Origin of the sequence: Ruegeria pomeroyi DSS-3, assembly GCF_000011965.2 — a bacterium.
Classification (GTDB): Bacteria; Pseudomonadota; Alphaproteobacteria; order Rhodobacterales; family Rhodobacteraceae; genus Ruegeria_B; species Ruegeria_B pomeroyi.
Map to the genome: position 1 here is coordinate 169,130 of NC_003911.12, position 56,446 is coordinate 225,575.

Sequence of the window (56,446 nt, forward strand, 5' to 3'; positions counted from 1 at the left end):
CCCGGTAGAACCGGAATAGCGCAGAAGCAGATCAAAGATCACCCGATCACTGGCGATGAAGTCCAGCAGCGGCGCCAAACGATGCATCAGCTGCGGCAGGTCATCGGGGGGTCCTGCGGTCTCCATACCGTCGATCAGTCGCATCACCTCGGCACCGATCAGGACAGCCAGCAAGCCATCCTTGTCGGTGAAATGGGAAAACAGTGTGCCCTTGGCGACGCCAGCGGCCTCGACCACATCCTCGACCCGCAGCCCGGCATATCCCTGCGCCTCGACCAGCCGAGCGGCCTCGGCCAACAGGCGGGCGCGGGTTTCCAGGCGGCGTTTCTGCGGCGGCCGGGTCATGGCTGTCCTTTCAATAAAATGACCGTGGTCAAAAATATATATTGACCACGGTCAATTATGCCATATGTAAATTGACCAAGGTCACTTTTGCAGAGGGTATGCGCAAATGTCCACACGGAAAATCATCGTTCTCAACGGCCACCCGGGCCAGATGTCGCTGTCGAAATCGCTGAGCGAAGCCTATGCAGGCGCGGCCCGCGAAAGCGGCCATCAGGTGCGCTATCACGATCTGTCCCAGATGCGGTTCGACATGGATTACGGAGAGGGCGGCTATAAGAACACCAAACCGCTGGAGCCCGAGTTGGAGGCGTTTCTGGCCGATCTTGAATGGGCAGAACACGTGGTTCTGGCCACACCGCTCTGGTGGGGTGCGATCCCGGCCAAGCTGAAGGGGCTGTTCGATCGTGCGCTGCTGCCGGGACGGGCCTTTGACAGCCGCAACACCAATTTCCTGGGCCTTCCGGCGCCGTTGCTCAAGGGGCGCACGGCGCGGGTGCTGATGACGTCGGACACCCCGGCGATGCTGTTGGGGCTGTTTTACTCGAACGCCATCAAGAAGGTTCTGGCCCGTCAGATCCTGGGTTTCGTCGGGATCAAGCCGGCCCGCTTCTCGACATTTGCCCCCGCCACCGGCGCCGAGGGCGACCGGGTCCGGAAATGGCTGCGCAAGGCGGCGCAGATGGGCGCGAAAGCGGCCTGAAACAATTGCTGAAAATCAGGCCCGGGCCGTGACATTCCCCTGCGGGTTTCGTATAAAATCACAAAAATACGAAGGAAGGCGCGAATGTCCGAAATCGAGCAACCCGGAAATGAGTACGGTGCCGATTCTATCAAAGTTCTCAAGGGCTTGGAGGCCGTGCGCAAGCGGCCCGGGATGTATATCGGCGATACCGACGATGGTTCGGGCCTGCATCACATGGTGTATGAGGTCGTCGATAACGGGATCGACGAGGCGCTTGCGGGCCATGCCGACCATGTAACGGTGAAAATTCACGCCGACAGCAGCGTTTCCGTCGCCGATAACGGCCGTGGGATTCCGGTGGATATCCACGCCGAAGAGGGGGTCTCGGCCGCCGAGGTGATCATGACCCAGCTGCACGCGGGCGGCAAGTTCGACAGCAATTCCTACAAGGTGTCGGGCGGTCTGCATGGGGTCGGGGTGTCGGTGGTGAACGCGCTCAGCGACTGGCTGGAGCTGCGCATCTGGCGCCACGGCAAGGAGCATGTCGCCCGGTTCGAGCGTGGCGATACGGTCGAGCATCTGCGCGTCGTAGGAGAGTGCGGCGACCGCACCGGGACCGAGGTGCGATTCCTGGCCTCGACAACCACATTCTCGAACCTGGACTATGTGTTCGAGACGCTGGAAAAGCGCCTGCGTGAACTGGCCTTCCTGAATTCGGGCGTGCGCATCATCCTGATCGACGAGCGCCCGGCCGAGCGGATCGAGACCGAGCTGTTCTATGAGGGCGGCGTGCGCGAATTCGTCAAATACCTGGACCGGTCCAAATCTCCGGTCATGCCCGCCCCGATCTATTTCAAGGGCGAGCGCGACGATATCGGCGTCGAGATCGCGATGTGGTGGAACGACAGCTATCACGAGACGGTGCTGCCCTTTACCAACAACATCCCGCAGCGCGACGGCGGCACCCATGTGGCGGGCTTTCGCGGCGCGCTGACCCGGACCATCAACAACTATGCCCAATCGAGCGGCATCGCGAAGCGGGAAAAGATCAACTTCACAGGCGATGACGCACGCGAGGGGCTGACTTGTGTCCTGTCGGTGAAGGTACCCGATCCGAAATTCTCATCCCAGACCAAGGACAAGCTGGTCTCCTCCGAGGTGCGCCCGGCGGTCGAGAACCTGGTGAACGAGAAACTGGCCGAGTGGTTCGAAGAGAACCCCAACGTGGCCAAGCAGATCGTCGGCAAGATCATCGAAGCCGCACTGGCCCGCGAGGCCGCCCGCAAGGCGCGTGAACTGACCCGGCGCAAGACGGCGATGGATGTCAATTACCTGGCCGGCAAGCTCAAGGATTGTTCTGAAAAGGACCCGTCCAAGACCGAGGTGTTCCTGGTCGAGGGTGACAGCGCCGGTGGTTCGGCGCAGACCGGGCGCGACCGGCGCACCCAGGCGGTGCTGCCCCTGCGCGGCAAGATCCTGAACGTGGAGCGGGCGCGGTTCGACCGGATGCTGGGCAGTCAGGAGATCGGCAACCTAGTGATGGCGTTGGGCACCGGCATCGGGCGCGACGAGTTCAACATCTCGAAGCTGCGCTACCACAAGATCGTCATCATGACCGATGCTGACGTCGACGGCGCGCATATCCGCACTCTGCTGCTGACCTTCTTCTACCGCCAGATGCCCGAGCTGATCGAGGGCGGGTATCTCTATATCGCGCAACCGCCGCTCTATAAGGTCGCGCGCGGCAAGTCCGAGGTCTATCTCAAAGACCAGGCGGCGCTGGATGACTATCTGATCCACCAGGGCGTCGAGGGCGCGGTGCTGAAGCTTGGCAATGGCGAAGAGATCGTCGGTCAGGATCTGACCCGTGTGGTGGAGGAGGCGCGGCAGCTGAAACGCGTGCTCGACGCCTTCCCGACCCATTATCCCCGCCACATTATGGAACAGGCCGCGGTGGCCGGGGCCTTTGTCGCCGGTGCGGTCGATGCCGACCTGCAAGGCGTGGCCGACAAGGTTGCCGCGCGGCTCGACCTGATCGCGCTGGAATACGAGCGCGGCTGGCTGGGCCGGATCACCCAGGATCACGGTATCCGGCTGGCCCGCATCCTGCGCGGCGTGGAAGAGGTGCGGACGCTGGACGGCCCGATGCTGCGCTCGGGCGAGGCGCGCAAGACCGGCAGCTTTACCCGCAGCCTGCAAGAGATCTACACCCAGCCCGCGATGCTGGTGCGCCGCGACCGGACCCAGGCGATCCACGGCCCGCTGACCCTGCTCAAGGCGATCCTGGACGAGGGCGAAAAGGGCCTGACGCTGCAGCGCTACAAGGGTCTGGGCGAGATGAACCCCGAACAGCTGTGGGAAACCACGCTGGACCCCGATGCGCGCACGCTGTTGCAGGTACGGGTCAATGACATGGTCGAGGCCGACGACATCTTTACCAAACTGATGGGCGATTCCGTCGAACCCCGCCGCGAGTTCATCCAGCAGAACGCGCTGAGTGTCGAGAATCTCGATTTCTGATCACGGGCTGACAGTATCGGGTGTCCGGGATCCCTCGGGCACCTCCGTCATTCCGCAATCATCGCCCATTCCAGACCAAAGCGCTGGAGGTACTTTCTGAGGCGGTCGGCATCGTTTGTGGTTCGGCGCTGCGTGCGCGAGACGGCAAACAACCGTCGCCCTGCTTCGCTGAGGCTGGCGGACGTTCGGCAGACACGGATCACCTCGGCAAGCTGCACCCGGTCGAACGGGTCGATCTCTGCCGCCTGATTTCCAAGGATGCCGATCAGCAGGCGGTGATCGCCGTCACCCGCTGCACGCTGCCAGCCCGTCCGAAGCCCCTTGATCTCTTCCTCGACCATGGCGCGGGTGATCCGCCCCCTCGGGGCGAGCGTGCACAGACGGCGGATCGCACTGCCAAAGTCGCGAAAATTTCCGGGCCAGAGTGTCGCCGGATCGCGCGCAAACCGCAGGAATAGGTCGCGCGCATCGGTGTTGAATCCGACCTGTGTGCCAAGCTCGCGCTCGGCGCGCGCCAGTTCGAAAATGAGGTTCGCCTCGATATCCTCGCGCCGATCCCTGAGCGCGGGCAGGCGAAAGCTCCACATGTTGAGCCGCGCCAGCAGATCGGGGCGGAACCGGCCCTCGGCGGTCAGGTGCACCGGGTCGCGGCTGGTTCCGGCGATGACCTGAAAGCGGCTTGTGACCTCGTGGTCCGAGCCAAGCGGATAATAGCGCCCGGTCTCGATCGCGTGCAGCAGGGCCGCCTGTTCGTCCAGCCCAAGTTCGTCGACCTCATCAAGGAACAGCACACCGCCGCTGGCCTCGTGCAACAGGCCGCTGCGTTCGCTGCCCGCCTGCCCGGTATGGCTGCGGCGCTGTCCGAAGAGCGTGGCCAATGCGGAACTTCCCCGCAAAGTGGCGCAGTTGATCTGCACAAGCCGCCCCTTCACCCGCCGCCTTTGCAGCTTCAGTTCGTAAATCCGCTGGGCCAGTTCGGTCTTGCCGGTGCCGCTGTCCCCCAGCAGCAGGATGGGCGCGTCCGAACTGCTGGCCACCAGTTCGATTCGGTCGATGACCGCATTATAGGCCGCGCTTTTCGTCTCGATCCCGCCCTTCAAGAGGTCGCTGTATTCGCGGGCCAATAGGTCGAAACGCTGTTGCAGCGCATTGTAGCGGCTGAGGTCAAGGTCGATGATGTCTAGCTTGCCGGGGCCGTCCTTTTCGTCGCGCGGCGGGCCGGTCTGGGCCAGCTTGGCGGGCACATGACGGCTTTCGGTCAGCAGAAACCAGCAGATCTGCGCAACATGGGTGCCGGTGGTCAGGTGGACGAAATAGCGCTCGCGATCCTCGTCAAAGCCATAGTCGCGGGCGAGGTCGAAAAGCTTGCCATAGACCTCCTGAAAATCCCAGGGATCGGATAGGTTCAGCTGGCGGAGCAGGACCTCGGTCTTGGGTGAGGTGACTTCGATCTCGCGCCGAACGTTCTCGGCCAGGCGCAGGAATTTCTGATCGTAAAGCAGCTCCAGCCGGTCAACCGGGAAATCAGGCTGATTGCAAAGGCTGACACTCGGCTTCCAGCGCTTGCGCTTGCCGCTGTCAAGCTGGGTGCCGAGGAATCCGATGACCACATTGCGCATGTCGTATCTCAGTGGATAAGTTCATATACAATTGTATCGTAGTTGTGGTTGCCAAATTCGGCAATATCAGTAATTTATGCACAAAAACAACATACTAGACTGATTTCATGTTTTTCTCGGCGCTTCCCGAATCCCATGTCACAAAGTCCTCGTACAAAAGAGGACGAGAGAGAAATGGCGAACAAATCCGTGTTTGCATCGATCAAGGGCCGGTTGCTGCCCAAGGCGACCACCAGGAACGCCGAAGGCGCACCGGCCTACGCCTATTCCGATGCCCATGCGTTGGCGCAGGTTGCCGTGACGGGGACGTTCGGCGGTATGTTCTACACCGACCCTCGGGACGAGCTGGAATATGTCGTCGATCTGGCCGAAGCGGTCGAGCCGTGCTTTCTGGCCCAGGCCGCGATTTATGCCCGCCAGTCGGGTTACATGAAGGACATGCCCGCAGTTCTGTTGGCGGTTCTGGCCCGGCGTGATCCGGCCCTGTTCCGTAGGGTCTTTGGCCGTGTGGTCGATAACGGCAAGATGCTGCGCACCTTTGTACAGGTCATGCGGTCAGGTCAGACCGGGCGCAAGTCGCTCGGCTCGGCACCCAAGGCGATGGTGCAGAACTGGCTGAACACCGCGTCCGACCGGGCGCTGCTGGCGGCCAATATCGGCAACGACCCATCTTTGGCCGACGTGATCCGCATGGTTCACCCGAAGCCGGAGACCAAGGAGCGGGAGGCGCTTTTCGCCTGGATCGTCGGGCGGCCCTGCAATCTGGCCCTGCTGCCGCAGGCGCTGCAGGACTGGCTGGCCTTCAAGGCGGGGGCCAAGGGTCCGGTTCCGGACGTGCCGTTCCAGATGCTGACGCAGCTGGACCTGACGCCGCAGCATTGGGCGCGGATCGCGCGCAAGGGCTCGTGGCAGATGGTGCGCCAGAACCTGAACACGTTTCAGCGTCACGGGGTTTTCAACGTGGCAAAGAACGTGGCCCATGTCGCGGCCCTGCTGCGCGATCCGGAAGCGATCGGCAAGGCGCGTGCCTTTCCCTACCAGCTGATGGTCGCGGCGCAGAACCTGTCCGCCGATATGCCGCGCGAGATTGTCGAGGCGCTGCACGACGCGATGGAAATCGCGGTTCGCAACGTGCCGAAGATCGACGGTCAGGTCGTGGTGTGCCCGGACGTGTCCGGCTCCATGACCTGCGCCGTGACCGGGTACCGCCCGGGTGCGACCTCGGTCGTACGGCATGTGGATGTCGCGGCGCTTGTCGCGGCGGCGTTTAGCCGGGTCAACCGCGGATGTCAGGTTCTGCCGTTCGACTTCGAGGTGCGCGATGTGCGCCTTGAGCCGCGCGACACAATCCTGACGAATGCCGAACGTCTGGCGGCCCTTGGCGGCGGCGGGACGACCTGCTCGGCGCCGCTGAAATGGCTGAACGATCGCGGCCGGTCTCCGGACCTTGTGGTCTTCGTGTCCGACAACCAGTCTTGGGTTGATGCAAGGGCTGGCGGGCAGGGAACCGCGATGCTGGCGGAGTGGGAGAAGGTCAAGCGCCGGAACCCGAAGGCCAGACTGGTCTGCATCGACATCGCGCCCTACGGCACGTCGCAGGTGCAAACGCGCGAGGACGTGCTGAATATCGGCGGGTTCTCGGATGCGGTCTTTGACCAGATCGCCGGTTTCGCCGCCGGTCGCACCGGCCCGGACCACTGGGTTGGCGAGATCGAAAAGATCGAACTGTGACACGGGGTCAGGCGGAACTGCCCGCCTGACCCGCCCCGAAACGGATTAAAGGAGATTATCTCGGCGAATGTCGGTGGAACTACAGACTGTCACTCTCCAGGTTGCGGGTTCGAGTCCCGTCGCGTCGTTGCCCTTTGGGGACCGGCGCGTAGCTCAAACGGATAGAGCGGGAGTTTCACCAAACCCTTGTCGCCGGGACCCCATTGGAAGGTAGCTCAACTGGTCGGGCAACAGCTTTTGGTGCCGCAGGTTGCAGGTTCGAACCCTGCCCTTGCAGCCAACAAACAGGGATTAGCTCAGCCCGGTCAGAGTGCCGCGCTTGGGACGCGGAGGCCGAAGGTTCAAATCCTTCATCCCTGACCACGAAATTCGCGGGAGGAATGCCTGCGGGACTACATGGGTTTTGCCTGTTCGACTCAGGCCCGCCCTTCGGGGCGAGACGTCTCGCAATCCGTTGTCCTCCCGACCCACGATGAAAGGACTGCCCCGGCGAATGCCGAAGGAACTACATGCTGCACCATTACCATTCCGGACCAGCCGAGCGGGTTGAACTCCCCTCCTCGCAGGCGCCCAGACGGCAAACGCATCCCTTGCGGATGCGGGGCGGCCCCGGGTTGTTTCTTCCCCCCTTGTCGCCGGGGCGCCCCCAATTTTGCGTTCGCTTAGCAGCAGAGCAGCGGCGTGTTAGCCCGCGCGTCGCAGCTGCGAAGCCTGCCGGCCGAGCCGGAAATGAAAGGAAAGACCCGGGGGAATGCCCGTGGGAGTACATCGCTTGAAACGACCGCTGAAAGGCCTCTCACGAACCTCTTGTCCCCCGGCCCCAAAACACACGGCGAATGCCGGCGGAACTACAGTTAATCATATTGTCGCGGGTTCAAATCCCGTCATCGCGCCCGCGCGATGTAGCTCAGTCTGGTAGAGCCTATGACACGTTTCGCCACCTCCTTGTCGCCGTGACCGTTATCGAGTGAGTTTGAAGAATGACCGAAGAGAGCAAGACATATGACCCGGTGACGGGTGAGCACCTGAAGGACTGGGGGCATCGGCCCGGCAAGCAGTTTCCCGCGCTTCTGGCGCGGGCGAACGAGATGCGCGCGGCGGGCCTTGGCCTTGTCCGGATACGGATGGAACTGGAGGTCGAGATCCCGCCCGCGCCGGTGACACATGATCTGCGCGCGCCCGGCGAGGTTCCGTTTCACGAGAATATCGACATCGCCGGCCCGGATGAGGAGGACAATGTCCAAAAGGTCCGCGAGACGATGACCGCACTTATGCGCACGCCGACGATCGAGGCGGGGGCGATCATGCCCGATGCCTGCCCGGCGGGCCCGGTTGGCACGATCCCGGTGGGCGGCGTGGCGGCGGCGCGCAATGCGATCCATCCCGGCATGCATTCGGCCGATATCTGCTGTTCGGTGATGATCACCGATCTGGGTCATGCGGACCCGAAAACGGTGCTGGACGCAGCGCAATCGGTGACGCATTTCGGCCCCGGCGGGCGTCCGCAGGGCAACCGGTTCACCGTATCGCTCGATTTGTTGGACGCGTTTCGTGCGAATGCGTTCCTGTCGAACCCCAAGGCCCTTCGCATGGCGCAGGAGCATTTGGGGACGCAAGGCGACGGCAACCATTTCCTGTTTGTCGGCCGGTCGCGCAAGACCGGGCGCACGGCCATCGTGACCCATCACGGATCGCGCGGGCCGGGGGCTGTGCTGTACAAGTTGGGCATGGAGGTGGCCGAGCGGTTCCGGCGCGAATTATCGCCCGGAACGGCGAAGCAGAACGCCTGGATTCCGGCCGATACCGACGAGGGGCGTGACTACTGGGCGGCGCTGCAACTGATCCGCAAATGGACCAAGGCCAACCACAACGCCATCCATCAGGCGACGGTGGAGGCCGCGAGGGCCGAAGCGGGCGACCGGTTCTGGAACGAACACAATTTCGTCTTTCGGCGCGGCGACATCTACCTGCACGGCAAGGGCGCGACACCGGCCTGGGGCGACTATGCCGCCGACGCGACGGGGCTGACGCTGATCCCGCTCAACATGTCCGAGCCGGTACTGGTCGTGCGCGGCAAGGATGCGGCGAGGGGCCTCGGTTTCAGCCCGCATGGCGCTGGGCGCAACTTCTCGCGGTCCGAGCACAAGCGGCGCATGGGCAAGATGACGCCCGAGGCAATGCTGAAGGCCGAGACGGAAGGGCTCGACATCCGCTTCCATGCGGGTGGGGTCGACGCGTCCGAACTGCCGTCGAGCTACAAGAAGGCGGGGTCGGTGGTCGATCAGATCAGGTCTTATGATCTGGCTGAGATCGAGGATTACATCGATCCCTATGGGTGCATCATGGCCGGTGAGGTGCCGCCGTTCTGGGCCAAGAAGAAAACGCGCCGCTAGAGTCGGGACCCATTCAGCCTATGCTCCCGGGACGATGGGTCCTGACGATCTTTCTCGCATGGGCGAGGGGGCACTCGCACCGCATGCCCTCGGGCCGGGTCGGCTCAGCGGCGCTATTCGAAACCCGCGTCCCTTGCGATCATCGCGGCCTGGGTGCGGTTCTTGGCGTTCAGCTTCTTGCACAAGGTACGGACATGCAGCTTGATCGTCACTTCCTGCAAGTCCAGCTCGCGGGCGATCTCCTTGTTGGGCAAGCCGCGACACAATCCGCCGAGCACCTGTTTCTCGCGCCGGCTGAGAGTCGCGGTCAATCCGCCGTCCGAGGGGGCTTCGGGCGCTTGCAGGACGGTACTTGGCACAAAGACCTCTCCGGCTATCATGAAGCGCACGGCGTGTAACAGGCTCTTGGCCGCTAGCGTCTTGGGGACAAAACCGGCAGCGCCCGCATCGACCGCCTCTTGTGCGACCCGATTGGGGGCGCTTCCGCTGAGCAGCGCGACCGGAGTATCGGGCGCATGGCGGATGGCCGCACGCAAACCATCCAGGCCGTTCATTCCGGGCATGTTGAAATCAAGCAGGATCAGATCGAAAGGACCCTCGGTATCGGCGGCCCGCATTGCGGCGCCGAGATCGGGCACTGCGACCACCTCGGCATCACCCTCGCTCTGCAAGTAGACCGAGATCGTATCCCGTACCAAGGCGTGATCGTCGGCCAGAAGTATTCGCATGCATTGTCCAAATTTCATGTTCTGCAATTGAGAACATCTTAGCTTCGGCTGGGCGGGGCTACCAGTGCGGCGCCTGGAAAATTGTCCTCATTCGGGGTCTCCGCAGGACGCGAATGACCCCACGTCACTTTGGCGCCTTTCGGTGAGTTTGGCATCCCCAAAAATGTTTCGGGAAGCGCGTGCTCCGGGGCTGGGTTGTTGCATTCAAGGCCGTGTTTCTCACGCTATTGTGCATTAGAGCTATACAAAAGGATACCAGACTAACCCGAAGCGTTGTGTTTCCCAAAGGGGGGGCTGACATAATGGCGCAAAGGGTAACGATGTTCTGGAGGTGAGGATGAGGGCGATCGGACGCGTTCCAATTCTGGTGGCCGGATTGCTTCTCGCGAGTGTTGGGCAGGTGGCAAAGGCGGGAGAAGAGGTACTTGCCGTTACCGGTTCCGATGGCTCTGCCATCAGTTTCGATCTGGACGCGCTAAGGGCGCTGCCGGTCAGCGAGATCCGCACAAGCACCATCTGGACCGACGGGATTCAGGTATTTCAGGGCGTCTCCTTGCGCGATCTGCTGGATCATGTGGATGCCGTTGAGGGCACGATCACTGCCGTGGCGCTGAACGATTACCTGATCGACATCCCGACCTCGGATGCAACGCGGCCCGGCCCGGTGGTGGCGTATCTGCGCAACGGCGAACAGATGTCGGTACGCGACAAGGGGCCCTTGTGGATCATCTATCCCTATGACGATAATCCGGATTATAACACCGAAGAATATTATGCCCGCAGCATCTGGCAGCTGATCCGGCTGGAGGTGCCAAAGTAACCAGCGCCGGGGTGCCGAGATCGCCACAGGTTCGACCAGATCGTTTCGCCGCCGGTTGAAGACCGGTTTCTGGATTGCACTCGTGCTGGTGCTGATCGGGTATTCGGCGCTGCTCGGTCGCGAGGCGATGGTGCGGCTCGACACCCTGTCGACAGCGGCGTCGGACGATATCCGCTGGAACATGTCGCAGCTCGAAGTCGAACTGCTGCGACTTCAGAGCGCGGCGCTCAAGGCGCGCGACGGAGGGCAGGGCGATATCCAGCAGTTGCGAACCCGGTTCGACATTTTCTACAGCCGCACCCAGATCGTGCTGCGCGGGGCGCTTTATGATCAGGCGCGCGAGATTCCCGAAGTGCAGGAGCGGCTGCAGTCGCTGCGGGCGTTCCTGGCCGAAAGCGTGCCGATCATCGATGCGCCTGAACCGATACTTGCCGACCGTCTGCCCGAGTTGGCGCACCTGGTCGAACAGGTGTCGCCCGAGGTGCGGGACCTGGCGCTGACGATCGTCAATACCTCGGCCCGTGCCGCTGATACCCAGCGGCTGAAAGTGTCCGAGACCCTCCGGCGGCTGGCGTTGTCGGTGCTGGGATTGCTGGTGGCGCTGACAATCGTTGCGCTGCTCTTGCTGCGGCTCTACCGCAGCAGTCAGGTGGTCTCGGCGGAAAAGGAGGCGGTGAAATCGCGGTTCGAGGCTGCAGTGAAATCTGCGCTGGATGCGGTGCTGGTGGTGGATACCGAGGGCCATATCATCGAATTCAACGGCGGTGCCGAGGCCATGTTCGGCTATTCCCGCAGCGAGGCGCTGGGCCAGCCGATGTCCGACCTGATCATCCCGCCCCATTACCGCGCCCGCCACGAAGAGGGGATGCGACGGTTTCGCGAACATGGCACCAGCCGGGTGGTCGGCAGGGGCCACCTGCGTCTGGAGGGGATGCGGAAATCGGGCGAGGTGTTTCCGATCGAACTGTCAATCTCGCTGGCCGAGACCAGCGACCAGCTGGTGTTCATCTCGTTCCTGCGGGACATCACCAACCGGCTGAAGACCGAAGACGATCTGCGCGAGGCGCGCGATACCGCACAGGCGGGCGCCCAGGCCAAGGCGCAGTTGTTGACAGTGATGAGCCACGAAATGCGAACGCCGCTGAACGGCATTCTCGGCTCGCTGGACCTGATGGAACGTGACGAGCTGTCGCCAAAGCAGGTGCGCCTGGTGCGGGCGATCCGGGTCTCGGGCGAGCTGTTGCTGACCCAGGTCAACCGGGTTCTCGACCTGTCGCGGCTGGAATCCGGAATGATCGAGTTCCCGAAAGAACCCTTTGCGCTGTTGCCGATGGTCCGGCGCCTGACCGAGAGCCTGACCGCTGCCGCCGAAGAGCGGGGCAACCGGCTGCAAACCACTCTGGTCGGTGACGATCCGGGAGTTGTGTTGGGCAACCGGATCGCCTTGCAACAGGCCCTGGTGAATCTGCTGGGAAACGCGATCAAGTTCACCCGCAACGGCGAGATTTCACTGGAAGTGGAGAGGTTGAACGATGACCGGATGATCGAGTTCCGCATATCGGATACCGGTCTGGGCATTCCCGCCAAGGATATCGAGCGGATTTTCGACGAATTCGTCACCATCGACACCGCCTATGCCCGCGAAAACCCGGGCACCGGGTTGGGGCTCAGCATCACCCGGCGGCTGGTCTGGGCCATGGGCGGCGAGATCGAGGTCGAAAGTATCGAGCATGAGGGCAGCCTGTTCCTGATCCGCTTGCCGCTGGAGCCGGGAGAAGCGGTTGAACTCGCCAGCGAGAAAGAACGGGGCCAGCCGGAACCCGGACCACTGAAGGGCAAGCGGGTGCTGGTGATCGAGGATAACGACATCAACCGGATGCTGCTTCTGGACATGCTGGAGGAGTTCGGCTGTCAGGTCGTGTTGGCCCGCGACGGGTTCGAGGGCGTTGCCGCCGCCAAAAGTGCCCGGTACGATCTGTTGCTGGTCGATATCAGTATGCCGGGCAAGGACGGGCTGGAGACCTTGCGAGAAATCCGGGCACAAGAGGGCCCCAATGGCCCCGTGCGCGCCATCGCGATCACCGCCAATGTGCGCGACGAGGACAAGGAGAGGTTCGCCGCCGCCGGGTTCGACGGATTTCTGGCCAAGCCGATCTCGATGCTCCAGCTGCAAGAGATGTTGAGCGGCCTGCTCCTGCGGCCCGAGGCCGAGGCAGAGCGCTCGACCGCGCGGGAGTTCATCCGCCGGTTCGGAATGGCAGAGTATCAGCGTCACCTTTTGGGCATGGTCGATGCGCTGCATGCGGTTTGCGATGATCTCGCCAACACGGAGCTGAGTGAGACGCTCAAGGCGCGGGTGCATGAACAGGCCGGGTCGGCGGCGATTCTGGGTCGTGCTGATCTGCATTCATTGCTGCAAGAGATCGAGGCGACGGATGCCGCTGACTGGCCCGCCCGCCGGGGTGGAATGCTGGATCGGCTCAAAACCGAATTGGCGCGGACACGGGCTGTGTCCTTGGGCGGTTAGAGCGCCAAACCGGTCTTGCGGCCCTCATGGATCGCGGCGGCGGCCAGGCGCGGGGCGGCGGCGTCGCCGATGCTGGTGGCCTCGATCCCCATGGCCCGCAACTCTTGCGCCAGCCCGGTTTCAGGCGTGTTGGCGGTGGCCAGCACAAGGCTGTCGGCGGTGAGCACCTCGGTCTCTCCGGTCAACAGCGACACCACCTCGGCGCCCGCATCGCTCCACCCTGTCAGGGCGCTTTCAGTGACAAAACGCACCCCTAGCCCCGCCAGCGTGGCGCGGGCGGGGAAATCGGTGGCCGAGCGCGCCAGTTCCCGCCCGATCATCGGGTCGGGGGTGACGATGGTGACCTTGTGGCCCTTTTCCGCCAGATGCCAGGCGGTGCCGATGCCGCGCCAGTTGCCTGCCTCGTCCAGCAGCACGACATGGTCCCCCAGCCGGGCGGCACGGGTCATCACGTCGTGGATGGACCAGACCTGCCCGCGTTCGATCCCCGGCAAGCGGGTGACCTGCGGCAGCGCCTTCTGGAACCCCGTTTCCGGCGGGGCGGAGCCGGTGGCCAATATCACGGCATCGGCGCCGATGGTGGCGACGTCCTGGGCATCAAGATAGGTGTTATGGCGGATCTCGACTTGAAGTTGCCGCAGCTGCCGTTCGTACCAGCCGATCAGGTCGGTGATCTGGGCCCGACGCGGTTGCAGCCCGGCGAGCCGGAACTGGCCACCCAGTTCCGGCCCCGCCTCGGCCAGGATCACCCGGTGCCCGCGTTCGGCAGCCACCCGGGCGCATTCCAGCCCGGCAGGGCCACCACCCACCACCAGCACGGTTTTGGGGGTCTGCGCGGGCGTGAACCGGTCACCGCCCCAGAGGTATTCATGCCCGGCGGAGGGGTTCACCAGGCAGGAGATATAGTAGTCGCGTCCGCGCCGACCCCAGCATTGCTGGTTGCAGCTGAGGCAACCGCGAATGTCTTCGGGTGCGCCGCGTTCGGCCTTGGCCACCAGATGCGGGTCGGCGATCTGGGCACGCACGATCGACACCAGATCGGCCCGCCCGGCGCCCAGCACCGTGTTGGCGTTGTCAGGCGTGCGGATATTGGCCTCGGCGGTGACCAGCGCGGTCAGGTTGGCCTGTTTCAGCCGCTCGGCCAGATCGGCGCCGAGGTTCTCGGCATACTGAAAGCTGGGCAGGAGCTTGTAGAAATTGAAATAGCTGCCCGCGCCGACGGTGACATAATCCATCAGCCCTTGGGCGTCGTGCAGCGCCACGATCTCGACCATTTCGTCATGGCTGAGGCACACGGGCTTGTCGGAATCGTCGTTCACCGACAGGCCGATGATGAAATCAGGGCCGCAGGCGGCGCGGATGCGCGCCATGATTTCGCGCGAGAGCCGGGTGCGGTTTTCAAGCGAGCCGCCCCATTGGTCGCTGCGCTGGTTGGAAAACGGGGTCCAGAACTGGTCAAGCAGGCAGTGATAGGCGGCCCAGACCTCGACCCCGTCGAAGCCGGATTTCTGGCACCGGACCGCGGCATCGACAAAGCCCTGAATGGTCTCCTCGATCTCATCCTCGGTCATGGCGTGGCTGCCATCGTTGTCATGATAGCTGGGCCCGCCCGAGGGCGACCAGTTGGCATGCCAGGAATTGTCCCAGTCGCCATGCGCGCCCACGTGATAGAGCTGCTGGATCATCACCGTGCCATGCGCCTTGCAGGCCTGGGTGATGCGGGCGAAATGCGGGATGACGTCATCGCTGGAGTGGCGGAAATTGCCGCGCGTCAGCACGGCGGCGGCATGGACCGGCATCGGCTCGACCACGATCATCGCCGCGCCACCCAAAGCGCGCTCCAGGTAATAGGCCAGGTGCTGATCCCCCGGCAGACCGTCATGGGCCATGTTGGTGGTGTGGGCACCGAACACGATGCGGTTCTTCAGCTGTTTGTGGCGCAGCTGGACCGGGGCGAAGACATGTTTGAAGCTCATGCTCCGGTCTCCAGCGCATCAAGCCCCGCGCGCAGGCTGTCGCCCATGCCCGCGCCCTCCATATGCAAGCGCAGGCGCTGGTTATAGCCGCCCGGCGTATTGAGCGCCTCGATCAGGCTGGCGCTGTCAGTGTCCGCAAGGCTGGAGGCGACCAACGCACGCAGAAACGCCTCTCCTTGCACGGGGTCGGAGACGCGGGTGGCGAGCCAGCCCGCCGCATCATCCACCATTCGGGCGACCGGAGAGAGCACCGCCTGCGCGCAGAGATAGGCCGCCATCTCGGCGGCGTCCCTGACTGCGAAGATCCGGTTACGGGCACCAAAGAGCGCAGCCACCAGATCGGCGTCGCCTTGCATCATGATGGGCGAGCCGCCCTGTGCGATACTCGGAAAGGGCATCATGATCGCGGCGGCACGCGCCGGGGCGACCATCTGCGCCACCTGCTCCAGCGTGGCGCCCGCCATCAGGGTGATCACCTGCTGATCGGCGCGAAAGGGCAGCGGCCCCAGGATTTCGGGAGCCTGCTCAGCCATCAGGCCGAGGGTGAGGATATCGCATTCCTCAACAACCACCTGATTGGAGGCGACCCGAACGTTGGGGTAAGCGGCGGCCAAGGCCTGTGCATTGGCCGCGCTGCGTTCTGATACGGTGATCGCATGTCCGTCGCCCGCGATACCGTGCACGACGGCAGTTGCGATGGTTCCGGTTCCGATCACCCCGATCCGCATGTCAGATATCCTTCATCAGCCTCAGCGCGTCATAGATTGCCGCGTGAGTGTTGCGGGCGCTGACCGCGTCGCCGATGCGGAACAGCTGGAACGCGCCATCCAGGTTGGTTTCAACCGTCTGCGGGTTGCCTGCAATCAGCGCGTCATAGTCGACCTCGCCCCCGTTGCGCGACAGCGGCCTGAGTTCGAAGTAGAGATCGGCCATCGGCATGGTGCCATAGTTCACCACCACCTGATCATAGGTCTGATCCTTGGTGAAGCTGCTGTAATCGGTGCCGATCCTGGCGCGCAGCTGGTTGCCGTCGCGGGTCACGTCCAGCAGGCGCCGGGTGACGGTAAAGGTGGTGTCCTTGTCCTGCAGCGCGCGCATGTAGGGCACCAGGTTCATGCCCATGATGTCGGGTGCGAACATACGGTCTGGGGTCATCACTTCGACCTTTGCACCCGCATTGGCGGCGACCTCGGCCGCCATCAACGCGGGATGATCGCCGCTTTCGTCATAGATCAGGACATTCTGCGCCGGTTTCACATCGCCCGAAATCAGGTCCCAGGCGCTGACCACCAGGTTATTCTCACGCCCGGTTTCGAACAGTTCGGTATTGGGCAGGCCGCCGGTGGCGACGATCACCACATCTGGGTTCAGAGCGGTGACATCAGCCGCCTCGGCCCAGGTGTTGAAGCGGAACTCGACATCGCGGGCGGCGCATTGGGCCATGCGCCAGTCGATGATGCCGATCATCTCGCGCCGGCGCGGGTTCTGCGCGGTCAGGCGGACCTGGCCGCCGGGATCGGGCTGGGCCTCAAACACAGTGACATGGTGGCCGCGTTCAGCGGCGACGCGCGCCGCCTCGAGCCCCGCCGGACCGGCCCCCACCACCACGACACGTTTGCGCGTCTGGGCAGAGGGGATCGTGTGCGGCATGGTCAGCTCGCGCCCCGTGGCCGGGTTGTGGATGCACAGTGCCTCGCCCGCCTGATAGATCCGGTCAAGGCAATAGGTGGCCCCGACACAGGGGCGGATATCGTCCTCGCGCCCCTCGACGATCTTCTGCACGATATGGGGGTCGGCCATGTGGGCGCGGGTCATGCCCACCATGTCCAGCAGACCCGAGGCGACCGCGTGGCGCGCGGTGGCCACATCGGGGATGCGCGCGGCGTGAAAGGTCGGCATGCCGGTGGCCTTTTTCACCTCGCCCGCGAAATCCAGATGCGGGGCGCTTTTCATGCCCTGCACCGGGATCACGTCGGTCATCGCCGGGTCGGTGTGGATGCGGCCCCGGATCACGTTCAGGAAATCGACCATGCCGGTATCTGCCAGCCGTTTTGATATCTCGATCCCCTCTTCGGGGCCGATGCCGCCCTCTGCCGCCTCGTCGGCGGTATAGCGCAGGCCGACGATGAAATCATCGCCAACCCGTGCCCGCACCGCGCGCAGCACATCCAGCGGCATCTTCATCCGGCTTTCCAGGGTCTGGCCGCCATAGGGCCCGTCCAGGTCGTTGGTCAACGGTGACCAGAACTGATCCAGCAGGTGGCCATAGACCTGCAATTCGATCCCGTCCATGCCGCCCTCTTTCATCCGTTCCGCGGCATCGGCGAAATCCGAGATGATGCGGGCGATATCCCAGTCCTCGGCCAGTTTCGGAAAGGCGCGATGGGCCGGTTCGCGGTGCCGGGACGAGCTGACCGAGGGCAGCCACTCGCCCTTGTTCCACCCGGTGCGACGGCCAAGATGGGTCAGCTGGATCATCACTGCGCAGCCATGATCATGGCAGGCATCGGTCAGTTGCCGGATCCACGGCACCACCTCGTCCTTGTAGGCCAGGATATTGTTGAAGACCGGCGGGCTGTCGCGCGACACCGCCGCCGACCCTGCGGTCATCGCCAGCGCCACGCCCGCGCGGGCGCGTTCGGCGTGATAGGCCGCATAACGCTGTTTCGGCATGCCGTCTTCGGGATAGGCCGGTTCATGCGCTGTGGTCATGATCCGGTTCTTCAGGGTCAGGTGTTTCAGCTGAAAGGGCTGCAGCAGCGGATCACGGGACATGGGCTTTCCTCAGTACCAGGCGTCGGGCATGGAGGCTTTCTTGCGGTCGATGAACTCGCGCAGCGCCTCGTCGGTGGCGTCGTCCATCACCGGCGCCTCGTAGGTGTTCAGGATGTCCTTCCAGCGCTTGTTGGCGCGGATCGCATAATCGGCGCTGCCCTGTTCGGACCAGGTTTCGTGGGTCTGATCGTCGTTCAGCCCGCTGTCCCAATAGGCGGTTTCATAGTGGCGCAGGGTGTGGTCGGTGCCGAACAGATGTTCGCCCGGGCCGTTCTGCGCCAGCGCGTCAAAGCCCAGCGTATCCTCGTTCACCTCGATCCCGGCCAGATAGGAATGCAGCGCTCCGCACATGTCGGTGTCCATCACGAATTTCTCATAGGACATGCTGAGCAGCCCGTCGACGAAACCGGCCGAATGCAGGATGTAGTTGGCACCGCCCTGAACCGCCGACATCATCGACATCATCGCCTGCTGCATGGCCTGCCCGTCGGGCGCCTTGGAGGTCGAGAAGTTGCCGGCGCAGCGCAACGGCATGTTCAGGCGGCGCGCCAGTTGGCCCATCACCAGAGAACCCAGCGCCGGTTCCGGCGTGCCAAAGGTGGGGCTGCCCGAGCGCAAGCTCATCGACGACAGGAAGCCCGCCAGAATCGCGGGTGCACCGGGGCGCACCAGCTGTGTGAGCGCGCTTGAGGCCATCGATTCGGCGAGGCACTGCGCGACGGCTCCGGCCATGGTCAGCGGTGACACCGCGCCGCCCAGCAGGAAGGGCAGGTGTATCGAGCCTTGTCCGGCGGCCGCATAGGTGCGGATGCCCGCCGCCGTCACCCCGTCGATCACCAAGGGCGAAGTGGTGTTGAAGTTGCCCATGATCACGCAGTTCTGGTCGACGAAGTCCGCCCCGAACAGGATGCGGCACATCTCGACACTGTCGGCGGCCCGTTCCGGCGCGGTGATCGAGCCCAGAAAGGCGCGGTCGGAATAGCGCATGTGCGAATAGACCATGTCCAGGTGCCGCTTGTTCACCGGAATATCGGTGGGTTCGCAGATGGTGCCGCCGGAATGGTGCAACCAGGGCGAGGACTGGCCCAGCTTGATCAGGTTCTGGAAGTCCTGGATGGTGCCATAGCGGCGGCCATTGTCCATATCCATCACGAAAGGCGAGCCATAGGCGGGTGCGAACACCATCGCGTCGCCGCCGATATCGACATTGTTGGCCGGGTTGCGCGCATGCTGGGTAAAGCGTGCAGGCGCGGTTTTCAGGATCTCGCGCAGCATCCCCGGCTCGAACCGGATGTTCCAGGCATCGGCCCGCAACTCGGTGACCTGGGCCCCGGCCCGTTTGTAGAGCCGCATGCTTTCTTCGTCGTCGCGCAGTTCGATCCCGATCTCGGCCAGGATACGGTCGGCGGTGGCCTCGATCTTGTCCAGCGACTCCTCGCCCAGCAGATCGTAGGTCGGGATCTTGCGGGTGATATAGGGCACGCGCAGGTGCAGGTTCTGGCCGGGCTCGGCGGAACGGCCTGCCTTGCCAGAGGCGCGGCGGGACCGGCGGGACCGAAGGGGTGTCTGTTCGCTCATGTGAAACTACCTGCCGAAATCGGGTTGGATGAATATTCTTGGCCGAGACTCGACACATGTGTCAAGATACTTGTGCATAGGTGTCAATCCTGCTACCTCCATCGACATGTCACTGGCACCCAAACCCACCGGATCTGAGAGCGCCTGGCTGGACGCGGCCTATGAGCTGTTGACCGAAAGCGGGGTCGAGGCGGTCAAGATCATGCCCCTGGCGCAAAAACTGGGCGTCTCGCGCACCGGGTTCTATTGGTATTTCAAGGATCGCGAGACCTTGCTTGAGGCGATGATCCAGCGCTGGGAAGAGAAGAACACCGGCAATCTGGTAGCCCGCGCCGAGGCCTATGCCGAAAGCATCGTCGAGGCGATGTTCAACCTGTTCGATTGCTGGCTGGATGACGGGCTGTTCGATGCGCGGCTGGATCTGGCGATTCGCAACTGGGCGCGCAACGATCCTGGCCTGCATCAGCGTCTGGACCAGGCCGATCAGGCCCGACAGGACGCGGTGGCGGGTATGTTCCTGCGCTTTGGTTACCCCGAGAACCAGGCCCGGGTGCGCTCTCTGACCGTGATGTATACGCAGGTTGGCTATATCTCGATGCAGATCGAGGAACATCCCGATATCCGCATCGCCAATATGCCCGACTATGTCGAGGTCTTTACCGGCGTCACCCCGGATCAGGCGGATGTGGACCGGTTCCTGTCGCGCCATGCGGCCAAGTGGCGGGCCGCTGCTAACCAGATGTAAACCGGGCGGGCGATAGCCTCCGGGGGAACTGGAAGAATCCCCGGACAGGCAGAATGCCCTTGAACCTGATTACCCGCTTTGCCGCGTTTGTGTGGCTCTCTGTTCTGTTTGCGGCGGCACCGGCCCTGGCAAAGCTCGATCCCGGGGTGTCGTCGCTGTGCGATCAGGCCGCGCGTAGCGCCGCTAACCGGCACGGCGTGCCGCTCGACGTGCTGCGCGCGATCACCCGGGTCGAAACCGGGCGCCGCAGTGACGGGCAACTTGCACCCTGGCCTTGGACCGTGAACATGGAGGGAACCGGCCATTGGTTTCCGACCGAATTCGCGGCGCGCAAATTCGTGTTCGAACGGTTCAAATCCGGTGCCCGCAGTTTTGACGTGGGGTGTTTCCAAATCAATTACCGCTGGCACAGCCAGGGGTTCTCCTCGATCGAAGAGATGTTCGACCCCGAGCGGAACGCCGATTATGCCGCCCGGTTCCTGAACGACCTGTTTGGTGAATTGGGGTCCTGGTCGGCGGCGGCGGGGGCGTATCACTCGCGCACGCAATCCCTGGCCGATGCCTATGCCTCGCGGTTCGACAGAACCCGCGCGGCGCTGGGCGAGGGGCCAATGCCGAACCCGCACCGCACGCCCGATACCGGAGGCGCGCAGCCGCTGTTTGCACGGCAAGAGGCGCCGCCCGGCCCGGCCCGGCTGGGATCGCTGTTTGCAACCGGATCGGGCGCCCGCCCCTTCATCTCGTTCAACTAGGATCGCGCCGTGCCCAAGCTTACCACCGAAACGCTGTTCAGCCCCACGGTCCTGCTAGCAATTGCCCTGATGGCGATCATCGTGATGATGATCCTGCCGATGCCGGCCTGGGTGCTGGATATCGGGCTGGCCGCCTCGTTTGCGTTGGCGATCCTGATCTTTACCCTGACCCTGTTCATCGAGCGGCCGCTCGATTTCTCGGCCTTTCCGACGATCCTGCTCGCCTCGCTGATGCTGCGGCTGTCGCTGAACGTGTCCTCGACCAAGCTGATCATCGGTCAGGGTCATACCGGCCCGAACGCCGCCGGCGACGTGATCGAGGGGTTTGCCCAGTTCGTGATGGGCGGCAGCGTGTTTCTGGGGCTTGTGGTCTTTGGCGTGCTCCTGATAGTCAACTTCATGGTGATCACCAAGGGCGCCGCCCGCATGGCAGAGGTCGGCGCGCGGTTTGCATTGGACGGTATGCCGGGCAAGCAGCTGGCCATCGACAGCGACATGTCGGCAGGCGCCATCGACCATCAGGAAGCCAAGGCCCGGCGCGAGCTGGAGCAGCAGGAAACCACTTTCTTCGGCTCGCTCGACGGTGCGTCGAAATTCGTCAAGGGCGACGCCATCGCCGGGCTGCTGATCACCCTGCTGAACCTGGTGATGGGCCTGATCATGGGTGTGGTCGTGCACGGCATGCCGATGAGCGCCGCGTTCGAGACCTATGCCATCCTCACCGTGGGCGATGGCCTGGTGTCACAGATTCCGGCCGTGATCATATCGATCGCCTCGGCGCTGCTGCTGGCGCGCGGCGGCACCCAGGGCGCCACCGACAATGCGCTGTTCGCGCAACTGGGCAAGCACCCGGCGGCGCTGGCCACGGTAGCGCTGCTGATGGTTCTGTTCGCGCTGGTGCCCGGGCTGCCGTTTCTGCCCTTCATCTCGGGCGGTGCGGTTCTGGGATATGCCGCCTGGCGCATGCGGCTGAAACAGAAACAAGAGGCCGAGAGCGCCGCCCGGATCACCGAGGAACAGACGCCGGTGGCGCGGCAGGGGATCGGCGATATCCTCGACCTCGACGATGTGCATCTGGAATTCGCCCCCGATCTGGTGGGCATGGCGCTGGACCCGGGCACCGGGCTGGATGCGCGCATTGCCAATATGCGCACGCATGTGGCCTCGATCTATGGCTTGATCCTGCCCGACATCCGCCTTACCGATCAGGCCGAACTGCCCCAGGGCACCTATGTGATCAAAGTGCAGGGGGTCGAGCAGGTGCGCGGCGTGCTGCATCCCGATCTTGTACTGGCGCTGATGACAGATCATCCCGACGCACTGCCCGCGGGTGAGGACGTGACCGAGCCGGTCTACGGCGCGCCAGCCCGCTGGATCCTGCCCAAGGATCAGGAGGCGGCAGCGCTGTCGGGCGCGACCATTGTCAGCCCGCCCGAGATTCTCGCCACTCACCTGCTGGAAGTGATCAAACAGAACTTTGCCCGCCTGCTGACGCTGAAATCGCTGCGCCGCCTGCTGTCCGAGATGACTCGCCTGTCCGATCCGGTCCGGTCCGAGGCCAATCAGAAGCTTCTGGACGAGCTGATCCCCGACAAGGTGCCGATCGACACGTTGCATGCAGTTTTGCGCCTGCTGCTCGAGGAACGCGTGTCGATCCGCAATATGCCTCTGATCCTCGAAGCGGTGGCCGAGGCACGGCTGGCCACCACCCAGCCCGAGGCGATCTGTGAACATGTCCGCCAGCGGCTGGGCTTTCAACTGGTGGCCGAGATGAAGCGCGCCGACGGGTCGATCCCGCTGGTGCAACTGGCGCCGGAATGGGAGGACGCCTTTGCCACCTATCAGGTCGATGGCGCTGGCGGCGGCCTTGATATCGCGCTGCCGCCCGATCTGTTCAACAAGCTGGCCGATGGCGTTGCCAAACGCCTGTCGCAGACGGCGGGGCAGGGGATATTCGCGGCGCTGGTGACCTCGACCCGCCGCCGCCGTTTCCTGCGCACCATCCTGCGGGCGCGCGGCATCCCGAACCCGGTCCTCTCCTTCGAGGAAATCGGGATGGAGGCGCGCCCGGCGCTGGTGGGACAGGTGCCCGCATGATCGCGCTGCCGCCCGAGTTGCTGGCGCTGATCTCGGGCGAGCTGTGGCAGCTCTTTGCCGTGTTCCTGCGGGTCTCGGCCCTGGTCTCGGTCCTGCCCGCCTTTGGCGAGCAGTCGATCCCGATGCGGGTGCGGCTGGGGGTCGCCGCCGCGTTTGCCGTGATCGTGGCTCCGGCCACGCCCCAGGCGCCCGAGATCACAAATGTCCTTCAATTCGCAATGCTTGCGGGGACCGAGGCGCTTGCCGGGCTGGTCATGGGGCTGGGCATCCGGCTGTTTGCCATGGCCTTGCAGGTGGCGGGCATGATCGCGGCGCAGGCCACGTCTCTGTCGCAGCTTCTGGGCAATGCGGTGGCCGAGCCGACGCCTGCCATGGGTCATCTGCTGATGATGGACGGGCTGGCGCTGGCGGTCATGTCGGGCCTGCATGTGCGGGTTGCCGAGTTCCTGATCCACTCCTACACGATCTTTCCGATCGGCAAGCTGCCCCATCCCGGAGACCTCAGCCAATGGGGTGTCGCCCAGATCGGCCGCATGTTCGCGCTGGCCTTTGCGTTGGCGGCGCCCTTTGTCATCGCCTCGCTGATCTATAACCTGGCCCTGGGGGCGATCAACCGGGCGATGCCACAGTTGATGGTCGCCTTTGTCGGCGCGCCGGTGATCACCTTCGGCGGCATGGCGCTGTTGCTGGTCGGCACGCCGCTTCTGCTGTCGGTCTGGCTCGACGCGCTGTGGAGCTTCTTCCAGGATCCGGTCGGGGCACGTCCATGAGCGGGCAGGATGACGACAGCGACAAGTCATACGAGCCGACACCGCAGAAGCTCCAGAAAGCGCGGGAGAAGGGAGAGGTTGCCAAATCCGCCGATCTGTCGGTGGTGGCGGCCTATGCCGGATTGTTGCTGGCCCTGTCTGCCTTGGGCGCGGCCAGCATCACAAAGCTGGGCACCGCGCTGACGGTGTTGATCGGGCAGGCCGATGGCCTGTCGCGCCTTGTCTTTGAGGGGCGCGCAGTTGGTCCGGTCGGCGGGCTTATGGGGACGGTGGGGGCCTCGATCCTGCCGTGGTTCCTGGTGCCGGCGGCGGCGGTGATCCTGTCGGTGGTGGCCCAGCGCGCCTTTGTCATGGCGCCCAGCAAGCTGGTGCCCAAGATCTCGCGCATCTCGATCCTGCAGAACGCCAAGAACAAGTTCGGGCGCGGCGGCCTGTTCGAATTTGCCAAGAGCTTTGTCAAATTGCTGCTCTATTCGGTGTGTCTGGGCTTTTTCATCAAGCTGAACCTGTCCGACATCGTCTCGTCCGCCGGGATGGAGGCGCGCCAGTCGGTGCTGCTGATGGCGCGGCTGTTGATGCGGTTCATGTTCCTGGTGGCGACCGTGGCACTGGTGATCGGGGCCATCGACTATCTGTGGCAGCATGCCGAACACATCCGCAAGAACATGATGTCCCGCAAGGAGCTGATGGACGAGACCAAGGATGCCGAGGGCGACCCGCATATGAAGCAGAAGCGGCGCCAGAAAGGGCAGGAAATCGCGATGAACCAGATGCTGGCCGATGTGCCGGGGGCCGATGTGGTGATCGTGAACCCGACCCATTACGCGGTTGCCCTGAAATGGTCACGCCTGCCAGGTGCGGCGCCGGTCTGTGTGGCCAAAGGGGTCGACGAGGTTGCCGCCGCGATCCGCCGCAGCGCGGCCGAGGCCGGGGTGCCGATCCACTCCGATCCACCCACCGCGCGGGCCCTGCATGCCGGGGTTGAGATCGGGCAGGAGATTTCCGAGGAGCATTATCGCCCGGTCGCCGCTGCGATCCGTTTTGCCGAGGCGATGCGCAAGCGGGCCAAGGGGAGGGCGTGGTGAGACACTCGATACTGGATCAAATGACGAGAGTGGGAGAGGCGCTCTATTTGCGCGAATACGAGCGTATCCGGGCCGTTCTGGAGGAAGAGGCGCGCATCGCCGCGCAGATTGCCCGGCTTGATGACCAGGTTGTCCGCATCCGTGCCGAAGGATCAGGAGATCATGGCTATCGCTCGGTCGGCGCCGACATCCTCTGGCAAAGCTGGGAGAGCCGGACCCGCCGCCAGCTGAACTCCGATCTGGCGCGGGCGCGGGCGAAACGGTTGTCGATGATGGATGATCTGAAACGCGCCTTTGGTCGCAAGCAGGCCATTGCGCAAATCGCACAGGATGACAAATCGGCCCGGGCAAAGGCCCGTCGCAAGGCGCAGCTTGATGCGCTCACCCGTGACGCCGCGCTGCGTTAGATCCGACTAACCGGTAGAGACCCAGAAATGCCCCGCCTGACGGCGAGGCATTGGTAGCCGACCGGGGTGAAGATGTTGGCGGTTCGGACCCCGCTCAATAGGAGTCCTGTCTGGCGATATCGACGATCAGCACGCTGACGATATTGTCGCCGAATGCCTTTTGCGCCGATTCAAGCAAGGCGACGCGCAGCGGGTCGAGATTTCCGGGCCGGGTAAAGGCACCGTCGAAACCGCCGATATTGGCATGGTCGAACAGGACCTGAAGGAAACCGTCGCGCAGCTTGGGTTCCTTGGCGTAGAAATTCTCGCTGAAACCCGGCTGGACCTCGAGGCTGAGCGACACCGTGGCCAGGCCGCTGATCTGGTCCTTGTGCACCAGCGGCACCACAAAGGGTTTGTTCATCTTGACGTATTCGTTGCCCGAATCCTCGGCGTCGTGATCCTCGGACGGTTCCGATTTGGCCTGATCACCGGGTTTGGCCTTGGACGGTTTCTCTTCGCCATGGTCACTGGCCTGATCGCTCGCATGGGCGCTGTCCTGCGACGGTTTGGGGCCAAGGAACACCCCGGCGCCCACCCCGGCGCCAAGGCCCACAACAAGGAAAAGAACCGGAAGCAGTTTACCCAACATGGCCGGCCTCAGAACGGCAGAACCATGTCCAGCACCTGCTGGCCATAGCGCGGTTGCTGCACATCGGTGATCTGGCCGCGACCGCCATAAGACACCCGCGCCGAGGCGATCTTGTCATAGGTAATCTCGTTCTGGCGCGAGATATCCTCGGGCCGCACATAGCCTGAAACCAGAAGCTCGCGCAGTTCGAAATTCACCCGCAGCTCCTGCGAGCCAGTGATCGACAGGACACCGTTGGGCAGCACGTCGACCACGGTCGCGGCCACGCGCAGGGTCAGTTTTTCCTTGCGTTTCACCGACCCCTTTCCGCCAGAGGCGCTGGAGGAATCGACTGCGACCGCGTTGCTCATCGACGCGCCCTCGGGCAGTTTTTCATCGATCCGCTGCGGCAGGCCCAGAAGATGCGGCACGCCCAGGCTTTCCGAACCCGAACGCGACCGGTTGGTGTCGTTCGAGATCTCGGCCTTTTCGTCGATCTCGATCACCACGGTCAGAATGTCGCCCTTCTTCATCGCCCGCTGATCGCCCAGCAGCGAGTTCTGGCCGCCGCTCCACAGCGAGGCGCGATCGACCGAGCGCTGCGGCTGTGTGTGCAGCGGCAGGCCGGGCCAGAGCATGGCCACATGTTCGGGCGACTCGGTGTTTGGGGTAAAACTGGGCGCCTTGCCCAGATGATCGGCGCGACCACAGGCCGACAGCACCACCAGCGCGGCAATCAGGGTTTTGGGGGAAAGACATTTCTGCATCATTTTACCTCGATGGAGCCATTGGGCCGGATCTGGCCGGAAACGGTGGTGCGGGACGTCAGGTTCATCACCCGGATGACATCGCCCGCCGCACCGCGACCCAGCGCGCGGCCTTCGGTGGTGATGACCAGCGGGCCATTGTCAAAAAAGAGCGTCACAAGATCATTGCGGTCGACGATGGCGGGGGGGCCGATATCGGCATAGCGGATCGGCCGCCCGGCATAGAGCGCGACCCGCGCCTCTTGCCCGATCACCTCGGCCGGGTCGGTGAAACTGCCCGGGACCTCGGCCGATTTCAGCATCAGATCCTCAGCGCCGATGATCTCCTTGGCGCGGATGGTGCGGGTGGGCACCAGTACCTCGGCTGCTGCCGTCTGCGCCAGGACAAGGGCGAGGATCGGGCCAAGATACCGCATCAGCGCACCTGCGTGGTGGCGCTCATCATCTGGTCCACCGCCGAGATGACCTTGGCATTCATTTCATAGCCGCGCTGCGCCTCGATCAGTTCGGTCACCTCGCGCACCGCGTCGACCGAACTGTCTTCGAGATATCCCTGGCGCAGGGTGCCCAGCCCATCCTCGCCCGGGTTGCCGGTGATCGGAGAGCCCGAGGCCTCGGTCTCCTTGAACAGGTTGCTGCCGATCGCCTCGAGCCCCTTGGCATTGGTGAAACCGGCGAGTGTGACCTGACCCAGCAGCTGGCCCTCGGCGGCATCGTCGAAATAGGCATAGACCTCGCCCGCCGCGTTTATCGAGATCGACCGCGCATCGCTGGGAATGGTGATCTCGGGCACCACCGACAGCCCGTCCGAGGTGACGATCAATCCCTCGGCCGAGCGTTTCAGCGACCCGTCGCGGGTAAAGGCCGACTGGCCCGAGGGCAGCGTCACCTCGAAATAGCCGCGCCCTTCGATGGCAAGATCCAGATCGTTGCCGGTGGCCGACAGCGCGCCCTGTTCCAGATGGACGGTCACCGCCGCCGGGCGCACGCCGAGACCCAGTTGCACCCCGGTGGGCAGAACCGTGCCGTCAGAGGCATTCACCGTGCCGGCGCGGGCGATCTGCTGGTAATGCAGGTCGGCGAATTCCGCGCGCCGGGCATTGTAGCCGGTGGTGTTCATGTTGGCGAGGTTGTTCGAGATCGTCTCGACCCGCATCTGCTGGGCGGACATGCCGGTGGCGGCGATTTTCAGGGCGCGCATTGTTGGGCTCCTTCAGGTTGGGATCAGCGCAGCAGGCTGTTCACGGCGTTGCGGATGCGTTCGTCTTCGGCCTGGAGAAAGCTCTGGCCCAGCTCATAGGCGCGCTGGACCTCGACCAGCCGGGCGACCTGGTCGATCGCATTGACGTTCGACCCTTCGAGAAAGCCCTGCATGATGCTGGCACCCTCGATCGGTTCGGTGCCGTCATCGGCGCGAAAGAACACCCCGCCCTCGCGGATCAGCCCATGCGGATCGACGGGCTTGAACAGGCCGATCTGACCCAACAGCCGCCCGGCACCGCTGATCGTGCCATCGGGGCCGATACGGACACCGTCGATATCGGGCGGCACAAAGATCGGCGCGCCATTGGCATCGATCAGCCGATAGCCATCGGGATTGACCAGATCACCCTGGGCGTTTGGGGTAAAGCTGCCGGCCCGGGTCAGCCGCTCGCCGCCCGGGGTTTCGAGCATGAAGAACCCCTCGCCGTCGATGGCCAGATCGAAATCACCGCCGGTCTGGGTCAGCACACCCTGTTCCTGCGAGGTGTTGCGCACCTGACCGCGCGCCATGGACAGCGACGAGGTTCCAAGCCCGCCGCGGACGAATTCCGAAAACACCAGCCCCTGCTGGCGATAACCCGAGGTGGCGGAGTTGGCGATATTGTTGGCCACGACGCGGGGTTTCGTTCAAAAGCCCGGATTGTCGCGACAGGATGGCATAGCTGGGCGTTTCCATCAGACACCTCCCGAAATCAGCGGAATGAGGGTTGTGGTGAAATAGTTGACGAGCGTCTGGGTCATGAAGCCCATCGAGATCCAGAACACGATCACGATGGCGGCCAGTTTCGGCACAAAGGTCAGCGTCATCTCCTGGATCGAGGTCAGGGCCTGGAACAGACCCACCGCCAGACCGGCGATCAGCGCCACCGACAGGATCGGAACCGAAGTGATCACCGCGATCCACAGCCCCTGCCGGACCGTGTCATAGAACAGGCCTTCGCTCATCATGGCTCAGACCGGCATCCGGAGGATTTCCTGATAGGCCTCGACCACCTTGTTGCGGACGGTGACAGCGGTTTCGACCGCCAGTTCCGATTGCGCCAATGCCTGCACCAGCGCATGCGGGTCGGCCTTGCCGATCATCGCCGATTGGGCCAGCTCCTCGCTGTGCTGCAGCGTGGCGGCGAAATCCTGGAAGGTGCCGCGCAGGCCCTGCGTGGCGCTGTCGTCTTTGGGGTCCGCCTGGGTGGCGGGGCGGGCCGAGGCATAGGCCTGGGCTGCGGAGAGGCTGCGGATATCCATTCTGGCTGTCCTTTATTTGCGGAGAAGTTCCATCAGGCTTGCGGACATCTGCCGCGCCTGGTCGAAAAGCTTGAGATTCGCCTCGTAGCTGCGCTGCGCTTCGCGGGCGTCGGCGATCTCGATCATCAGGTCGACATTCGACCCCTGGTAATGGCCGGTTTCGTCGGCCAGTGGATGCGAGGGATCGAAGATATCGGGCAATTGCCGCCGGTCGAGTTTAACCCGACCGGTGGTGACACGCTCGACCCCGTCGTCACGGCCGCGCTCTACCTCGAAAGGGACCGTCTTGCGGCGATAGCCCGGCGTGTCGGCGTTCGAGATGTTTTCGGACACATGGCGCAAGCGGGTGGCCTGGGCGCGCAGCGCGCTGGCGGTCACCGAGAGGGATTTGGAAAATTCGCTCATCTCAGCCTCCCTCACCCACGACCCAGGCCGACGCGCAGCATGTTCATCGAGGATTTGTAGATCGCGAGCGCGCGGTCATGCTGACGCTTGACCTCGACCGCCTTGAGCATCTGTTCCTCGATGCTGACATTGTTGCGGTTGGGGTCGCCCGCTGCGTTGGTTTCGAACGGTGCCCAGCTGGCGGCGGACGCCGCGGTGCCATTCAGATGGCTCGTGCGGCTGGCCTGCATGGCGGTGCCGGCAGTTTCGCGGGCAAAGGTTTCGGCAAAGGGGGCGATGTCGCGTTCGCGATATCCGGGCGTGTCGGCATTGGCCATGTTCTGGGCGATCACGGCTTGCCGTGTGCCTGCATGTGTTGCCATGGCGTACGCCATCTTAAAGACGTTCAAGTCCGAGAACATCGGGGCTTCTCCCTCGATCAATTTCAATCAAGGCTTAACCCCGATTCGTTTAGAAACCGTTTTCAGGAAATTGTTGGAGATATCCCGATGACGGCCCCAGACCCCCTCGCCCTGAAAGCCGAGTTCGACAGCCTCAGCCTGGTTCGACATGTGGGGCGCGTGACCGGCGTGGCGGGGGGCGTGATCCAGATTCAGGGCCTCGCCCGGCAGGCGCAAATCGGCGATCGGGTTGAATTGAAACGCAATTTCGGCCCGTCCCTGGGTGGCGAGGTGTTGCAGGTCGAGGGCAGCACGATCAACATGCTGCCCGACAGCGCGCCCGAAGGTGTGTCGCTGGGCAACCGCGTGGTTTTGCATCCGATTCCGGGATTCGCACCCGGGCGTCACTGGCTGGGGCGGGTGGTCGATCCGTTCGGGCGGCCGCTGGACGGGCGCCCCTTGATGCGTGGCTCCAAGGCGCGCGACCTGATGCGCGCGCCGCCGCCCGCCGTGCAACGCAAGCCCCTGGGTCAGCGTATGGCGACCGGGCTTGCAGCGCTGAACACGTTGCTGCCCATTGTGCGTGGCCAGCGGGTCGGCCTCTTTGCCGGATCAGGGGTCGGGAAATCCAGCCTGCTCGCCACGCTGGCCAAGTCGATGCAGGCCGATGCCGTGGTGGTGGCGCTGATCGGCGAGCGGGGGCGCGAGGTCAACGAATTCGTGGCCAAGGCGCTGGGCCCCGAGGGGCTGGCGCGCTCGGTCATCGTCGCGGCCACTTCGGACCAATCGGCATTGGTACGCCGCCGCTGTGCCTGGGCGGCGATGACCGTGGCCGAGAGCCTGCGCGACGAGGGGTTGAATGTCCTCTACCTTGCGGATTCGATCACCCGTTTCGCCGAGGCGCATCGCGAGATCTCCGCCGCCATGGGCGAGGCTCCGGCACTCAGGGGCTATCCGCCCTCGGTCACACCGCTGATCACCGGCCTGTGCGAACGCGCCGGTCCGGGAACCGAGAAACAGGGCGATATCACCGGCGTTTTCAGTGTGTTGGTGGCAGGGTCGGACATGGACGAACCGGTCGCCGATATCCTGCGAGGCGTGCTGGACGGGCATATCGTGCTAAACCGCGAAATCGCAGAACGTGGCCGCTTTCCGGCCATCGACATCAGCCGCTCGGTCTCGCGCAGCCTGCCGGATGCGGCCACGCCCGAGCAGAATGCGCTGATCGGCGAGGCGCGTCGCCTGATCGGTGCCTATGAGCAATCCGAGGTGATGATCAAGGCGGGGCTCTATAGCGAGGGCGCTGATCCGCTGCTGGATCAGGCGGTGCGCGTCTGGCCCGAGCTGGATGCATTTCTGGCCCGTTTGGACCCACAGGGGATCGAGCACAGTTTCTCGCGTCTGCAACTGGTGTTGCGCCGCTCCAAGTCCGGCCCCCGCCATTAGGCGAGGACCGGGGCTATCTCAGTCGGCGTCGGCCACACCCTCGGCCCGCAGGCGGGCGCGGCGGGCACGATAGCTGGGCAAGATAACGAGCAGTGCCGCCAGAACCAACAGGCCGACCGTCATCGGCCGTTCCAGGATGAAGCCAAGCCCGTCATAGAGCTGCATCGCGCGGGCAAAGTTGTTCTCCAGCATCGAGCCCAGGATGAACCCGATCAGCAGCGGCGCCAGCGGATAGTCGGCAAAGCGCAGCACAGTGGCACAAACGCCGAGACCCACGAGGATCAAGAGCTCGGTCGAATTATTCTGGCCGATATAGGCGCCCATCAGGGTAAAGAACAGGATGAACGGGATCAGGAAACTGCGTGGCACCGCCAGAATCTTGGCGATGTATGGGATCAGCGGCAGGTTCAGGATCAGCAGAATCAGGTTGCCCAGATACATCGAAATGATGACTGCCCAAAAGATCTGCGGATCGTCCACCATCAGCCGTGGCCCCGGCGTGACGTTCAGAGCGATCAGCGCGCCAAGCAAAATTGCCGTGGTGCCTGATCCCGGAATACCCAGCGTTAGCAGCGGCACAAAAGACCCTGTGCAGGCGGCATTATTGGCGCTTTCCGGTGCCGCCAACCCCTTGAGCGAGCCCTTGCCAAACTCTTCCTGCTCGGCCTTTGGGGCAATGTTGCGTTCAACCGCATAGCCAAGGAAGCTGGCGATCGTTGCACCGGCCCCCGGCAACACACCGATCAGGAACCCCTGTACCGATTGCCGCCCGATCACCGGCGCAATGGATTTCGCTTCGGCCCGGGTGATCCGCAGATCCTTGATCTCGCCGCTTTCGCCCCCTTGGGTCGATCGCGAGGGGTCGAGAACAAGATAGAGCGCCTCGGGCAGGGCGAACATGGCCATGGCCAGCGTGATGAAGCCGAAACCCGATTGCAGGTCCATCACCCCCATGGTGAAGCGCGGCATGTTGAACAGTGCCCCCTCGCCCACCGTGGCCATGATCAAACCGAGAAGCGTCATCAACAGCGCCTTGCCTACCTGCCCCGATCCTGCAAAGGCGGCGATGGCCGACAGCCCCACCACCATCAGCGCGAAATACTCGGCCGAGTGAAACAGCAGCGCGACCGAGGCCAGCGCGGGTGCAAATACCATCAACAGGATCGCCCCGATGGTGCCGCCGCAGAAACTGGAGATTGCGGCCACGGTCAGCGCCTTGCCGGCCTTGCCTTGCCGCGCCAGCGGATAACCGTCGAAGCTGGTCGCCACGGTCGAGGCGACACCGGGCGCGTTGATCAGGATCGACGAGGTCGATCCGCCAAAGATCGCTCCGTAGTAAACGCCAGCCAGAAGGATCAGCGCCGCCGAAGGGTCGCCAATTGTGATCGCGACGGGGATCATGATGGCGATGATCGACATCGGCCCCAGACCCGGCAGCATGCCGATAAAGGTGCCGATCAGGCAGCCGCCAATGACCATCAGGATATTGGTGAGCGAAAAGGCCGTTCCCAGCCCGATCATCAGTCCTTCGAGCATGTCAGCCTCCGTTTACCATGAATGCGGGCCAGGGGCTGAGGAAGATCCCCAGAACCACCTGGACCAGATACCAGACCAACCCGGCCGCAGCTGCCGCCACCGGCAACAGGATATGGAACCGCCGTTCTCCCAGGATCAGCGAGCCGATTGACAGGAAGGCCAGAGTCGAGAGCAGAAAGCCGAGGGGCCGCAGCAGCAGCGCATAGGCAACCATCAGTGCAAGCAACGCCAGAGCCTGACCCAACTTGTATTCGGTCAAACGGCGATAGTTGATCTCCATAGGCTTCGGCGCCGCCGCGCCCTTCTCCAGCCCCAGCAGAATTGACAGAGCGGCCAGAACCGCAAGTACCGACAGGATCTTGGGAAAGGTGCTAGGCCAGATCGGGTTGCGCTTCATGAAAGGGGCCAGGCCGGCATCCATGGTGAAAAAGGCAGCATAGCCATAAGCAAGGCAGATCATCAGGATGACAAGTGCGATCCATCGGTCGAGTGCCATGGGTGTCTCCGGTTCGGTCGGGTTGAGGGTGCAAGGGGGCGCTGCCCCCGCCGCCCCTGCGGGCGACTCCCCCGGGATATTTCCGGCAAGAGGAAAGAGTATGTTAACCTTGACGCCTCTGGCTGAAGTCACGGTACAGGCTGGGAAGCCGATGACCGTGCGAGGGGAAGGTTATCCTTCTTCGGTGAAGGGGAGAGCTTGGTCTGCTCCCCTTCCTCCTGCTTCGAATATCCCGGGAGCGCGAGGGTGGAATCCTCGCAATTCAGTATCGAGCGCGGCGCAGCCGCACCTTTGGATTACAGGAAACCCAGCTTGCGCATCAGGTCGCCGATCTGCTGCTCCTGCTTCTCCAGGAATGCACGGAAATCGTCACCGCTGTTGTGGATATTGACCCAGCCGTTACGGGCGCGCACGGCTTCCCATTCTGGCGTGTCATACATCTTGGCGATCGCCTCCTGATAGGCGGCAAGCCGGTCTTCCGGCAGGCCCGGGGCGCCAAAGAAGCCACGCCAGTTGACGAAGGTGGTGTCGATGCCCTGCTCCTTCATCGTTGGTGCATCGGGATAGGCGGCGACCCGGTCGTCCGAGGTGACGCCGATGATCTTGACCTCACCGGCATTGGCCAGATCCACCGCCTCGGAGAAGCCGGTGCTCAGCGCCGCGATTTCGCCCGAGAGCAGCGCGGCCATCGCCTTGCCGCCCGCATCATAGGCGATGTATTTCACCGCCAGCGAGTCCTTGCCCGCGGCCTCCATCACCATTGCGGCGACCAGATGGTCCATGCCGCCGGGTACCGAGCCGCCACCGATGGCAGTGCCGCTTGGATCGGCGTCAAAGGAGGCCAAAAGGTCGGTCATCGAGTTTACCGGGCTGTCCTTGCCAACCACAATGGCGGCGTAATCTCCGATCGTGCCAGCCACCAGGGTCAGATCGCGGAAGTTCTGCGGAAAGACACCGGTCAGTGAGCGGATGATGATCGGGGTCGAATTGACCATCAACGTGCCATGGTTCGAGGCGGCGTTTTCGATCAGATAGCCGATCGCCTTGCCGCCACCGCCGCCTGACATGTTCTCGTAACTGGCGGTGCCCGCCAGGCCCGCCGCGGTCAGCGCCTCTCCGGTGCCGCGCGCGGTGCCGTCCCAGCCGCCGCCGGCGCCGCCTGGGATCAGGAAATGAATGCTGTCCACGACCGGTTCTGCCCAGGACGGCGTGGAAAAGGCAAATGCCGCCGACGCGGCGGCCATCATGACCCGGCGGGTCAGGTTCGTTTTCATCATTGTATCCTCCCGTTTGACAAAGTGCGTTTCGCTTGCCCATGTGAAAGGAAAGCCACGCGAAGCTGACACCAACCTGTCGCATCCGGTTGAAAAGGAGAGGCAAGACATGCGGTTCCTGTTGGTCGAAGACAATCAGAGTCTGGCTTCGGCCATCCTCGACCGGCTGCGTCTGGACGGACATGTGGTGGATCACGCGGCGAATATTTCCTTGGCTGAAGAATTTGTGATCACAACGGATTACGATTTGATTTTGCTGGATATTATGCTGCCTGATGGGGATGGCCGCAGTTTTCTCAAGATGCAGCGCGATCACCGCAGCGAAACACCGGTGATCGTGTTGACCGCGCGGTCCGAGGTCTCGGACAGGGTTGGCGTTCTTGACCTTGGTGCTGACGACTATCTGACCAAACCTTTCGACTTTTCCGAGCTGGAGGCGCGCTGCAGGGCGGTTTTGCGGCGGCGGGGCGGGCGTTCGTCGAACCAGAAACGAATCGGTGGGCTGACTTTTGACCCGCTTTCGGGCCTTCTGGAGGTCTGCGGACTCGAGGTGCCCCTGCGGAACAAGGAGTTGCGGCTTCTGGAAATTTTTCTGGCCGCGCCTGACCAGATTTTCTCCAAGGCGCGTCTGGTCGACCGGCTGTTTTCCTATGACGAAGAGGTGTCGGAAAACGCGATCGAGGTTTATGTCGGCCGATTGCGCAAGAAAATTGCCGGCTCCGGCGTCGAGATTCAGACGGTTCGGGGATTGGGTTACCGGATACGACTGCAATGAGCGACCGGTTGCGCTCCAGCGGGTCGATCCGGCGCCGGTTGACGATACAGTTGGTGGGCAGCGCGGCGGTGCTGGCGGCGTTGTTGTTTCTGATCGTGCAGACCTTTACCCGCGAACTGGCCGAAGAGACCCATGACCGGATCCTGCTGGCCTCGGCCACGTCGATCATGGATGCGGTCTCGGTCCGGGCGCGCGAAGTGTCGGTCGATCTGCCCTATGCGGCTCTGTCGATGTTGAGCAATGTGAGCGATGACCGGGTGTTCTATCGGGTCATGCTGGGGGCAGAGACGCTCACCGGTTATGACGATCTGCCGGTGCCCCGACCAGAGCCGCGCGCGATCGGCGCGATGTTCGAAACGCTGGTCTACAAGGGTGAAAGCGTGCGGATGGCAACTACGGTGCGCTGGCTGTCACGCAATGGGGTTTCGACCCCGCTGACCATATCGGTCGCGCAGACCAGGACCGGACAGACAGAGCGGTTGGCCGACCTGACCCGGACGGCGTTGCTGTTGGGTGCGGGTTTCTTTGCCGTGGCGGTTCTATTGGCTGTGTGGACGGCGCAATCCTCGATCCGGCCATTGCGAGAGCTGGCGGGCATGGTGTCGCGCCGGGGGCCGACCGACCTGCGCCCGGTGACACGACCGGTTCCGGCGGAAATGGCACCGCTGGTCCGGTCGCTGAACAGTTTTATCGACCGATTGCGGCTCTCGCTGTCGCGCTCGGAGGATTTTATCGCCGAGGCGGCGCATCGGGTGCGGACCCCGCTGGCGACGGTGCGCACCCAGGCAGAGAATACGCTGCATCGGATCGAGCGGCCCGAAAATCGCAACGCCCTGCGCGAGATGATCCGCGCCATCGACGAAAGCTCGCGCGCGGCGGGGCAGTTGCTGGACCATGCGATGGTAAGCTTTCGCGCCGACAGTCTGGAGCGTACGCCCTTCGATCTGACCGATCTGGTGGCAGAACTGGTGAACCGGTTACGCCCGGTGGCCGATCTCAAGGATATCGAGCTGTTTCTGGAGATATCCGGGCCGCACGTCATGTCCGGCGATCCGATCCTGGTGCAGAACGCGGTGCGCAATCTTCTGGATAACGCAATCAAGTATGCGCCCGAGGAAAGCCGGGTCATTGTCTCGCTGGCAGGCGATGCGACGACACATGTTCTGTGTATCCGCGACGCAGCCGGTGGCTTCCACGAGGACGAGATCGACGGATTGACCGAACGTTTCGTTCGGGGGCGCAATGCCGAAGGTACGGTCGGTTCCGGGCTGGGGCTGACCATTGCGCGTGAAGTGGCCGAGGCCCATGGCGGGCGGCTTGACATTGCCAACACAAAGGATGGAGCCGGCGCATGCGTCTGTCTGCACTTTCCCTCTGCCTGACCCTGTGGGCGGCGATCGCCGGCGCCTTCGAGGTCGAGGAACACGCGCTGTTCGGCGCCGCGGATGGGCGGGTCCTGCGTATCTTGTCGACCACCGACACCCATATTCTGCGGCCGCTGATCGACAGCTTTCTGGACGCACGGCCGGGGGTTGCGGTGGATTACTTGTCGGTCAGCAGCGCCGAGGTGATGCGGGCCATCGTCGACGAAGGAGAGCGGTTCGACCTCGTCCTGTCCTCGGCGATGGATTTGCAGATCAAGCTGGCCAATGACGGTTATACCCGACCTCATCGCTCGGCCTGGACGCCGCTGGTTCCGGACTGGGGCAACTGGCGCGACCATGTCTTTGCCTTTTCGCAAGAGACAGCCTCGGTCGTGTTGTCGCGTGCGGCCTTTGCCGACCAGGACCTGCCGCGTACACGGCAGGACCTGATCGACCTGCTCAGGAGTGACCCGGACAGGTTTCAGGGTCGGGTGGGCACCTATGACGTGGCGGTCAGCGGGCTTGGCTATCTGTTTGCGACCCAGGATGCGCGCACCGCCGAGAGCTATTGGCGGTTGATGGAGGTTCTGGGCGGCTTGCAGGTCAAGCTCTACTGTTGCTCGGGCGAGATGATCGAAGCGGTGGCCGAGGGGCGCATCGACATGGCCTATAACGTTCTGGGCAGCTATGCCCGGGCGCGTACCGATCTGGCAGAGAGCATCCTGGTGATCGAGCCCGAGGAATACACCAACATGATGATGCGCACCGCAGTCATCATGCGCGATGCGGCAGAGCCGGATCTGGCAGGGGCGTTTGCCGATCATCTGATTGCGGCGGCCTGGTCCGACCCGCCGGCGCCGGACTATCCCTTTCCCGGCCCTCCTGCGACAGACCGGCCAGAGGGGGCCTCGCTGCGCCCCATTTCCCTGGGGCCGGGGCTGCTGGTCTTTCTCGACCGGCTCAAACGGCAGCGTTTCCTGGAGGAATGGCGCAACGCCGTCCAGCAAGAGTGATCGCCGCGTGACGTCGCGAAAGTCTGGACAGAGCTCGGGACGCGTCCTTGAGTGACCCAGGCGATATGCGGAGAGCGAGATGACATTCGACTATGTGATCGTCGGCGGTGGCTCGGCAGGATCGGCGCTGGCTGCGCGGCTGAGCGAGGATCCGGGCCGAACCGTCTGCCTGATCGAGGCCGGAGGGCGCGGCGACAGCCTGCTGATACGGGCGCCCGCGGCGGTGGTGGCAATGTTGCCAGGCAGGCCGCGTATCAACAACTGGGCCTATGAAACGGTGCCGCAACCGGGGTTGAACGGGCGCCGTGGTTACCAGCCTCGCGGCAAGGCCTTGGGTGGATCCAGCGCGATCAACGCCATGCTTTATGTGCGCGGTCATCGCCGGGATTACGATGAATGGGCGGAACTGGGCTGCGATGGCTGGTCCTGGGACGAGGTGCTGCCCTATTTCCGCAAATCCGAAAACAACCAGCGCGGCGCCGATCCCATGCATGGCGGCTCCGGTCCGCTGCAGGTGTCCGACCAGCAAAGCCCGCGCCCGATTTCGCGCGCTTTTGTCGAGGCGGGGGCCGCGATGCAAATCCGGCAAAGCGACGATTTCAACACCGGCGATAACGAAGGGATCGGCCTGTATCAGGTGACCCAGTTCCACAAACCCGGCCATCAGGGAGAGCGTTGCTCGGCGGCGCTTGCCTATCTCTACCCGGTGATGGGGCGGCCCAACCTGACCGTGATCACGCGGGCGCATGCGAAACAGGTGCTGTTTGAGGGCAAGCGCGCCATTGGCGTGCGCTATCGCAAGGCCGGGCAAAGCCACACTGCCCGCGCCGCGTGCGAGGTGATCCTGTGCGGCGGCGCCTTCAACTCGCCTCAGATGCTGCAGTTGTCGGGCGTCGGTCGGCCCGAGGATATCGCCCCTCACGGGATCGCGATGGTGCACGAGCTGCCCGGGGTGGGGCAAAACCTTCAGGACCATCTGGATTTCACCCTTGCCTACAAGTCCCGCGATACCGACAATTTCGGCTTGGGGCTTGCCGGGGCGGTGAACCTGTTGCGCCATGCCCGGGCCTGGCGGCGGGACGGATCGGGTATGATCGCGACTCCCTTTGCCGAGGGGGGCGCCTTCTTCAAGACCGACCCAGGCCTGGAGCGACCTGACATTCAGCTGCATTTCGTGATCTCCATCGTCGACGATCACGCCCGCAAGCTGCATATGGGATATGGGTTCAGCTGCCATGTCTGCGTTCTGCGGCCCGGATCGCGCGGAACGGTCTCGCTGGCCTCGGCCGATCCATTGGCAGCGCCGGTCATCGACCCTCAGTTTCTGTCCGATCCCGCCGATCTGAGCGCGCTGATGAAAGGGGTGCGCAAGACCCGCGAAATGATGCGGTCACAACCGCTGTCCGGCTATATCCACAAAGAGCTGTTCATCGACGGTGAGCCGGATGATGCCGGTCTGGAGCAGCATATCCGCGCCCGCGCCGACACCATCTATCACCCGGTGGGCACCTGCCGCATGGGTCGCGACGAGATGGCGGTGGTCGATCCGCAATTGCGGGTGCACGGGGTCGAGGGGCTGCGCGTTGTCGACGCCTCGGTCATGCCGCGGCTGATCGGGGGGAACACCAACGCCCCGACGATCATGATCGCGGAGAAGGCCGCCGACATGATCCGAGCGGCCGCGCAGGCGTGATAATCAGACAATCTTATATGTTATCCCTCTCTTAACGCCTGGACTGATATCCCTGATTTCGGGTGATAATGAAGGTGGTGGAGATGGGTGCGCATACCAATGCGGCGCCAATCATCATCAAGAAGAAGAAATCGGGTGGCGGCGATGGCCACCACGGTGGCGCATGGAAGGTGGCTTATGCCGACTTCGTGACCGCCATGATGGCCTTCTTCATGTTGATGTGGCTGCTGAACGCGACGACTGAAAAACAACGCAAGGGCCTGGCCGACTATTTCTCGGATTCCATTCCGATCAACCCGGTTTCGGGTGGAGGTGACGGCTCCTTTGGCGGCGACAGCATGTTTTCGGAAAACGCGATGGTCACGACCGGGACTGGTGGTGTGAATCGTCGCCGCGCGGATGCGGACCGCTCGCGCGGCTCGACCGGGGTCGACCGGCAGGGTGGCGAGGGAGAGCCGCTTGAAGAGTTCAAGACGCTCGAGGCCGCCTTGCAGGGCCGGGGCGGGGAAAGCCTGGTTTCCGAACAATTGCGCAAGCATATCGTGACGCGGGTGACCGATGAGGGATTGATCGTCGAACTGATCTCGACGGACGAATCGCCCCTGTTCGAAACCAATTCCGACCGTCCAACCCAATTGATGAAGGAACTGGCCAAGGTGGTTGTCCGTGCCGCGGACATGGTGTCGAACGGGATTGCGGTGGGTGGTCATATCCGGGCGCATCCAGTGGTTCTGGCGCGAAATCCGGTCTGGGAACTGTCCACGGCACGGGCCGAACGGACCCGTGTCCTGTTCGAAGGGTTGGGAATGAAAGAAGAGCGTATTCAGCGCGTTACCGGGCACGCGGATCGCAAGTTGACCGATCCAAATCCGATGGCCGCGCGCAACGACCGGATCGAGATCATCTTTCTGCGGAGTTGAAAAGGCAGAGATAGAAGGAATTTTAGCTGTTAGCGCGGTGTTAAGCGGTCGGGCGTTACCTGTTGCATCAGTTTTACGTGATGCAGCAGAAAGGCGTATCCATGACCATTTCATCTTCGCTCAACGCCGGGGTGGCGGCGCTGTCCGCAAATGCCAGCCGTCTGGCGACGATCTCGGACAATATCGCGAATTCGTCGACCTATGGGTACAAGCGGGTTGAAACGGACTTCCACGCGTTGGTGAATGCCAGCGGGCGTGGCAAGTATACCGCAGGGGGGGTCCGTACCACCACGCAACGTCTGATCGATCAGCGCGGTTCGCTGGTGTCCACATCGAATTCGACCGACCTAGCCGTGCGGGGGCGGGGGATGCTGCCGGTGATGCGCAGCTCGCAACTGGCATTGCCCCAGCAGGACATGCTGCTGGCGACCACAGGATCGTTCCGCACCGACGACGAGGGTTATCTGAAATCCGAGGCGGGTCTGGTGTTGATGGGCTGGCGGGCCAATCCTGATGGTTCCATCCCAAACTTGCCGCGCGATACGTCGGACGGGCTGGTGCCGGTGCAGCTGAGCGTCAATCAGCTGTCGGGGGCCCCAACAACCGAGATGGTGCTGCGGATGAACCTGCCCGCGACCGCGACCGAGGCTGGCTCGGCAGGCGATACGCAACCCCTGTCGGTCGAGTATTTTGATAACCTGGGCAAGTCCGAGAACGTGCAAATCGAACTGGTTCCCACTGTACCGGCGACCGGGGAAAGCAATGAATGGACGATGATCCTGCGCGATACCGCCTCTGGGGGGGCCGTCGTCGGGGAATACACGCTGACCTTTTCCGACGCGCGAACCGATGGCGGTACGCTGGCATCCGTGACTGCAACGACCGGTGGCGCCTATGACGCGACAACGGGATCGGTGGTGATCAACGTCGCTGGCGGCCCCATGGAGATCAATATCGGCCAACTCGGCGCCTCGGATGGCATCACGCAACTGTCTGACACTTTTGCGCCGGTTTCGATTACCAAGGATGGCACCGCGGTCGGCACGATGAGCCGGGTCGAAGTGGACGAGAACGGTTTTGTCTACGCCTTCTTCGATAATGGCGTCAGCCGCAGGGTGTTCCAGATTCCGCTGGTGGACATGCCCAACCCGAACGGGCTGGTTGCGCTGGACAGCCAGACCTATGAACCTTCGCGTGAAAGCGGCACCTTCTTTCTCTGGGATGCGGGCGATGGCCCGACCGGTGATCTGGTGTCCTTTGCCCGCGAGGAATCGACCACCGATGTGGCGACCGAGCTAACCGCGATGATCCAGACCCAGCGCGCATATTCGTCGAGTGCCAAGGTCATTCAGACCGTGGACGAGATGTTGCAAGAGACAACCAACATCAAGCGTTAACCCGTCATCAGCCAGCATCCTGATCAAGGAGGATTGCCATGACCATCTCGGCCGCACTCAATTCGGCCCTCAGTGGGTTGACCGCGGCAAGCCGTGCAACGGGGGTCGCGTCAGACAATATCGCAAACGCGCTCACACCGGGCTATGCCAGGCGGTCGCTGGAAGTGGCTGGCAACACGATCGGAGGGGCAGGGGTCCGCATTCTCGGAGTGGTCCGCAATTCGGATCCTGTGTTGCTCGCCAGTCGACGGGGTGCCGACGCTGCGCAGGGATATGCGGACGGTGTCTCTGGATTTCATACCCGCATGGCGCGCCTGGTCGGAAACGTCAACGATCCCCGGTCGGTGCCCAATCTGATTGCCGAGTTCGAAAGCAGCCTGATCGCCGCAGCAAGCACACCGTCGGTCCAAACCCGCCTCGACGCCGTCGCAACCGCCGCCTCGGAGCTGGCTACGGCACTCAATGCGGCCTCCAACGGGCTGCGCGAGGCCCGAAACGATGCGGATCGAAGCATCGGCCAACAGGTCGACCGTCTCAATACCGTGTTGCAGAATGTCGAAACGCTCAATGGGCGCATCCAGTCGGTCAAGCTTTCCGGTGGGGATTCCGCGCCTCTCCTCGATCAGCGGCAGAAGTTGATCGACGAGGTCAACACTATGATCCCGGTCAACGTGGTCGCGCGTGATCACGGCAGTGTGGCGCTGTTCACAGACGGGGGCGCAATCTTGCTGGATGGCCCGGCGGCGCAGCTGAGCTTTACGCCGACCCTCCAGACCATGCCGCATATGACCCTGGAAAACGGGTTGCTGTCCGGGCTCGAACTCAACGGTATGCCGCTGCGCCTCTCTGGTCCGACCTCGGCCATTCGGGGCGGGTCTCTTGCGGCGGCATTCGAGGTTCGAGACGATCTGGCAATCGAAGCGCAGCAGGACCTGGATGCGGTGGCCCGAGACCTGATCGAAAGGTTCGAGGCACCGGGCCTTGACCCGACCGCAGCGCCGACCGATGCCGGATTGTTTACCGATAATGGCGCGCGATTCTCGGCGAGCGCGCAAACCGGTTTGGCGGGACGGTTGAAACTAAACGCCTCGGTGGATCCAGGCCAGGGCGGGCAGAGCTGGCGCCTGCGCGATGGTCTTGGCGCCGCAGTTCCCGGAGCGGTGGGCAATGCGCAACAGATAAATGCGTTCCATCAAGCGCTGACCGCCACGCGCACACCGTCCGATCCGCGGTTCGGAACCGGTGACATGACCGCCAATCAGGTTGGCGCGGCTCTCTTGTCCCGGGTTGCGCAGAATGAAAGCCTCGCGACCGAACGGCTGACATTTGCATCCGCAAGCCGAACCGAAATGCAGAAACTCGAGCTGGAACAAGGTGTGGATACCGATGTCGAGTTGCAGATGCTGATGCAGATCGAACAGGCCTATGCGGCAAACGCACGCATGATCGAGACGGTTGGCGAGATGATGGACACTTTGCTGAGGTTGTAACTTATGGCTATGAATTCCTTGGGAGATCTAGCACAGAATCTGATGTTGCGCAGCTATGGTGCCCGCATCCGGACTGAGATCAATACCCTGACGCGCGAGTTGAGCACCGGCAAGGTAGCCGATGTTACCAAAAGGCTCAGGGGTGATTTCTCGCATCTTGCCGATATGGATCGATCTTTGCGACGGCTGTCGGCCTTCGCGACCGCAAATGCCGAGACCAGGCTGCTGGCGTCTGCGAGCCAGACAAGTCTTGGTATCGTCGAACAGACGGTCACCGATCTTTCGGATTCCCTGTTGTCGGTATCGCTTTCGAACCAGGCAGTCAGCCATGCGCAAGCGGGCGTGAAGGCCCAGGGTGCACTAGAGACGATGATCTCTGCCCTGAACACATCGGTGGGCGGGCGCAGCCTGTTTGCGGGCGTGGCAACCGATCAGACGGCGCTGGCCTCTGCCGATACTCTGATGGCGGGGTTGCGGTCGGCGCTGACCGGTCTGTCGACGCCCGCCGATATCATGCAGGCTGCGCAGGATTGGTTTGACGACCCCGCAGGTTTCGCGGCAACAGTCTATACCGGATCGGATCAGTCTCTCGGATCGACTCAGGTGTCCGAAGACACCAAGGTGTCGCTAAACAGGCGGGCCGACGATCCGGCCTTTCGCGATGCAATGCGCCTGGCCTCGGTTGCGGCCCTGGCTGAAGATCCGGCCCTTGGCCTGTCTTCGACAACCAAGACCGCATTGTTTGAGCAGATCGGAGTGGGTCTTCTGGGTGCCCGCGACGGGGTGGTCACGCTTCAGGCCGAGATCGGAGATGTAGAGGGTCGGATCGAAAAGGCTGCCACCCGAAACGGAGCAGCAAAGAGCGGTCTCGAACTCGCGCGCGGCGAGTTGTTGAGCGCCGACCCCTATGAGACCGCTATTCGCCTTGAGGCCGTGCAGTTTCAGCTGGAAAGCCTTTACACAACCACCGTGCGCAACTCGCGCCTCTCATTGGTGAATTTCCTCAGATGACCCTGATCCGTTTGCTCGCCTGTCTCCTGTTTCTTCCCTGCCTGGCCCAGGCGGGGGCGGTCCGCCTGAAGGACCTTGTCGAATTTGACGGGGTCAGGGGAAATGACCTGGTCGGATACGGTCTGGTGGTGGGTCTGAACGGGACCGGCGACGGGTTGCGCAACGCACCTTTTACCGAAGAGATCATGTCGAACATCCTTGAACGGCTGGGTGTCAATGTGACGGGCGAGGATTTTCGCCCAAAGAACGTCGCCGCAGTGTTCGTCACCGCCGCTCTGCCCCCCTTCGCGCGGGTCGGCAGTCAGATCGATATCACGGTATCCGCCATCGGCGACTCAAAGAGCCTGCTTGGAGGTACCCTGATCATGACACCGCTGAACGCCGCGGATGGGCAGATCTATGCGGTCGCACAAGGTACCGTGCTGGCCGGCGGCGCCTCGGCCGAAGGTCAGGCGGCTTCGGTGGTGCAGGGGGTGCCGACATCGGGCGTGATCCCCGCTGGTGCCCGGGTAGAGCGGGAGATCGAATTTGATCTGGGGTCCCTAACCCAGCTGCGCCTTGCGCTGCGTGAACCGGATTTCACCACAGCCGGCCGGATCGAGACGGCTGTAAACTCCGCGTTTAACGGCCGGGTCGCGGTGATGCGCGATTCGGGAACTGTAGAATTGGACATCGCGGCCACTCAGGCCAGATCGCCGGCCCATGTGATCGGTCGGATCGAGAACATTCTGGTCGAGCCCGAGCGCAAGGCGCGCGTGGTGGTGGATCAGCGTTCGGGCACCATCGTCATGGGGGCGGACGTGCGCATTTCTCGCGTGGCCGTGTCGCAGGGCAGCCTGACACTGCGGGTCGAGGAAGCGCCGATCGCGGTGCAGCCCAACCCGTTTGCCGACGGGGACACCGTTGTCGTGCCCAGAACCAACGCCGAGATCGAGCAGGAGCCCGGTATCAAGCTGGCCGAGGTACCCGAGAGCGCGTCGCTGTCGGATGTGGTGGCGGGCCTCAATGCGCTGGGTGTGTCACCCCGCGACATGATCGACATTCTGAAAACCATCAAGGCGGCCGGCGCCCTGCACGCAGAGTTCGTCGTGCGCTGACGGCATCCGTAGCGATCAGAACGGCCGGCCCCGTCGAATGGGCCGGCCGTGTCCGTTTGCCCATGCGTCAAAACACAAGTTTTGCATCATGCGCTGCAAACATAATTGCCCCGCCTAGGGGCGGGGCGAAGCAGGCAGGGTGCAATCGAATGATCGTTCAGGGCATGTAGCTGCGAACCAAAGCGCTTGCGATAAGCGACCAGCCATCCGCCAGCACGAAGAAAGCCAGCTTGAAGGGGAGGGACACGGTCGCCGGCGGCACCATCATCATGCCCATCGACATCAACACCGCAGCCACCACCAGATCGATGATCAGGAACGGCAGAAACACCAGAAAACCGATCTGAAACGCGCGCGCGATTTCTGACAGCATGAAGGAGGGAACCAGCACCGAGAGCGGCGCTTCGGGAGTCGCCGTCAGCGCCGCACCGTCAGGCCGCAGATTGGCCATGGCAAAGAACGTATCCGCGTCGAGCCGGGCGGCCATGAAGGCCTTGAACGGCGCGATTGCTTTCTCCAAAGCGGGTTCCAGCGCCAGTTCCTCGGCCATCATCGGAGCGATACCCGTTGTCCAGGCCTCGGTGAACACGGGCTCCATTACGAAATAGGTCAGAAACAGCGCCAGGCTGACGATGAGCATATTGGGAGGCGACTGCTGCAAGCCGATCCCCTGGCGCAGGATCGCCAGAACCGTGACCAGAAACGGGAAGCAGGTGATCATGATAGCCAGCCCGGGGGCCAGGCTGAGCACGGTGATCAACAGGATCAGCTGGATCGTGCGCGCCGATACCGATCCACCCTCTCCCAGCGAAAGGGAGATATCCTGCGCGGCCACCGGCCCGGCAAGCATCGCGCCGGTCAACAAGGTGATCGCGGCCAGAACAGGGGCTGCGCGCCTCATCCCAGGTCGCTGGCCAGATCCGAGATCTCGGTGAGCCGAACCGCGAGCTGTCCCGCCTGTTCGCCGGTCAACTCTTCGAGCTGGCCGCGTGCTACCAGGCGATCGCCAACATAGAGATCGACCGGGTCCTCGACACGTTTGTCGAGGGTCAGCACGGCGTTTTCACCGAGCCCGATCAGATCGCGGATCAGCGGTCGCGCACGCCCGACCGAAACGGTGATCTCGATCGGGACCGAGTTGAACGGGTTCTTTGCCTCGATCGGTTTTTGCGGGTCGCTCATGTCACGATACCTCTTTGGCCTGATGCAGGAAGGAGTCCATCGCATCGCTGATGGAACTCAGCAGGGCGGAACAATCGACGTCGCGCTCGGCCGTCCCCACACGAAGACAGGCCTGTCCCGCGGGAAGCGATGATTCCTCGACAAGCTGGACAGGGAAGGAGAATTCTTCGGAAAGGATCGGCTTGAGCGTGGCGCTGACGCCCGAAGGAACGATCAGAAGCGCCGGTTGCGCAACCTGTTCGCGGGCCATGGATTTGAGCTGTTCGACAATGTGATGCGTATAGCTGCGGTCCATCGTCTGAGGCAGCACCGTGCCGATCAGACTTTTGAACATCGGCTCCAGAGACTGGGTCATCTGGCTCAGCGCCTCGTGATAGGTAAAGGACAGGTCCTCGAGATTGCGGGCCAGAGTGGCGTTCAGCTGACCCTGCTCTTCGGATCGGGCCGAAACCGCATCATCCCAACCAGCGGAATACCCCTGCTCAAAGGCCGTCAGGCGATACTCTTCAAGCGTGTCCTCGTCCATCAGCCGGACCCGGCTGGGGTCCATCAGGTTGATCTCGAAGTCTTCCAGCAGATGCGCGATGGTCATCAGGCTTTCTCCTCATTCTCTTCCAGCCAGCTGCGCAGGATTTCCACGGTCTCTTCCTGCTTGTCGCCGATCATTGCGCGCAGGCGGTCGACGGGCGTTCCGCTGGACCCGACCAGGGCAGGAACGGTGCCGCGTTGTTGGGTAGCTGCGCCGGGTAGTTGGTTTTGCCGCGGGCTGCCGTCATCGATCTCGCCGGTCAGCGCCGGACCGGCGGATTGTGCGCCGCTCTGATTCGGCGGCGGCGCCACTGCCAGAAGCGGCGCGGAAACCGCCGGTTTGGTCAGGATCGGGCGCACGACGAAGAGCCCCAGAACCAGCGTGACCAGGGCCAGCGTGGCCATCTGGATCAACGACATCAGATCGAATGTCAGCCCTTGCAGCATCGAACTGCTCGCCAGGGTGCCTTGCGGTTCCAGATTGGGCAGCTCCATGGATTTCAAGGTGATCACATCACCCCGGTCCTGATTGAAGCCGACCGCCGATTCCACCAGTTCCCGCAGTGCGGCCAGTTCTTCCTCGGGCCGCGGCGTAAACTGGCTGGACCCATCCTGGGCGGCACCCGGCAATCCGTTAACCAGGACCGCGACACTCAACCTTTTGATGGCGCCCGGGGTGCGCAGAATCTCTGTCTCGGTTTCCGAGACCTCGTAATTGACACGCTCACGGGTTGCGCTGGTACTCGAGTTCGATTCGTCACCGACCGCACCGTCCCCATCGGGCAGATTGGAGGCCACCGTCACATCGGTCGTCTGGTTCTTGGAGGCGTCCGAGCGTTCTTCGACATCGGTGCTGATGGCAACGCGGCCATTGGGATCGAACCGGCGTTCACGGATCGATTCCGTCTCGGTCACGGTGTCCAGGCTGACCTCGACAATTGCGTTGCCACGCCCGACTCGTGCTTCGACAAGCCTCAGGACCCGTTCGCGCATCTGTTGTGCGCGATCCTCGGAGGTGCTTGACGTCGGGGTCTCGGGCGTGCCGATCACATTGCCATTGGAATCAACGACCGTAACACCCTCGGCGACCATGCCCGACACCGCCGAGGCGACCAGGTAGCGGATCGCATTTGCCTGCGCTGGTGTCACCTCTGACCCTGATGGAACAACCGAGACAGAGGCTGTTGGTTCGATGCTGCGCTGAAACGGGTTGGAGGAGCTGTTGGCGATATGCACCCGGGCTTGGGCCACATGGGGGCTGGCCACGATGGTGCGGGCCAGCTCGCCCTCCTTCGCCCGCCAATAGGCGGCATCGAACATCTGGGATGTGGTGCCGAATCCACTCAGCGAATCGAGCAGCTCGTAACCCCGGCCACCATTTGCCGGCAACCCTTCGGAGGCCAGCGTCAGGCGCAACTCGTCACGTCGAGCTGCTGGCACATAGATCGAGCCGCCGCGCACCTCGTATGGAACGCCCTGCTGTTCCAGCGAGCGCACGACCTCGCCCGCTGAACCGCTTTCAAGTCCTGCATAAAGCAGCTGCATATTTGGCGACCCGGCCATTCTGGTCAGGCCAAGCACGCCCAGAAACACCACCAAGGCAGCACCGATAACGATGAACTGCTTCTTTTTGTCCAAACTTGCCCAGACACTTCTTATCTGCTGCACGTCTACCTCCGTCTCGCCGACATTCTGCGCGGCGCTCCTCCTGTTTCTCCGATTGGCCTTAACAATCGGTTAGTTCCTGCCGGGCTATTACGGTTACCGAACCAAACACGAGGACGGCATGACCGACGCAACTGCCGATGAGGTCGAACCAGAGAAGAAATCAGGCAAGAAGGGCCTGATTGTTGGGCTAGTTCTGGCGCTTGTCGGGGCGGGCGGCGGTTTCTACGCGACGGTTTCGGGGCTGATTCCCCTGGGCGCTCAACCAGCCGAAGAACATGGAGAGTCGGGCGGAGATCATGGCGCTGTGGTGCCGGATGCCTTGCCCAATGTCGCCTATGTCGACTTGCAGCCGATCATGGTGTCGCTGCTCGGGGAAGGGGGCCAGCGGCACCTGCGGTTTCATGCCCAGCTGGAAGTACCCGAACAATACCTGGCCGATGTCGAGAAGATCAGGCCACGAATCGTCGATGTCCTGAATGGCTACCTGCGTGCGATCGAGATCAGTGATCTCAGCGATCCGCTGGCTCTGACCCGTCTGCGCGGACATATGCAACGCCGGATCAACATCGTTGCGGGTGAGGGGCGCGTGAAGGACGTGCTCGTGATGGAATTCGTGCTGAACTAGGAGAGAGCCTTGGAACTTATTGCGGATATTCTTCTGGTTGCCGGCGCGTTGGGCGCTGGTTTGTATTGTTTCGTTCTCGGTCGGCGATTGAAGCGGTTCAATGACCTCGAAAGAGGGGTCGGCGGTGCGGTTGCGGTGCTGTCCTCTCAGGTCGACGAGCTGAACAGGACGCTCGCGGCCGCGCGCGAGGCGTCAGACAATTCAGGCGCCGCACTGGGAGACTTGACCGGGCGTGCCGAGGCGGTTGCGCAGCGGCTTGAGCTGATGATGGCGTCGATGCATGACGTCGCACCTGCGCAGGAGGTATCGGCGCCGCCCGAAGTGGTCCGGCAAGAACCCAAACCGGCGCGCCCCGATGAGGCGAAACCGGCACCCGCCGGCGTGATGTTCATGCGGCATGACCGGGGCAATAGCGGGACAACGCCATGAAACGCAAGAAGTCCGGAACTGCGGGACGCGGTGGTGCGCTTCTGCTGATTTCAGTGTTCATGATCGGCTCCGCGGTCATCCGCATCGCTCTGGAAGCGGGGCCAGCCCTGGCGCGTGGTGCGGTAGAAGAGCCCGTTTCGGATCTTGCTCGAAAGGACGAGCGCGCTACTCCGGCGGCGGCCGATCTGCACGCGCTTCTCGCCACGCTGCGGCAACGCGAACAGGATCTGGAACAACGGGAATCGCGCGTGATGGAGCGGATGCGGGCGCTGGAGATTGCCGAAGTGGCGATCGACCGAAAGCTGGCCGAATTGACCCAGGCCGAAGAGGCGCTGCGCGAGGCTGTGGCGACAGCCAGTGTCGCTGCGGAAAACGACCTGAGTAAGCTGACCGAGGTTTACGAGAAGATGAAACCCAAGGAATCGGCCGCCCTGTTCGAGGAGATGGACGCCACCTTTGCCGCCGGCTTTCTCGCCCGGATGCGCCCCGAAGCCGCGGCAGACATCATGGCGGGTCTCAGCCCCAAGGTGGCTTACACGATAAGTGTCGTTCTGGCGGGTCGAAATGCAAATGTCCCAACCGAATAACAACGGGAAATTAGGAAACTCCTGCTTGAGTCGAGTCTCAACCGGAAAGAGCGGAGTGCGGAAATGATCGGCATCCTTGGTATCGTTGTCATCTTTGTGATGGTCTTCGGCGGCTATCTCGCGGCCGGTGGCAAGATGACGATCATCCTCAAATCCCTGCCTTTCGAGATGATGATGATCGGTGGCGCAGCGACAGGCGCCTTTCTCATTTCCAACGATATGGGCGGGGTGAAGCATACGCTCAAGGATGTCGGAAAGGTATTCAAGGGCCCGAAATGGAAGCCCGAGGATTATCGGGATCTGCTCTGCCTATTGTTTTCGCTGATCCGGATCGCGCGACAGAATCCTGTCGAGGTCGAGCAGCATATCGAGGATCCGGCGAGTTCTGCGCTGTTCTCCAAATACCCGCGAATCCAGGCCGATCACGAAGCGGTGGACCTGATCTGCGACACCATGCGATCGGCGTCGATGAACTATGACGATCCCCATCAGGTCGAAGAAGTTCTGGAAAAACGGATGGAGGCGAACCTGCATCATGCGATGCATTCCAGCCATGCGCTCCAGACCGTCGCCGACGGCTTGCCCGCCCTGGGGATCGTTGCCGCCGTTTTGGGCGTCATCAAGACAATGGGGTCGATCGACCAGCCGCCCGAGGTTCTTGGCAGACTGATCGGCGGCGCGCTGGTCGGGACGTTTCTGGGGGTGTTCCTCGCCTATGGGCTGGTTGGCCCCTTTGCATCCAAGGTCAAGGCCGTTGTCGAAGAAGACAATCATTTCTATCTGCTGATCAAGGAGGTGCTTGTCGCCAATCTGCACAACCACAACCCGGCGATGTGCATCGAAGTCGGACGACAGAATACGCCCTCTCATATTCGTCCCGGCTTCACCGATTTGGAGCAGGCCCTGAAAGACCTCAAACAGGACGCGGCGTGATGCAGAGGATACTGGCCGTATTCCTTTTGCTCTACCTGGCTTTGCCGGTGGCGGCAGCCGAGGTCGAGGTACGGTCGGGCGAGCATCAGAGTTTCACCCGACTGGTTATGCGCATCCCGAGCCAGACCAAGTGGACCCTTGAAAACAGCACAGGGTCGGCCCGATTGAAAGTCGATCTTCCCGACCTGAAACTGGACTATGGTGAAGTGTTCGACCGTGTGCCGCGCAAGCGGCTTTCGGAGTTGCACCAAGAGAAAGCTGGCGCTCCGCTCGAGTTGCAATTTGCCTGCGATTGCGAAGCGAGAGCCTTTGTTCAAGGTGGTACATTGCTTGTGATCGACATACGGGACAGGCCCGCAAGTGATCCGCCGCTGGTGCTGCCCCTTGTACCTGAGCGCGTGCTTGCGTCTGGGGACGGAGTTGGCGCCGACCATCCGATCGAGGATCGCGAGGAGGATTCGGGGGTTGCCGTCAACCCCCGGTCCCAACCGTCAGGGGGTGCCAGCCAGCACACCTTTCTGGATTTCTCCGCCCCGATGGCCGGAGAGCGAACGGTGGAAAACAGGCTTTACTCACGCATCATGAGAGGAGTTGATCAGGAAGTTCTGGCTCTCAGCCCTCGAGAGGCGACGGACCCTGATGACCAGATTTCAGCGGCTCAGGCCGCGTTGACCGAAACGCTCGCTGCGGGGTTGGGGTTGCCGAACCTGCGCGTGACGACGGTGGTTGATCGCGACCTGCGTGCTGCGCGCGAGGGAACTGCCAGCCCGACAATTGCGCGCAAGTGTGTTGACGATCAGAAACTGGCGGTCCCGGATTGGGCGGACGATAGCCCTTTCAGTACCCAATACGCGGTCTTGCGAGATGGCCTTTATGGTGAGTTCGACAGGATCAATGCGCAGGCCGCACTGGCACTTGTCCGGTTTTACATTCATTTCGGGTTCGGAGACGAAGCAAAAGTCAATCTGGAGTTGCTGCAACCCGCATCCCCGGATCGTCAACTGCTCGCATCGCTTGCCGCCGCTGTCGAAGGGCGTCCGGCTCCGGTCGACAATCCCTTGGCGGGGCTTCAGGGATGCGACAATGATGCGGCGATGTGGTCGGTACTCAGCGAGAGGCATGCCCCTGAAACAACGAATACAAACGCAGTTCTGCGCAGCTATGGGCGCCTACCCGTGCATTTGCGCGCCTATCTCGGCCCCGTCTTGGGAGAGTATTTGACCGATGCCGGTTTCGTCGACGCGGCTCAGCAATTGGTGCGGGCGGTAGAGCGGAGTGATGAAGGGGACAAGGCGTCCATAGCCGTTGTCGAGGCCAAACTTGCCGGGCTCAAGAACGAGCCGGCTGTTCAGGAGCAGAAGCTGACCGAGGTGATAGAAGACGCGTCCGCTTCGACCCATGCACCGCTCGCCTTGATTGATCTGATCGAAAAGCGCTGGGTCGAGGGCGGTGATGTGACCGAGCAGGAGTTACTGTTGGCCGCGTCATTCGTTCACGAATATCGCCGGTCGGAAATCGGGCCGCAGATACAAACGGCCTATGTGATCGCACAGGCTCTGTCAGCGCAGTTCGACGAGGCGATGAAGACGTTGCTGGATCCGGGCCAGGATCGAAAATCCCAAGTTTGGCGGGAAACGGTCGACCGCATCGTGAAGCGGATCACCTCTCACGGAGATGACATCACATTTTTGCGTCACGTCGCCATGCTTGAAAGCGATCTTTTTCTGTCGGTGAACACTGATACCGTGACGCAGGTGGCGCGGCGATTGAATGATCTGGGTTTTTTTGAGGACGCGCTGCGCTATGCCGACCGACCGCAAGATCGCAAGAGCCGTCCTGCGCGGGTCGAGATCATTGCCCGTGCGACGCTTGGCACCGGTCGTCCGCATCGGGCGTTGCTGGAACTTGAAACAGCCAGTGGTCCCGAGGTAGAGCGCCTACGCGCCCAGGCCATGCGAGAAGCAGGAGCGTTGGAACAGGCAGCAGAGGCATTGACGCGCGCTGGTGATCTGGAGGCGGCGAGCCGGTACCTTTGGTTGGCTGGTGCCGAGGCGCCGATTGATGGCGGCGAAGAAACCCGGTTTGGCGGGATTCACTTGATGGGCCGTGCCCTGCTGGAAGAGCGGGAACCATCCTCGGGAACGCCGCTTGCCGCGGCGCGGGAAATGGTTGACGACAGCGCGCGGGTACGTGACCAGATCGACTCCTTGTTGAATCGTTTGCCGTGACTGAGCCAGTGAGTACAGGCTGGTTGCCGGCAGGGTATCAGGGGTGACGTCACGATTGTGTCCCGTGTCAGCGGCACGCCCCCGTGCGCAGGGATGGGACGAAACCTGTTCGTCGCCAAACCAGACCACTACGACCGCCGGACCATGATCCTATCTGAGATCGAAAGGGCTTGTTGCCAGCCAGAACAACGCCGGTTGACCGTCAAAGCGGAACTGGAAATCTTCTCGACACCCTGAAACCCTTGGCCTCGGACAAAGATCCTTGCGAGGTGTTTCAGGTCAGGATCGATGGCTCTCGATCATCAAACGATGGTTTGACCGATTGGGTCGAACAGAAGATCCATCACATCACAGAAGCGGCTGTCCGGGGCGGTCAGGCCCAGGGTTGCGTCTCGCAGCGCCGAGGCCCGGGCCCGACCAAGGCAGGGCACAGCGAAATCCATGAATTTGTCGGTAAGCTCGTCGCGGGTCATCGGCGCTTCGGGACCGCCACGGGCGTTGATATCGCCCGATTTCAGAACGCGCCCATCGGTGGTGGTGATCTCTACATCTGCCCATCGACCGGCTGGAAACCGGCTGCTGTGGCGGGGGTCTTCGCTTACGGTGATCCTCTGCATGATCTCGGCCACCAGCGGATCGGTCAGGCCGGATCCGGCGACATGTTCGACCCCGATACGCCCATATGCGATCTGGACAGCGACCGGAAAGGGCAGCGCGTATTGCGCGATCGCGGTGGTCGGCGGCAGCCCCTGATAGAGGCAAGCCGCCTGATGAAAGCTGTTCACATGAACTTGCGCAATATCGGCGTGCGACAGCCGGTGATCCAGCATCACCTGCCGTACCCCGTCAATGGCGGCATGCGCCCAGCGACAGATGGGGTAGGGTTTCACATATTGGTGCTGCATTTGCCAGAACCGGCCCAGATCCGCCCAGTAGGGGGCGGCCTCTTCCGCCTCGGCGGTGATGGCCGGCGCGCCGGTGAAACCCCGTTCGGCAAGGATCGCTGCCGACGTGCCGACCAGCGCACCCCAGCCCGAACCGTCATGCAGCATCGTCGGTGTCGCGATCTCGCGCATCATCTGGCTGCGTGGGCCGTGGTATTCGGCGATGCCCATGGCCTGGCGCAGCGTCTCGGGGTCTTGTCCGCGCAGCCGGGCGGCCATTGCTGCGACGCCAAGGCAGTTCCAGGCGCCCGAAGTGTGGTAGTCGCTGACGGTGGCGTGCAGCGCGATACCCGCGCGCCCCGCCACTTCATAGCCGACCGTCACGGCGGCCAGCGCCTCGGGGCCCGAGAGGTCGGGCAGATGCTGCGCCAGCGTTGCCAGGGTAGGGATCACCACCACCCCGATATGACCCTTGGTCGGGTTGTAGCCGTCATGCCCATCGAGATTATCGGTCTGGGTGGCGGCGGCATAGGTCGCCCCGGCAAGGCTGACTGCGCGCCCGTCGAACATCATGCGCGCCTGGTAACGCGGGTCGGCCGACCCATAGAGCAGGGTCGCGGAATCGCGTGCGATCACGCCCGCGTCGAGCGGGCTGGCCGCGGCGATTACCCCGAGCGTGTCGAGCATCATCAGCGCGGCGGCCTCGCGCACCGGGGCGGGGATATCCTCGGACCGGGTGTCGAGTGCAAAGGCGGCGATGCGCCCGAATGTGGGGGACAGGCTGCTTTGCTGCTTTGTCATATGCGTGTTCACGGGCCCTCCTTCGCCCTGTGCGGGCGTCCTCGGGACAAGGCTACCGCGCGGGTCGGCGTGCTGCTCGCGAAAAGATCGACGCCGTGCCCCCTGATTTTGATGTGCAATGTCGGTTTGTGGCCTGTGATGGGGCAGGTCGTGCTTGCCCGCTCCCCCTGCGCTGGCGTTAGATCGGCGTCATGAAACACCTGCCGCATCTGACCTTTCTGCGCTCGTTCGAGGCCGCCGCACGGCATCTGAGCTTTACCGCCGCCTCGGAAGAGCTGCATTGCACTCAGTCAGCGGTCAGCAATCATGTCCGCTCGCTCGAGGAGTTTCTGGGCCGGCCGCTGTTTGTGCGGCTGCCCCGGACCCTTGCGCTGACCGAGTTGGGAGAGGCCTATCTGCCTTCGGTGCGGCGCGCCTTGCAAGAGATCGACATCGCCACCGAGGCGCTGCTGTCGCAGCGGCATCGGCGTGAGGTCGTGGTGTCCTGCCCCACCAGCCTGGCCAGCCTTTGGCTTGCCAGTGTACTGCGTGCGTTTCAACGGGAGCACCCCGAGGTTCAGGTGACGGTTCACGGCACGGTCTGGGCCGATGTCGAGGCCGATGTCTCGGATATTTCGATCACCATTCACCATGTGGACGATATCCCCGAAGGCGCGCTACAGCTTTGGTCCGAGACGCTGGCCCTGGTCTGCGCGCCGGGCTTCGAGGTCGAAGGAGCCCCGCTCACCACCCCGACGCAGCTGGGTCAGGCGCGGCGGATCGAGGTGATGGGGCGCCCGGCCTATTGGGATCTTGTGGCGCAGAACTTTGGCTTGCCGGGGTTCGAGATGGCAGGCGGGCCAAAGACGGATG

52 protein-coding genes and 1 tRNA gene (2 of these 53 cut by a window edge) are annotated in these 56,446 nt (G+C 63.0%); 29 read left to right on the forward strand and 24 right to left on the reverse strand.

Going from position 1 to position 56,446, the window contains the following annotated elements; genetic code table 11:
* Window positions 1-345 carry the 5' portion of a TetR/AcrR family transcriptional regulator gene (locus SPO_RS00785; protein ID WP_011045924.1) on the reverse strand. The gene continues 243 nt to the left of window position 1, outside the view, so only the first 345 of its 588 coding nucleotides appear in the window; it begins with the start codon at window positions 343-345; the stop codon falls past the left edge of the window.
* Window positions 346-451: 106 nt separating this feature from the next.
* On the opposite strand from SPO_RS00785, the gene SPO_RS00790 reads away from it, so the two are divergent.
* Together SPO_RS00790 and gyrB are read left to right on the forward strand one after the other, a co-directional pair.
* Window positions 452-1,045 carry an NAD(P)H-dependent oxidoreductase gene (locus SPO_RS00790; RefSeq protein ID WP_011045925.1) on the forward strand — a complete coding sequence of 198 codons (594 nt, stop codon included), beginning with the start codon at window positions 452-454 and terminating at the stop codon, window positions 1,043-1,045.
* Window positions 1,046-1,129: 84 nt separating this feature from the next.
* On the forward strand, window positions 1,130-3,547 hold the full coding sequence (gene gyrB, locus SPO_RS00795; RefSeq protein WP_011045926.1) for a DNA topoisomerase (ATP-hydrolyzing) subunit B: 2,418 nt from the start codon (window positions 1,130-1,132) through the stop codon (window positions 3,545-3,547).
* Between the two features lie 47 nt (window positions 3,548-3,594).
* On the opposite strand, the gene rtcR is transcribed toward gyrB, so the two are convergent.
* On the reverse strand, window positions 3,595-5,166 hold the full coding sequence (rtcR, locus tag SPO_RS00800; protein ID WP_011045927.1) for an RNA repair transcriptional activator RtcR: 1,572 nt from the start codon (window positions 5,164-5,166) through the stop codon (window positions 3,595-3,597).
* A gap of 174 nt (window positions 5,167-5,340) precedes the next feature.
* Here rtcR and SPO_RS00805 point away from each other — a divergent pair, with 174 nt between their 5' ends.
* The 3 genes from SPO_RS00805 (at window position 5,341) to SPO_RS00820 (ending at window position 9,290) form a co-directional block, all read left to right on the forward strand.
* On the forward strand, window positions 5,341-6,897 hold the full coding sequence (locus tag SPO_RS00805) for a TROVE domain-containing protein (RefSeq protein WP_044027777.1): 1,557 nt from the start codon (window positions 5,341-5,343) through the stop codon (window positions 6,895-6,897).
* A 285-nt stretch (window positions 6,898-7,182) separates the two neighbouring features.
* Window positions 7,183-7,260, forward strand: a tRNA-Pro gene (locus SPO_RS00815).
* A gap of 617 nt (window positions 7,261-7,877) precedes the next feature.
* On the forward strand, window positions 7,878-9,290 hold the full coding sequence (locus tag SPO_RS00820; protein WP_011045929.1) for an RtcB family protein: 1,413 nt from the start codon (window positions 7,878-7,880) through the stop codon (window positions 9,288-9,290).
* 113 nt (window positions 9,291-9,403) lie between these two features.
* Here the strand turns inward: SPO_RS00820 and SPO_RS00825 are convergent, their stop codons facing one another.
* Window positions 9,404-10,018, reverse strand: coding sequence for a response regulator (locus SPO_RS00825; RefSeq protein WP_011045930.1), 615 nt, complete (start codon window positions 10,016-10,018; stop codon window positions 9,404-9,406).
* Between the two features lie 337 nt (window positions 10,019-10,355).
* Between SPO_RS00825 and SPO_RS00830 the strand changes: the two genes are divergently transcribed.
* Both SPO_RS00830 and SPO_RS00835 read left to right on the forward strand, forming a co-directional pair.
* The gene (locus SPO_RS00830; RefSeq protein WP_044027778.1) at window positions 10,356-10,838 is read left to right on the forward strand and encodes an oxidoreductase; all 483 of its coding nucleotides are present in this window, start codon (window positions 10,356-10,358) and stop codon (window positions 10,836-10,838) included.
* 55 nt (window positions 10,839-10,893) lie between these two features.
* Window positions 10,894-13,365 (forward strand): hybrid sensor histidine kinase/response regulator, encoded by a 2,472-nt coding sequence (locus tag SPO_RS00835; RefSeq protein ID WP_011045932.1) that lies wholly within the window; start codon window positions 10,894-10,896, stop codon window positions 13,363-13,365.
* Here SPO_RS00835 and SPO_RS00840 read toward each other — a convergent pair.
* From SPO_RS00840 to SPO_RS00855, 4 genes are read right to left on the reverse strand one after another with little or no spacing between them, the layout of a single operon-like run.
* A complete protein-coding gene (locus SPO_RS00840; protein WP_011045933.1) occupies window positions 13,362-15,341 on the reverse strand; it encodes an FAD-dependent oxidoreductase in 1,980 nt (659 codons plus the stop codon). The genes SPO_RS00835 and SPO_RS00840 overlap by 4 nt on opposite strands.
* Window positions 15,338-16,069, reverse strand: coding sequence for an NAD(P)-binding domain-containing protein (locus SPO_RS00845; RefSeq protein WP_011045934.1), 732 nt, complete (start codon window positions 16,067-16,069; stop codon window positions 15,338-15,340). The genes SPO_RS00840 and SPO_RS00845 overlap by 4 nt, the downstream gene beginning before the upstream one ends.
* A gap of 1 nt (window position 16,070) precedes the next feature.
* Window positions 16,071-18,116 (reverse strand): NADH:flavin oxidoreductase, encoded by a 2,046-nt coding sequence (locus SPO_RS00850; RefSeq protein WP_011045935.1) that lies wholly within the window; start codon window positions 18,114-18,116, stop codon window positions 16,071-16,073.
* Window positions 18,117-18,125: 9 nt separating this feature from the next.
* Entirely contained in the window at window positions 18,126-19,694 is a 1,569-nt protein-coding gene (locus SPO_RS00855; RefSeq protein ID WP_011045936.1) for a trimethylamine methyltransferase family protein, read from the reverse strand.
* A gap of 106 nt (window positions 19,695-19,800) precedes the next feature.
* Here SPO_RS00855 and SPO_RS00860 point away from each other — a divergent pair, with 106 nt between their 5' ends.
* The 6 genes from SPO_RS00860 to SPO_RS00885 all read left to right on the forward strand — a co-directional run bounded on the left by SPO_RS00860 (window position 19,801) and on the right by SPO_RS00885 (window position 25,550).
* On the forward strand, window positions 19,801-20,439 hold the full coding sequence (locus SPO_RS00860; RefSeq protein WP_011045937.1) for a TetR/AcrR family transcriptional regulator: 639 nt from the start codon (window positions 19,801-19,803) through the stop codon (window positions 20,437-20,439).
* Between the two features lie 53 nt (window positions 20,440-20,492).
* On the forward strand, window positions 20,493-21,191 hold the full coding sequence (locus SPO_RS00865) for a lytic transglycosylase domain-containing protein (RefSeq protein WP_011045938.1): 699 nt from the start codon (window positions 20,493-20,495) through the stop codon (window positions 21,189-21,191).
* A 69-nt stretch (window positions 21,192-21,260) separates the two neighbouring features.
* Window positions 21,261-23,288 (forward strand): flagellar biosynthesis protein FlhA, encoded by a 2,028-nt coding sequence (gene flhA / locus SPO_RS00870; protein ID WP_413243710.1) that lies wholly within the window; start codon window positions 21,261-21,263, stop codon window positions 23,286-23,288.
* Window positions 23,285-24,058, forward strand: a complete 774-nt coding sequence (locus tag SPO_RS00875) for a flagellar biosynthetic protein FliR (RefSeq protein WP_011045940.1) — start codon at window positions 23,285-23,287, stop codon at window positions 24,056-24,058. Before flhA ends, SPO_RS00875 begins: the two co-directional genes overlap by 4 nt.
* Entirely contained in the window at window positions 24,055-25,143 is a 1,089-nt protein-coding gene (flhB, locus tag SPO_RS00880) for a flagellar type III secretion system protein FlhB (protein ID WP_011045941.1), read from the forward strand. The genes SPO_RS00875 and flhB overlap by 4 nt, the downstream gene beginning before the upstream one ends.
* Before the next feature lie 20 nt (window positions 25,144-25,163).
* Complete coding sequence (locus tag SPO_RS00885) at window positions 25,164-25,550, forward strand: hypothetical protein (protein ID WP_144083940.1); 387 nt, start codon at window positions 25,164-25,166, stop codon at window positions 25,548-25,550.
* Between the two features lie 94 nt (window positions 25,551-25,644).
* Here SPO_RS00885 and SPO_RS00890 read toward each other — a convergent pair whose 3' ends face one another.
* The 9 genes from SPO_RS00890 to SPO_RS00930 form a co-directional block, all read right to left on the reverse strand.
* On the reverse strand, window positions 25,645-26,181 hold the full coding sequence (locus SPO_RS00890; protein ID WP_011045943.1) for a flagellar basal body-associated FliL family protein: 537 nt from the start codon (window positions 26,179-26,181) through the stop codon (window positions 25,645-25,647).
* Between the two features lie 8 nt (window positions 26,182-26,189).
* Entirely contained in the window at window positions 26,190-26,930 is a 741-nt protein-coding gene (gene flgH / locus SPO_RS00895) for a flagellar basal body L-ring protein FlgH (protein ID WP_011045944.1), read from the reverse strand.
* Window positions 26,927-27,343, reverse strand: a complete 417-nt coding sequence (gene flgA, locus SPO_RS00900; RefSeq protein WP_011045945.1) for a flagellar basal body P-ring formation chaperone FlgA — start codon at window positions 27,341-27,343, stop codon at window positions 26,927-26,929. The genes flgH and flgA overlap by 4 nt, the downstream gene beginning before the upstream one ends.
* Complete coding sequence (flgG, locus tag SPO_RS00905; RefSeq protein WP_011045946.1) at window positions 27,343-28,128, reverse strand: flagellar basal-body rod protein FlgG; 786 nt, start codon at window positions 28,126-28,128, stop codon at window positions 27,343-27,345. Before flgG ends, flgA begins: the two co-directional genes overlap by 1 nt.
* A gap of 23 nt (window positions 28,129-28,151) precedes the next feature.
* Entirely contained in the window at window positions 28,152-28,802 is a 651-nt protein-coding gene (locus tag SPO_RS00910; protein ID WP_011045947.1) for a flagellar hook-basal body complex protein, read from the reverse strand.
* 63 nt (window positions 28,803-28,865) lie between these two features.
* Window positions 28,866-29,138 (reverse strand): flagellar biosynthetic protein FliQ, encoded by a 273-nt coding sequence (locus tag SPO_RS00915; RefSeq protein WP_011045948.1) that lies wholly within the window; start codon window positions 29,136-29,138, stop codon window positions 28,866-28,868.
* 3 nt (window positions 29,139-29,141) lie between these two features.
* Entirely contained in the window at window positions 29,142-29,432 is a 291-nt protein-coding gene (gene fliE / locus SPO_RS00920; RefSeq protein ID WP_011045949.1) for a flagellar hook-basal body complex protein FliE, read from the reverse strand.
* Window positions 29,433-29,444: 12 nt separating this feature from the next.
* Window positions 29,445-29,837, reverse strand: a complete 393-nt coding sequence (gene flgC, locus SPO_RS00925) for a flagellar basal body rod protein FlgC (protein WP_044027780.1) — start codon at window positions 29,835-29,837, stop codon at window positions 29,445-29,447.
* Window positions 29,838-29,848: 11 nt separating this feature from the next.
* Window positions 29,849-30,238, reverse strand: coding sequence for a FlgB family protein (locus SPO_RS00930; protein WP_044027782.1), 390 nt, complete (start codon window positions 30,236-30,238; stop codon window positions 29,849-29,851).
* 87 nt (window positions 30,239-30,325) lie between these two features.
* On the opposite strand from SPO_RS00930, the gene SPO_RS00935 reads away from it, so the two are divergent.
* On the forward strand, window positions 30,326-31,663 hold the full coding sequence (locus SPO_RS00935) for a FliI/YscN family ATPase (RefSeq protein ID WP_011045952.1): 1,338 nt from the start codon (window positions 30,326-30,328) through the stop codon (window positions 31,661-31,663).
* Between the two features lie 18 nt (window positions 31,664-31,681).
* Here the strand turns inward: SPO_RS00935 and SPO_RS00940 are convergent, their stop codons facing one another.
* From SPO_RS00940 to SPO_RS00950, 3 genes are all read right to left on the reverse strand, one after another.
* The gene (locus SPO_RS00940; protein WP_011045953.1) at window positions 31,682-33,199 is read right to left on the reverse strand and encodes a tripartite tricarboxylate transporter permease; all 1,518 of its coding nucleotides are present in this window, start codon (window positions 33,197-33,199) and stop codon (window positions 31,682-31,684) included.
* 1 nt (window position 33,200) lies between these two features.
* Window positions 33,201-33,695, reverse strand: coding sequence for a tripartite tricarboxylate transporter TctB family protein (locus tag SPO_RS00945; protein ID WP_044027784.1), 495 nt, complete (start codon window positions 33,693-33,695; stop codon window positions 33,201-33,203).
* A gap of 296 nt (window positions 33,696-33,991) precedes the next feature.
* Window positions 33,992-34,969: a tripartite tricarboxylate transporter substrate binding protein gene (locus SPO_RS00950; protein ID WP_011045955.1), complete on the reverse strand. Its 978-nt coding sequence runs from the start codon at window positions 34,967-34,969 to the stop codon at window positions 33,992-33,994.
* A 109-nt stretch (window positions 34,970-35,078) separates the two neighbouring features.
* Between SPO_RS00950 and SPO_RS00955 the strand changes: the two genes are divergently transcribed.
* From SPO_RS00955 to SPO_RS00995, 9 genes are all read left to right on the forward strand, one after another.
* Window positions 35,079-35,744, forward strand: a complete 666-nt coding sequence (locus tag SPO_RS00955) for a response regulator transcription factor (protein WP_011045956.1) — start codon at window positions 35,079-35,081, stop codon at window positions 35,742-35,744.
* Window positions 35,741-37,126 (forward strand): sensor histidine kinase, encoded by a 1,386-nt coding sequence (locus SPO_RS00960; protein ID WP_011045957.1) that lies wholly within the window; start codon window positions 35,741-35,743, stop codon window positions 37,124-37,126. The genes SPO_RS00955 and SPO_RS00960 overlap by 4 nt, the downstream gene beginning before the upstream one ends.
* Complete coding sequence (locus SPO_RS00965) at window positions 37,096-38,121, forward strand: ABC transporter substrate-binding protein (protein WP_011045958.1); 1,026 nt, start codon at window positions 37,096-37,098, stop codon at window positions 38,119-38,121. Before SPO_RS00960 ends, SPO_RS00965 begins: the two co-directional genes overlap by 31 nt.
* Window positions 38,122-38,200: 79 nt before the next feature.
* Complete coding sequence (locus SPO_RS00970; RefSeq protein WP_011045959.1) at window positions 38,201-39,814, forward strand: GMC family oxidoreductase; 1,614 nt, start codon at window positions 38,201-38,203, stop codon at window positions 39,812-39,814.
* An 83-nt stretch (window positions 39,815-39,897) separates the two neighbouring features.
* Window positions 39,898-40,734, forward strand: a complete 837-nt coding sequence (locus tag SPO_RS00975; protein ID WP_044028904.1) for a flagellar motor protein MotB — start codon at window positions 39,898-39,900, stop codon at window positions 40,732-40,734.
* A 101-nt stretch (window positions 40,735-40,835) separates the two neighbouring features.
* Window positions 40,836-42,131 (forward strand): flagellar hook protein FlgE, encoded by a 1,296-nt coding sequence (locus tag SPO_RS00980; RefSeq protein WP_011045961.1) that lies wholly within the window; start codon window positions 40,836-40,838, stop codon window positions 42,129-42,131.
* A gap of 38 nt (window positions 42,132-42,169) precedes the next feature.
* Complete coding sequence (flgK, locus tag SPO_RS00985; RefSeq protein WP_011045962.1) at window positions 42,170-43,621, forward strand: flagellar hook-associated protein FlgK; 1,452 nt, start codon at window positions 42,170-42,172, stop codon at window positions 43,619-43,621.
* Between the two features lie 42 nt (window positions 43,622-43,663).
* Window positions 43,664-44,632, forward strand: a complete 969-nt coding sequence (locus tag SPO_RS00990; RefSeq protein WP_230981759.1) for a flagellin — start codon at window positions 43,664-43,666, stop codon at window positions 44,630-44,632.
* Window positions 44,629-45,729, forward strand: coding sequence for a flagellar basal body P-ring protein FlgI (locus SPO_RS00995; RefSeq protein WP_011045964.1), 1,101 nt, complete (start codon window positions 44,629-44,631; stop codon window positions 45,727-45,729). Before SPO_RS00990 ends, SPO_RS00995 begins: the two co-directional genes overlap by 4 nt.
* Window positions 45,730-45,886: 157 nt before the next feature.
* On the opposite strand, the gene fliP is transcribed toward SPO_RS00995, so the two are convergent.
* From fliP to fliF, 4 genes are read right to left on the reverse strand one after another with little or no spacing between them, the layout of a single operon-like run.
* Window positions 45,887-46,579, reverse strand: a complete 693-nt coding sequence (gene fliP / locus SPO_RS01000; RefSeq protein ID WP_230981794.1) for a flagellar type III secretion system pore protein FliP — start codon at window positions 46,577-46,579, stop codon at window positions 45,887-45,889.
* A gap of 47 nt (window positions 46,580-46,626) precedes the next feature.
* A complete protein-coding gene (locus SPO_RS01005; protein WP_044027787.1) occupies window positions 46,627-46,911 on the reverse strand; it encodes a FliM/FliN family flagellar motor switch protein in 285 nt (94 codons plus the stop codon).
* A gap of 1 nt (window position 46,912) precedes the next feature.
* Entirely contained in the window at window positions 46,913-47,503 is a 591-nt protein-coding gene (locus SPO_RS01010; protein ID WP_011045967.1) for a hypothetical protein, read from the reverse strand.
* The gene (gene fliF / locus SPO_RS01015; protein ID WP_011045968.1) at window positions 47,503-49,107 is read right to left on the reverse strand and encodes a flagellar basal-body MS-ring/collar protein FliF; all 1,605 of its coding nucleotides are present in this window, start codon (window positions 49,105-49,107) and stop codon (window positions 47,503-47,505) included. Before fliF ends, SPO_RS01010 begins: the two co-directional genes overlap by 1 nt.
* 118 nt (window positions 49,108-49,225) lie before the next feature.
* Here fliF and SPO_RS01020 point away from each other — a divergent pair, with 118 nt between their 5' ends.
* The 5 genes from SPO_RS01020 (at window position 49,226) to SPO_RS01040 (ending at window position 53,909) form a co-directional block, all read left to right on the forward strand.
* Window positions 49,226-49,732, forward strand: a complete 507-nt coding sequence (locus SPO_RS01020; protein WP_011045969.1) for a flagellar basal body-associated FliL family protein — start codon at window positions 49,226-49,228, stop codon at window positions 49,730-49,732.
* Between the two features lie 9 nt (window positions 49,733-49,741).
* Window positions 49,742-50,161 (forward strand): DUF6468 domain-containing protein, encoded by a 420-nt coding sequence (locus SPO_RS01025; RefSeq protein WP_011045970.1) that lies wholly within the window; start codon window positions 49,742-49,744, stop codon window positions 50,159-50,161.
* Window positions 50,158-50,748 (forward strand): MotE family protein, encoded by a 591-nt coding sequence (locus SPO_RS01030; RefSeq protein ID WP_011045971.1) that lies wholly within the window; start codon window positions 50,158-50,160, stop codon window positions 50,746-50,748. The genes SPO_RS01025 and SPO_RS01030 overlap by 4 nt, the downstream gene beginning before the upstream one ends.
* Window positions 50,749-50,811: 63 nt before the next feature.
* Window positions 50,812-51,681 (forward strand): flagellar motor stator protein MotA, encoded by an 870-nt coding sequence (motA, locus tag SPO_RS01035; RefSeq protein WP_011045972.1) that lies wholly within the window; start codon window positions 50,812-50,814, stop codon window positions 51,679-51,681.
* On the forward strand, window positions 51,681-53,909 hold the full coding sequence (locus tag SPO_RS01040) for a hypothetical protein (RefSeq protein WP_144083941.1): 2,229 nt from the start codon (window positions 51,681-51,683) through the stop codon (window positions 53,907-53,909). The genes motA and SPO_RS01040 overlap by 1 nt, the downstream gene beginning before the upstream one ends.
* A gap of 302 nt (window positions 53,910-54,211) precedes the next feature.
* Here the strand turns inward: SPO_RS01040 and SPO_RS01045 are convergent, their stop codons facing one another.
* A complete protein-coding gene (locus SPO_RS01045; protein ID WP_011045974.1) occupies window positions 54,212-55,594 on the reverse strand; it encodes an MmgE/PrpD family protein in 1,383 nt (460 codons plus the stop codon).
* A gap of 191 nt (window positions 55,595-55,785) precedes the next feature.
* Between SPO_RS01045 and SPO_RS01050 the strand changes: the two genes are divergently transcribed.
* Window positions 55,786-56,446, forward strand: partial view of a LysR substrate-binding domain-containing protein gene (locus SPO_RS01050; RefSeq protein WP_011045975.1) — the 5' portion only. It continues 233 nt past the right edge of the window; only the first 661 of its 894 coding nucleotides appear in the window; its start codon is at window positions 55,786-55,788; the stop codon falls past the right edge of the window.

What these genes read in the sequence shown, in the direction of transcription:
- SPO_RS00940 (WP_011045953.1), bottom strand. Translation starts at nt 33,199, where the DNA reads ATGCTCGAAGGACTGATGATCGGGCTGGGAACGGCCTTTTCGCTCACC.
- SPO_RS00995 (WP_011045964.1), top strand. Translation starts at nt 44,629, where the DNA reads ATGACCCTGATCCGTTTGCTCGCCTGTCTCCTGTTTCTTCCCTGCCTG.
- SPO_RS01020 (WP_011045969.1), top strand. Translation starts at nt 49,226, where the DNA reads ATGACCGACGCAACTGCCGATGAGGTCGAACCAGAGAAGAAATCAGGC.
- SPO_RS00855 (WP_011045936.1), bottom strand. Translation starts at nt 19,694, where the DNA reads ATGAGCGAACAGACACCCCTTCGGTCCCGCCGGTCCCGCCGCGCCTCT.
- SPO_RS00840 (WP_011045933.1), bottom strand. Translation starts at nt 15,341, where the DNA reads ATGAGCTTCAAACATGTCTTCGCCCCGGTCCAGCTGCGCCACAAACAG.
- SPO_RS00980 (WP_011045961.1), top strand. Translation starts at nt 40,836, where the DNA reads ATGACCATTTCATCTTCGCTCAACGCCGGGGTGGCGGCGCTGTCCGCA.
- SPO_RS00790 (WP_011045925.1), top strand. Translation starts at nt 452, where the DNA reads ATGTCCACACGGAAAATCATCGTTCTCAACGGCCACCCGGGCCAGATG.
- SPO_RS00850 (WP_011045935.1), bottom strand. Translation starts at nt 18,116, where the DNA reads ATGTCCCGTGATCCGCTGCTGCAGCCCTTTCAGCTGAAACACCTGACC.
- SPO_RS00975 (WP_044028904.1), top strand. Translation starts at nt 39,898, where the DNA reads ATGGGTGCGCATACCAATGCGGCGCCAATCATCATCAAGAAGAAGAAA.
- SPO_RS00950 (WP_011045955.1), bottom strand. Translation starts at nt 34,969, where the DNA reads ATGAAAACGAACCTGACCCGCCGGGTCATGATGGCCGCCGCGTCGGCG.
- SPO_RS00820 (WP_011045929.1), top strand. Translation starts at nt 7,878, where the DNA reads ATGACCGAAGAGAGCAAGACATATGACCCGGTGACGGGTGAGCACCTG.
- gyrB (WP_011045926.1), top strand. Translation starts at nt 1,130, where the DNA reads ATGTCCGAAATCGAGCAACCCGGAAATGAGTACGGTGCCGATTCTATC.
- SPO_RS00825 (WP_011045930.1), bottom strand. Translation starts at nt 10,018, where the DNA reads ATGCGAATACTTCTGGCCGACGATCACGCCTTGGTACGGGATACGATC.
- SPO_RS00890 (WP_011045943.1), bottom strand. Translation starts at nt 26,181, where the DNA reads ATGTTGGGTAAACTGCTTCCGGTTCTTTTCCTTGTTGTGGGCCTTGGC.
- flgK (WP_011045962.1), top strand. Translation starts at nt 42,170, where the DNA reads ATGACCATCTCGGCCGCACTCAATTCGGCCCTCAGTGGGTTGACCGCG.
- SPO_RS00915 (WP_011045948.1), bottom strand. Translation starts at nt 29,138, where the DNA reads ATGATGAGCGAAGGCCTGTTCTATGACACGGTCCGGCAGGGGCTGTGG.
- SPO_RS00875 (WP_011045940.1), top strand. Translation starts at nt 23,285, where the DNA reads ATGATCGCGCTGCCGCCCGAGTTGCTGGCGCTGATCTCGGGCGAGCTG.
- SPO_RS00960 (WP_011045957.1), top strand. Translation starts at nt 35,741, where the DNA reads ATGAGCGACCGGTTGCGCTCCAGCGGGTCGATCCGGCGCCGGTTGACG.
- SPO_RS00970 (WP_011045959.1), top strand. Translation starts at nt 38,201, where the DNA reads ATGACATTCGACTATGTGATCGTCGGCGGTGGCTCGGCAGGATCGGCG.
- SPO_RS01040 (WP_144083941.1), top strand. Translation starts at nt 51,681, where the DNA reads ATGCAGAGGATACTGGCCGTATTCCTTTTGCTCTACCTGGCTTTGCCG.
- SPO_RS01010 (WP_011045967.1), bottom strand. Translation starts at nt 47,503, where the DNA reads ATGACCATCGCGCATCTGCTGGAAGACTTCGAGATCAACCTGATGGAC.
- SPO_RS00885 (WP_144083940.1), top strand. Translation starts at nt 25,164, where the DNA reads ATGACGAGAGTGGGAGAGGCGCTCTATTTGCGCGAATACGAGCGTATC.
- flgC (WP_044027780.1), bottom strand. Translation starts at nt 29,837, where the DNA reads ATGAGCGAATTTTCCAAATCCCTCTCGGTGACCGCCAGCGCGCTGCGC.
- flgA (WP_011045945.1), bottom strand. Translation starts at nt 27,343, where the DNA reads ATGCGGTATCTTGGCCCGATCCTCGCCCTTGTCCTGGCGCAGACGGCA.
- SPO_RS00930 (WP_044027782.1), bottom strand. Translation starts at nt 30,238, where the DNA reads ATGTTCTCGGACTTGAACGTCTTTAAGATGGCGTACGCCATGGCAACA.
- SPO_RS00945 (WP_044027784.1), bottom strand. Translation starts at nt 33,695, where the DNA reads ATGGCACTCGACCGATGGATCGCACTTGTCATCCTGATGATCTGCCTT.
- SPO_RS00845 (WP_011045934.1), bottom strand. Translation starts at nt 16,069, where the DNA reads ATGCGGATCGGGGTGATCGGAACCGGAACCATCGCAACTGCCGTCGTG.
- motA (WP_011045972.1), top strand. Translation starts at nt 50,812, where the DNA reads ATGATCGGCATCCTTGGTATCGTTGTCATCTTTGTGATGGTCTTCGGC.
- flhB (WP_011045941.1), top strand. Translation starts at nt 24,055, where the DNA reads ATGAGCGGGCAGGATGACGACAGCGACAAGTCATACGAGCCGACACCG.
- SPO_RS00860 (WP_011045937.1), top strand. Translation starts at nt 19,801, where the DNA reads ATGTCACTGGCACCCAAACCCACCGGATCTGAGAGCGCCTGGCTGGAC.
- SPO_RS00955 (WP_011045956.1), top strand. Translation starts at nt 35,079, where the DNA reads ATGCGGTTCCTGTTGGTCGAAGACAATCAGAGTCTGGCTTCGGCCATC.
- SPO_RS00865 (WP_011045938.1), top strand. Translation starts at nt 20,493, where the DNA reads ATGCCCTTGAACCTGATTACCCGCTTTGCCGCGTTTGTGTGGCTCTCT.
- SPO_RS01030 (WP_011045971.1), top strand. Translation starts at nt 50,158, where the DNA reads ATGAAACGCAAGAAGTCCGGAACTGCGGGACGCGGTGGTGCGCTTCTG.
- flhA (WP_413243710.1), top strand. Translation starts at nt 21,261, where the DNA reads ATGGCGATCATCGTGATGATGATCCTGCCGATGCCGGCCTGGGTGCTG.
- fliP (WP_230981794.1), bottom strand. Translation starts at nt 46,579, where the DNA reads ATGCTTGCCGGGCCGGTGGCCGCGCAGGATATCTCCCTTTCGCTGGGA.
- rtcR (WP_011045927.1), bottom strand. Translation starts at nt 5,166, where the DNA reads ATGCGCAATGTGGTCATCGGATTCCTCGGCACCCAGCTTGACAGCGGC.
- SPO_RS00935 (WP_011045952.1), top strand. Translation starts at nt 30,326, where the DNA reads ATGACGGCCCCAGACCCCCTCGCCCTGAAAGCCGAGTTCGACAGCCTC.
- fliE (WP_011045949.1), bottom strand. Translation starts at nt 29,432, where the DNA reads ATGGATATCCGCAGCCTCTCCGCAGCCCAGGCCTATGCCTCGGCCCGC.
- SPO_RS01045 (WP_011045974.1), bottom strand. Translation starts at nt 55,594, where the DNA reads ATGACAAAGCAGCAAAGCAGCCTGTCCCCCACATTCGGGCGCATCGCC.
- SPO_RS00990 (WP_230981759.1), top strand. Translation starts at nt 43,664, where the DNA reads ATGTTGCGCAGCTATGGTGCCCGCATCCGGACTGAGATCAATACCCTG.
- SPO_RS01005 (WP_044027787.1), bottom strand. Translation starts at nt 46,911, where the DNA reads ATGAGCGACCCGCAAAAACCGATCGAGGCAAAGAACCCGTTCAACTCG.
- SPO_RS00805 (WP_044027777.1), top strand. Translation starts at nt 5,341, where the DNA reads ATGGCGAACAAATCCGTGTTTGCATCGATCAAGGGCCGGTTGCTGCCC.
- flgH (WP_011045944.1), bottom strand. Translation starts at nt 26,930, where the DNA reads ATGATGCAGAAATGTCTTTCCCCCAAAACCCTGATTGCCGCGCTGGTG.
- flgG (WP_011045946.1), bottom strand. Translation starts at nt 28,128, where the DNA reads ATGCGCGCCCTGAAAATCGCCGCCACCGGCATGTCCGCCCAGCAGATG.
- SPO_RS00830 (WP_044027778.1), top strand. Translation starts at nt 10,356, where the DNA reads ATGAGGGCGATCGGACGCGTTCCAATTCTGGTGGCCGGATTGCTTCTC.
- SPO_RS00965 (WP_011045958.1), top strand. Translation starts at nt 37,096, where the DNA reads ATGCGTCTGTCTGCACTTTCCCTCTGCCTGACCCTGTGGGCGGCGATC.